General features: G+C 68.1%; 49 protein-coding genes (2 of these 49 cut by a window edge). 21 read left to right on the top strand and 28 right to left on the bottom strand.

Translation table 11 applies throughout. The features are described 5' to 3' along the window. The 3 genes from EDF58_RS17315 to EDF58_RS17305 form a co-directional block, all read left to right on the top strand. Positions 1-1,302: the final stretch of a YDG domain-containing protein gene (locus EDF58_RS17315; protein ID WP_165921463.1), read on the top strand. 9,303 nt of this gene lie to the left of the window's left edge; the window shows 1,302 of its 10,605 coding nt (coding positions 9,304-10,605); the start codon falls outside the window, past its left edge; it ends in the stop codon at positions 1,300-1,302. Continuing rightward, a complete protein-coding gene (locus tag EDF58_RS17310; protein ID WP_165921462.1) occupies positions 1,302-3,077 on the top strand; it encodes a ShlB/FhaC/HecB family hemolysin secretion/activation protein in 1,776 nt (591 codons plus the stop codon). The genes EDF58_RS17315 and EDF58_RS17310 overlap by 1 nt, the downstream gene beginning before the upstream one ends. A gap of 99 nt (positions 3,078-3,176) precedes the next feature. Beyond that, positions 3,177-4,427 carry a BamA/TamA family outer membrane protein gene (locus tag EDF58_RS17305; RefSeq protein ID WP_132267783.1) on the top strand — a complete coding sequence of 417 codons (1,251 nt, stop codon included), beginning with the start codon at positions 3,177-3,179 and terminating at the stop codon, positions 4,425-4,427. 166 nt (positions 4,428-4,593) lie between these two features. Here EDF58_RS17305 and EDF58_RS17300 read toward each other — a convergent pair whose 3' ends face one another. Further along, the gene (locus tag EDF58_RS17300; RefSeq protein ID WP_132267781.1) at positions 4,594-6,915 is read right to left on the bottom strand and encodes an arylsulfatase; all 2,322 of its coding nucleotides are present in this window, start codon (positions 6,913-6,915) and stop codon (positions 4,594-4,596) included. Positions 6,916-7,296: 381 nt separating this feature from the next. On the opposite strand from EDF58_RS17300, the gene EDF58_RS17295 reads away from it, so the two are divergent. The 3 genes from EDF58_RS17295 (at position 7,297) to EDF58_RS17285 (ending at position 9,634) form a co-directional block, all read left to right on the top strand. Next, entirely contained in the window at positions 7,297-8,103 is an 807-nt protein-coding gene (locus EDF58_RS17295; protein ID WP_132267780.1) for a hypothetical protein, read from the top strand. A gap of 149 nt (positions 8,104-8,252) precedes the next feature. Then, on the top strand, positions 8,253-9,038 hold the full coding sequence (locus tag EDF58_RS17290) for a DUF2092 domain-containing protein (protein WP_243654331.1): 786 nt from the start codon (positions 8,253-8,255) through the stop codon (positions 9,036-9,038). Then, positions 9,035-9,634 (top strand): hypothetical protein, encoded by a 600-nt coding sequence (locus EDF58_RS17285; RefSeq protein WP_132267778.1) that lies wholly within the window; start codon positions 9,035-9,037, stop codon positions 9,632-9,634. The genes EDF58_RS17290 and EDF58_RS17285 overlap by 4 nt, the downstream gene beginning before the upstream one ends. Before the next feature lie 102 nt (positions 9,635-9,736). Here the strand turns inward: EDF58_RS17285 and EDF58_RS17280 are convergent, their stop codons facing one another. From EDF58_RS17280 to EDF58_RS17265, 4 genes are all read right to left on the bottom strand, one after another. Beyond that, a complete protein-coding gene (locus EDF58_RS17280; RefSeq protein ID WP_243654330.1) occupies positions 9,737-10,639 on the bottom strand; it encodes an outer membrane beta-barrel protein in 903 nt (300 codons plus the stop codon). 258 nt (positions 10,640-10,897) lie between these two features. Next, positions 10,898-11,821 carry a hypothetical protein gene (locus tag EDF58_RS17275; protein ID WP_132267777.1) on the bottom strand — a complete coding sequence of 308 codons (924 nt, stop codon included), beginning with the start codon at positions 11,819-11,821 and terminating at the stop codon, positions 10,898-10,900. Between the two features lie 70 nt (positions 11,822-11,891). Beyond that, positions 11,892-12,287, bottom strand: a complete 396-nt coding sequence (locus EDF58_RS17270) for a DUF202 domain-containing protein (RefSeq protein ID WP_132267775.1) — start codon at positions 12,285-12,287, stop codon at positions 11,892-11,894. Positions 12,288-12,312: 25 nt separating this feature from the next. Beyond that, positions 12,313-12,717 carry a DUF1622 domain-containing protein gene (locus EDF58_RS17265; RefSeq protein ID WP_243654329.1) on the bottom strand — a complete coding sequence of 135 codons (405 nt, stop codon included), beginning with the start codon at positions 12,715-12,717 and terminating at the stop codon, positions 12,313-12,315. A 195-nt stretch (positions 12,718-12,912) separates the two neighbouring features. Between EDF58_RS17265 and EDF58_RS17260 the strand changes: the two genes are divergently transcribed. The 3 genes from EDF58_RS17260 to EDF58_RS17250 all read left to right on the top strand — a co-directional run bounded on the left by EDF58_RS17260 (position 12,913) and on the right by EDF58_RS17250 (position 17,127). After that, entirely contained in the window at positions 12,913-13,662 is a 750-nt protein-coding gene (locus EDF58_RS17260; RefSeq protein ID WP_132267773.1) for a siderophore-interacting protein, read from the top strand. A gap of 140 nt (positions 13,663-13,802) precedes the next feature. Then, a complete protein-coding gene (locus EDF58_RS17255; RefSeq protein ID WP_132267772.1) occupies positions 13,803-14,372 on the top strand; it encodes a TetR/AcrR family transcriptional regulator in 570 nt (189 codons plus the stop codon). A gap of 370 nt (positions 14,373-14,742) precedes the next feature. Next, a complete protein-coding gene (locus EDF58_RS17250; protein ID WP_132267770.1) occupies positions 14,743-17,127 on the top strand; it encodes an adenosylcobalamin-dependent ribonucleoside-diphosphate reductase in 2,385 nt (794 codons plus the stop codon). Between the two features lie 4 nt (positions 17,128-17,131). Here EDF58_RS17250 and EDF58_RS17245 read toward each other — a convergent pair whose 3' ends face one another. From EDF58_RS17245 to EDF58_RS17225, 5 genes are all read right to left on the bottom strand, one after another. Then, entirely contained in the window at positions 17,132-17,713 is a 582-nt protein-coding gene (locus EDF58_RS17245) for a DedA family protein (RefSeq protein ID WP_132267768.1), read from the bottom strand. Between the two features lie 58 nt (positions 17,714-17,771). After that, positions 17,772-18,056, bottom strand: coding sequence for a hypothetical protein (locus tag EDF58_RS17240; protein WP_132267766.1), 285 nt, complete (start codon positions 18,054-18,056; stop codon positions 17,772-17,774). A gap of 125 nt (positions 18,057-18,181) precedes the next feature. Next, positions 18,182-18,961, bottom strand: coding sequence for a hypothetical protein (locus tag EDF58_RS17235; RefSeq protein WP_132267765.1), 780 nt, complete (start codon positions 18,959-18,961; stop codon positions 18,182-18,184). A gap of 47 nt (positions 18,962-19,008) precedes the next feature. Next, positions 19,009-19,701, bottom strand: coding sequence for a DedA family protein (locus EDF58_RS17230; RefSeq protein WP_243654328.1), 693 nt, complete (start codon positions 19,699-19,701; stop codon positions 19,009-19,011). A 24-nt stretch (positions 19,702-19,725) separates the two neighbouring features. After that, positions 19,726-21,015 carry a glycosyltransferase family 1 protein gene (locus EDF58_RS17225; RefSeq protein ID WP_132267763.1) on the bottom strand — a complete coding sequence of 430 codons (1,290 nt, stop codon included), beginning with the start codon at positions 21,013-21,015 and terminating at the stop codon, positions 19,726-19,728. A gap of 214 nt (positions 21,016-21,229) precedes the next feature. Between EDF58_RS17225 and EDF58_RS17220 the strand changes: the two genes are divergently transcribed. Both EDF58_RS17220 and EDF58_RS17215 read left to right on the top strand, forming a co-directional pair. Further along, entirely contained in the window at positions 21,230-22,003 is a 774-nt protein-coding gene (locus EDF58_RS17220; RefSeq protein ID WP_132267761.1) for a response regulator transcription factor, read from the top strand. Then, on the top strand, positions 22,003-23,364 hold the full coding sequence (locus tag EDF58_RS17215) for an ATP-binding protein (RefSeq protein WP_132267760.1): 1,362 nt from the start codon (positions 22,003-22,005) through the stop codon (positions 23,362-23,364). Before EDF58_RS17220 ends, EDF58_RS17215 begins: the two co-directional genes overlap by 1 nt. Before the next feature lie 82 nt (positions 23,365-23,446). Here the strand turns inward: EDF58_RS17215 and egtD are convergent, their stop codons facing one another. The 5 genes from egtD to EDF58_RS17190 all read right to left on the bottom strand — a co-directional run bounded on the left by egtD (position 23,447) and on the right by EDF58_RS17190 (position 29,626). After that, positions 23,447-24,457 carry an L-histidine N(alpha)-methyltransferase gene (egtD, locus tag EDF58_RS17210; protein ID WP_132267758.1) on the bottom strand — a complete coding sequence of 337 codons (1,011 nt, stop codon included), beginning with the start codon at positions 24,455-24,457 and terminating at the stop codon, positions 23,447-23,449. A gap of 1 nt (position 24,458) precedes the next feature. Next, a complete protein-coding gene (gene egtB / locus EDF58_RS17205) occupies positions 24,459-25,709 on the bottom strand; it encodes an ergothioneine biosynthesis protein EgtB (protein ID WP_243654342.1) in 1,251 nt (416 codons plus the stop codon). Between the two features lie 217 nt (positions 25,710-25,926). Then, entirely contained in the window at positions 25,927-26,637 is a 711-nt protein-coding gene (locus tag EDF58_RS17200) for a YoaK family protein (protein WP_132267754.1), read from the bottom strand. Between the two features lie 208 nt (positions 26,638-26,845). Then, positions 26,846-29,146, bottom strand: a complete 2,301-nt coding sequence (locus EDF58_RS17195) for a DPP IV N-terminal domain-containing protein (protein ID WP_132267752.1) — start codon at positions 29,144-29,146, stop codon at positions 26,846-26,848. A gap of 207 nt (positions 29,147-29,353) precedes the next feature. Then, positions 29,354-29,626, bottom strand: a complete 273-nt coding sequence (locus EDF58_RS17190) for a hypothetical protein (RefSeq protein ID WP_132267751.1) — start codon at positions 29,624-29,626, stop codon at positions 29,354-29,356. A 97-nt stretch (positions 29,627-29,723) separates the two neighbouring features. Between EDF58_RS17190 and EDF58_RS17185 the strand changes: the two genes are divergently transcribed. The 5 genes from EDF58_RS17185 to EDF58_RS17165 all read left to right on the top strand — a co-directional run bounded on the left by EDF58_RS17185 (position 29,724) and on the right by EDF58_RS17165 (position 35,228). Beyond that, entirely contained in the window at positions 29,724-30,059 is a 336-nt protein-coding gene (locus EDF58_RS17185) for a hypothetical protein (RefSeq protein WP_132267749.1), read from the top strand. Between the two features lie 121 nt (positions 30,060-30,180). Then, positions 30,181-30,954, top strand: a complete 774-nt coding sequence (locus tag EDF58_RS17180) for a TSUP family transporter (RefSeq protein ID WP_132267748.1) — start codon at positions 30,181-30,183, stop codon at positions 30,952-30,954. Positions 30,955-31,138: 184 nt separating this feature from the next. Continuing rightward, positions 31,139-33,712 (top strand): hypothetical protein, encoded by a 2,574-nt coding sequence (locus EDF58_RS17175; protein ID WP_132267746.1) that lies wholly within the window; start codon positions 31,139-31,141, stop codon positions 33,710-33,712. Between the two features lie 145 nt (positions 33,713-33,857). Further along, positions 33,858-34,298: a hypothetical protein gene (locus EDF58_RS17170; protein ID WP_132267744.1), complete on the top strand. Its 441-nt coding sequence runs from the start codon at positions 33,858-33,860 to the stop codon at positions 34,296-34,298. 126 nt (positions 34,299-34,424) lie between these two features. Next, entirely contained in the window at positions 34,425-35,228 is an 804-nt protein-coding gene (locus EDF58_RS17165) for a hypothetical protein (protein WP_132267743.1), read from the top strand. A 106-nt stretch (positions 35,229-35,334) separates the two neighbouring features. Here the strand turns inward: EDF58_RS17165 and EDF58_RS17160 are convergent, their stop codons facing one another. The 9 genes from EDF58_RS17160 to EDF58_RS17120 form a co-directional block, all read right to left on the bottom strand. After that, complete coding sequence (locus EDF58_RS17160; protein ID WP_132267741.1) at positions 35,335-37,518, bottom strand: AAA family ATPase; 2,184 nt, start codon at positions 37,516-37,518, stop codon at positions 35,335-35,337. A 340-nt stretch (positions 37,519-37,858) separates the two neighbouring features. Then, the gene (locus EDF58_RS17155) at positions 37,859-38,893 is read right to left on the bottom strand and encodes a hypothetical protein (RefSeq protein ID WP_132267739.1); all 1,035 of its coding nucleotides are present in this window, start codon (positions 38,891-38,893) and stop codon (positions 37,859-37,861) included. A gap of 141 nt (positions 38,894-39,034) precedes the next feature. Continuing rightward, positions 39,035-40,378 (bottom strand): O-antigen ligase family protein, encoded by a 1,344-nt coding sequence (locus tag EDF58_RS17150; protein WP_132267738.1) that lies wholly within the window; start codon positions 40,376-40,378, stop codon positions 39,035-39,037. 72 nt (positions 40,379-40,450) lie between these two features. Beyond that, positions 40,451-41,659 (bottom strand): glycosyltransferase family 4 protein, encoded by a 1,209-nt coding sequence (locus EDF58_RS17145; RefSeq protein ID WP_132267736.1) that lies wholly within the window; start codon positions 41,657-41,659, stop codon positions 40,451-40,453. Beyond that, on the bottom strand, positions 41,656-42,849 hold the full coding sequence (locus EDF58_RS17140) for a glycosyltransferase (protein WP_132267734.1): 1,194 nt from the start codon (positions 42,847-42,849) through the stop codon (positions 41,656-41,658). The genes EDF58_RS17145 and EDF58_RS17140 overlap by 4 nt, the downstream gene beginning before the upstream one ends. Before the next feature lie 296 nt (positions 42,850-43,145). After that, positions 43,146-44,843: an arylsulfatase gene (locus EDF58_RS17135; RefSeq protein WP_243654327.1), complete on the bottom strand. Its 1,698-nt coding sequence runs from the start codon at positions 44,841-44,843 to the stop codon at positions 43,146-43,148. An 81-nt stretch (positions 44,844-44,924) separates the two neighbouring features. Then, entirely contained in the window at positions 44,925-45,878 is a 954-nt protein-coding gene (locus EDF58_RS17130) for a TauD/TfdA family dioxygenase (protein WP_132267732.1), read from the bottom strand. Positions 45,879-45,940: 62 nt separating this feature from the next. After that, positions 45,941-47,332 carry an MFS transporter gene (locus EDF58_RS17125; protein ID WP_132267730.1) on the bottom strand — a complete coding sequence of 464 codons (1,392 nt, stop codon included), beginning with the start codon at positions 47,330-47,332 and terminating at the stop codon, positions 45,941-45,943. Between the two features lie 28 nt (positions 47,333-47,360). After that, a complete protein-coding gene (locus EDF58_RS17120; protein ID WP_132267729.1) occupies positions 47,361-49,778 on the bottom strand; it encodes a TonB-dependent receptor in 2,418 nt (805 codons plus the stop codon). Positions 49,779-50,521: 743 nt separating this feature from the next. Between EDF58_RS17120 and EDF58_RS17115 the strand changes: the two genes are divergently transcribed. The 3 genes from EDF58_RS17115 (at position 50,522) to EDF58_RS26380 (ending at position 52,546) form a co-directional block, all read left to right on the top strand. Further along, positions 50,522-51,316: an SDR family oxidoreductase gene (locus EDF58_RS17115; RefSeq protein ID WP_132267727.1), complete on the top strand. Its 795-nt coding sequence runs from the start codon at positions 50,522-50,524 to the stop codon at positions 51,314-51,316. Positions 51,317-51,491: 175 nt separating this feature from the next. Beyond that, complete coding sequence (locus EDF58_RS17110; RefSeq protein WP_132267725.1) at positions 51,492-51,845, top strand: hypothetical protein; 354 nt, start codon at positions 51,492-51,494, stop codon at positions 51,843-51,845. Between the two features lie 41 nt (positions 51,846-51,886). Continuing rightward, positions 51,887-52,546 (top strand): homogentisate 1,2-dioxygenase, encoded by a 660-nt coding sequence (locus EDF58_RS26380; protein ID WP_243654326.1) that lies wholly within the window; start codon positions 51,887-51,889, stop codon positions 52,544-52,546. On the opposite strand, the gene EDF58_RS17100 is transcribed toward EDF58_RS26380, so the two are convergent. Next, positions 52,543-52,932: a LysR family transcriptional regulator gene (locus tag EDF58_RS17100; RefSeq protein ID WP_132267723.1), complete on the bottom strand. Its 390-nt coding sequence runs from the start codon at positions 52,930-52,932 to the stop codon at positions 52,543-52,545. The two genes, EDF58_RS26380 and EDF58_RS17100, sit on opposite strands and share 4 nt — an antisense overlap. 247 nt (positions 52,933-53,179) lie before the next feature. Between EDF58_RS17100 and EDF58_RS17095 the strand changes: the two genes are divergently transcribed. Further along, positions 53,180-53,836: a YitT family protein gene (locus EDF58_RS17095; RefSeq protein WP_132267721.1), complete on the top strand. Its 657-nt coding sequence runs from the start codon at positions 53,180-53,182 to the stop codon at positions 53,834-53,836. Between the two features lie 25 nt (positions 53,837-53,861). Here the strand turns inward: EDF58_RS17095 and EDF58_RS17090 are convergent, their stop codons facing one another. From EDF58_RS17090 to EDF58_RS26375, 3 genes are read right to left on the bottom strand one after another with little or no spacing between them, the layout of a single operon-like run. Beyond that, a complete protein-coding gene (locus EDF58_RS17090) occupies positions 53,862-54,548 on the bottom strand; it encodes a response regulator transcription factor (RefSeq protein ID WP_132267720.1) in 687 nt (228 codons plus the stop codon). Between the two features lie 10 nt (positions 54,549-54,558). Continuing rightward, the gene (locus EDF58_RS17085; protein ID WP_243654325.1) at positions 54,559-56,559 is read right to left on the bottom strand and encodes a DUF4118 domain-containing protein; all 2,001 of its coding nucleotides are present in this window, start codon (positions 56,557-56,559) and stop codon (positions 54,559-54,561) included. Between the two features lie 46 nt (positions 56,560-56,605). After that, entirely contained in the window at positions 56,606-56,932 is a 327-nt protein-coding gene (locus EDF58_RS26375; RefSeq protein WP_243654324.1) for a hypothetical protein, read from the bottom strand. A gap of 138 nt (positions 56,933-57,070) precedes the next feature. Between EDF58_RS26375 and EDF58_RS17080 the strand changes: the two genes are divergently transcribed. Further along, positions 57,071-57,378, top strand: partial view of a potassium transporter Kup gene (locus EDF58_RS17080; protein ID WP_132267717.1) — the 5' end (the start) only. The gene runs 1,576 nt beyond the window's last position; only the first 308 of its 1,884 coding nucleotides appear in the window; its start codon is at positions 57,071-57,073; the stop codon falls past the right edge of the window.

The raw sequence follows: 57,378 nt of genomic DNA, 5'->3' as shown, positions 1-57,378 counted from the left end.
TATGCAGGCGTGAACGCGGGCCTCTGGACCGTGACCGCCGGTCTGGGCACGGCAGACTTCACCGCCCAGTCCGGTACGCTGCTGTCCAACTACATCCTGCCGACCAGCGCCAGCGGGCCGGGCACGATCGCGCGGGCCGTGCTGACGGCCGCGATCATCGGCAATCCCACCCGCACTTACGACGGCACCACCGGCATCGGCCTCACGCCCGGCAACTACCTGCTCACCGGCTTCGTCGGCAGCGACGGGGCCAGCGTAAACCAGGCGCAGGGCCGCTACGACAGTGCCAATGCCGGGGCGCGGATCGTGACCGCGCTGCTTTCCGAAACCGACTTCACCGCCCAGTCCGGCACGCTGCTGTCCAACTATGCCCTGCCGACCAGCGCCAGCGGCGCGGGCACTATCGAACGCGCGGTGCTGACCGCCGCCATCGTCGGCAACCCCAGCCGCGCCTACGACGGCACCACGGTCGCCCGCCTGACGAGCGCCAACTATGCCCTCACCGGCTTCATCGCGGGCGAGGGCGCCAGCGTCACGCAGGGCCAGGGGCTCTACGACGGTCCCAATGCCGGGCCGCACACCGTCACCGCCGCGCTGGCACAGGGTGATTTCAGCCCGAACAGCGGCACCCTGCTGGCGAACTACGTCCTGCCGACCCTGGCCTCGGGCACGGGCACCATCTCCCGCGCGGACCTGACGGTGGCGATCACCGGCAACCCCACCAAGGCCTGGGACGGCACCACCGATGCCCAGCTCGTGCCCAGCTATTACACGATCACCGGCTTCGCGGCCGGGGAAGGGGCGACGATCACCCAGGCTTCCGGCACTTATGCGGAGGCTTCGCCCGGCCGCCACCAGGTGACCGCGCTGCTCTCCCCGTCGGATTACCTGGCCGATAGCGGTACGCTGCTGTCGAACTACAACCTGCCGGACAGCGCCGAAGGGCCGGGCACGATCCGCCCGCCCTTCAACTGCACCTCGCTCGCATCCTGCCTGCCCGAACCGCCCGACCTGGCCCGCTTCGCGGCGGGAGCGTTCCCGCGCTTCTACGTGGTCTATCCCAGCGTCTTCCCGCGCTACCAGGCCCATACCCAGGCCTTCGCGGCGATGCCCAGCATCCTCGATCCGGGCGGCGTGGTCCTGACGGCGGACGGCTGGCTGGTGGCCAAGCGCAGCACGGTGCTCAATTCCAGCGAGCAGATCCTGGCGCGCGGCGGCGGCAGCATGGAAGTGCGTATCCGCTACGAAGCGCCGCCTGCGGCGATAGAACTGGGCGAACCGGGCGGCATGGGGGGACAATGATGCGATCCACGATATTGCGAAGCCGGTCCGCGCGGGCCGTGACGGCGCCTGCCGCCCTTCTGGCCGGGGTGGCCGTGCTGACCGGGGCCGCCCTGCTGCCCGGCCCGGCCGCGGCGCAGGACTTCGAGCGGCGCCTGCCCAAGGCCCCGCCGCTCCCCGCCACGCCCGAAGTGCCCGTGCGGCCCGAAACCCCGCCGCCTCCTGCGGACGCCACGCCGATCCTGCCGCTGCTGCGCGGGCTGGTCTTCGTCGATGGACCGGGCGCGCTGCAGCCTGCCGGGATCGCCCCGGAGGGTGCGGAAAGCGGCATTTCCGTGCGCGGCCTGCCGCTGCTTGCCGGTCCGGCCTTCGATGCGGCGGTGCGCCCCTACCTCGGCCGACCGCTGACCCGCGCCGATCTCGACGCCGTGGTCCGCATCGTCCAGGATACCTACCGCGCCACCGAGCATCCTTTCGTGGACGTCAGCGTGCCGCCGCAGAACGTGCAGAGCGGCGTGGTGCAGGTGGTCGTCACCGAATACCGCGTCGGCGCCATCGAAGTGACCGGCAACCGGCATTTCTCCACCCGGTTGATCCGCGGCATGAGCGACCTCGATCCCGGGGAAGTGCTCACCCTGCCGCGCCTGCGCGAGGCGCTGGACGATTACAACCAGAACTCCTTCCTCACCGTGGACGGGGTGCTGCGGCCCGGACGGGGCACCGGCACGACCGACCTGGTGCTGGAAGCGCATGACCGGCTGCCGCTGCGCGTCTATGGCGGCTATGACAACCAGGGCGTCGCCACGCTCGGCAGGGACGAATGGTTCGTCGGTTTCAACTGGGGCAACGTGCTGGGCACCGGGCAGATCCTGTCCTACCAGTTCACCCGCAGCTTCGAAGGCCGCTATACCTCGCATTCGGCCAGCGACGTCATTCCGCTCTCGCCGAACGACAAGCTGCTGGTGTTCGGCGCCTATGCCACCCAGAAGCCGAAGATCGCCGACCTGTTCGACAGCAAGGGCCATTCCGGGCAGGTCAGCGCCCGCTTCGTCCACGACCTGCCGCGCAGCGGCGCGCTCAGGAGCAGCATGCAGCTGGGCATCGACTACAAGCGGGCGGACAATAACCTGGAGTTCCTGGGCTTCCGCGTGCTCGATACGGCGGTGGAGGTTTTCCAGTTCCCGGTGGTCTTCACCGGCACCGTGGACGACCGGCTGGGGCAGACGGTGATCGAGAACCAGATGGTGTTCTCGCCCGGCGGGGTGACCCGCTACAACCACGATGCCGATCTCCAGCAACTGGTGCCTTATGCCAAGGCGACTTACGCTTATGACCGCATTTCCGTTACCCGCACCACCTGGCTGCCCTACCGCATGAGCTGGGTGCTGCGCGGCATGGCGCAGTTCGCCACCAGCAACCTGCCCTATAGCGAGCAACTGGCGGCAGGCGGCCTCGGCAGCGTGCGCGGCTACGATCCCAATACGGCGCTGGGCAGCGAGGGCTTCCTGCTCAAGACCGAACTCAATGCGCCGGCCTTCTCGGTGATTTCCGGCAGCGGTTCGCTGACCGACCAGATGCAGCTTGGCCTCTTCGTCGATTACGGCAAGGTCTGGCAGCAGCGCCGTCTGCCGGATTCGCCCAAGAATGCCGAACTGGTGAGCGTAGGCGGCAAAGTCCACTACACGCTCGGCCGCTACCTCGACCTGGAAGTGGACCTGGGCCACCAGCTGCAGAAGGCGCCCTTCGCGCGGGACCGCGATACCCGGCTGGCAGTGATGGCCACCGTGGGGTTCTAACTTCAGGCGGGTTTCTACAGGCTTCTACCGATGGCCGGCGGCAGTGGTTCTGCCGATGATCCTGCAGGATTTTATGGTCCGACAGGGAGTCATGCGCCGATGAGACTGAGCCCCCGCGCGTTCTCGATCGCCGCCCTGGCGGCCCTTGCCTTGCCCGCGCCCGGCGCCCTGGCGCAGGAGGCGGGCGATCCCGCTCCAGCGCCTCCAGCGCCCGTCTCCGCGCCGCCTGCGCCTTCCGCCGATCCCGTCGGTCCCCCCGACCCTTCGCAAGCACCGCCGGTGAAGAAGGAATCGAAGTTTCACCGCAACTTCTTCGACGAGACCGACGGCAAGCTCGATTTCTCCAACTTCCTGGCAAAGGGCGGGTTCTTCCCGATGCCGGTCATCATCACCGAGCCGGCGGTGGACGGCGGCTTCGGCGTGGTCGCGCAGTTCATCACCGTGAACAAGGACGATCCCAAGCGCACCACGCGCCGGATGCTGGGGGCGGTGAAGACCGGCAACGGCTCCTATGGCTACGGCTATTTCCAGTCCGGGTCGGCTTTCGATGACAGGGTCAGCTACAAGTTCGGCGTGGGGCGCGGCAAAGTGACGCTGAAGGCCTATCCGGACATCCTGCCGTCCGGCCTCGAATATACCAACAAGTACGATTACGGCGCGCTCGCCTCGGTGCGGCTGCACCTGGCGGATTCGCGCTTCTCGCTCGGCCCGCTGTTCGATTTTCGCAAGCTGCACTCGCGCATAGACCTCGACATCGAGGATCTGCCCGAGCGCTTCTCCGACTTCGAGCGCAAGCTCAAGACCGGCGCGCTCGGGTTTGGGGTCCACTTCGACAGCCGCGACAATGCCATGACCCCCACCGAGGGCCTGAACATCTACGCCGAAGGCAAGTTCAACGACGGCGCTTTCGGCAGCGACCGGAACTTCCAGATCTACGACGTGCACGGCTATGGCTTCCACAAGCTCTCGCCCGAATGGCGGTTGGGGGCGAAAGTGGAAGTCGATGCGATCCGGGGGCACTATCCGGTCTACTTCGCGTCCTCGATCAACTTGCGGGGCATCGAGGCGCGGCGCTACCAGGGCGAGACGGCCGTGAGCACGGAGCTGGAAATAACCCGCCAGATCAGCCCCCGCTGGGCGCTGCTGGGCTTTGCGGGGCTGGGCTTCACCGATGCGGGCGGGGCGCGGATCTTCGACGATTCCGGCGCAAAGATCGCCGGCGGGGGCGGCTTCCGCTATCGTATCGCCCGAAAGCTGGGTCTCGATGCCGGTATCGACGTGGCCTATGGTCCCTCGGGCGCGGTGTTCTACCTCCAGTTCGGCCATGCCTGGGCATTCAACCTGGATTGACCGGGGCCGGCTCGGCTTCCTGTTCGGGTAGCGATTCGCGCCGAATGCGGCCGCGAGCCCTTCGGACAGTCTCGCTCCAGTCGCAGCACGCCGGATGGCGGGCCCAAAAAAATGGATGGGAGCGCAAGGCTCCCATCCATCCTTCGATCCGATCGATCGCGAAGGGTCAGTCGACCGCCATCGCTGCCGCGGCGAGCTTTTCCAGATCGATGTATTGTTCCTTTTCAACGGATACACCGACGCCGTAGATCCTGCCGTTCTTGAATTCGCCCGGCGAGCTGTATTCCTCGCTGACCGCGTCGCCACTGTCGCGTCCGACGCAGAGTCCGTCCCCGGAGAGCGTGAACTTGCCGAGCTGGGTCTTCATGTCGCCCGAGTCCACGGCCTGCTCGTTGACGTAGAGCGTGGTCTTGCCCAGCGACTCTCCGTTCTCGCCCGCCTTCTCGCGGATGAACTCCATGCCCAGCGAATACTTGCCGGGGGTGAGCTTGTCCGAGACGAACTTCTGCTCGGGCTTGATGCCCAGGAAGTTGTAGACGTAGTGCAGCTTGCCATCCTTGATGAACAGCGAGTGCCCGCCAAAGCGTGAGCCATGGGCGAAGATCACGCCTTCGGTGCTGTCGGTCACTTCGACATCGGCGATGATCTTGTAGTTGCGCCCACGCACGTTCACGGCAACGCCTTCCGGAACCGGCGAAGTGCCGGGGTAGTAGACGTAGCGTTCACGCGGCGCTTCGGTGGAGGGGCGTTCGATGCCGAGCACTTCGGCCGCGCTGCGGTCGTCGAGCGGGAGCACGTTGTTGGCCTCTGCTTCCTCGAACCAGGCCTTGATCAGGGCTTGCAGCTTTTCGGGATGCTCCTTGGCAAGGTCGACCGATTCCGAGCGGTCCTCATCGACATTGTAGAGTTCCCAGTCGTCCTTGTCGAAGTGGCCCTTGCCGGTCAGCGGAGCATGGATGGCCGCAGCCTTCCAGCCATCTTCCCAGATACCGCGGGTGCCGAGCATGGCATAGTACTGGCGCTTCTTGCGCGTCGCACCATCGGCCTCGAAGCTGTACGTCATCGAGACGCCGGAAAGCGGGTGCTGCTTCACGCCGCGATAGGTTTCGGGCATCTCGATGCCGATGCATTCGAGCAGCGTAGGCACCAGGTCCACCGCGTGGTGGTACTGGTTGCGCACTTCGCCCTTGGCCCTGATGCCCTTCGGCCAGGAGATGATCATCGGGCAGGCGGTACCGCCGGCATATTCCGAATAGCGCTTGAACATCTTGTACGGCGCCGAGAAAGCCGCCGCCCAGCCGGTGGGATAGTGGTTGTAGGTTTCCGGTCCGCCCAGCACGTCGAGATACTTGAGGTTCTCTTCGATCGAGTCGGGATAGTTGTTGAAGAACTTGTTCTCGTTGACCGAACCGTTGGGACCGCCTTCGCCCGATGCGCCGTTGTCTGCGCAGTAGAGGACGATGGTGTTTTCAAGCTGACCGCTCTGTTCGAGGTAGTCGATGAGGCGGCCCACCTGCACATCGGTATATTCCGACATGCCGGCATAGACTTCCGCCATGCGCGAGAAGAGCTTCTTCTCCTCTGCGCTCAGTTCCTCCCAAGGCCGGACGTAGTCGCCCGGATTGGCCTGGTCTTCGCGGACCGGGTTGAAGTCTTCCAGCTTGGTGCCGGCCGGCAGCAGGCCCTTTTCGATCATCCGGGGGACGACCCACTTGCGATAGGCGTCGTAGCCGTCGTCGAACTTGCCCTTGTACTTGTCCGCATATTCCTTGGGCGCGTGGTGCGGGGCATGGTTGGCGCCTGGGCAGAGCCAGGTGAACCAGGGCTTGGACGGATTGCTGGCCTTCTGGTCGCGGATCATCTGCATGGCCTGATCGACCAGGTCCTTCGACAAGTGATAGCCGTCCTCGGGCAGGTAGGGCTGGTCGATGAACTTGTTGTCCTCGGTCAGGTCGGGATACCAGTTGTTGGTCTCGCCGCCGAGGAAGCCGTAGTACCGGTCGAAGCCCTTCTGGAGCGGCCATTCGGACTTCGGCCCGCCGGAGCAGATGTCCTGCTCGGGCACGTTGTGGTCCTTGCCGAGCCAGAAGGTGCTATAGCCCCTGTCTTGCAGGATCTGGCCGATCGTCATGCAGTTTTCAGGCACGCGGCCGCTCCAGCCCGGGAACCCGTTGGAGGCTTCAGTGATGCAGGACATGCCGTTCAGGTGATGGTTGCGCCCCGTCAGGAAGCAGGAGCGGGTGGGCGAGCACAGCGCGGTGGTGTGCCACTGCGTGTAGGTCAGCCCGTTGTCGGCCAGCTTCTGCAAGGTGGGCATATTGATCGCGCCGCCATAGGGCTGCCACGCGGCCTGGCCGGTATCGTCGTAGAGCACGATCAGGACGTTCGGTGCCCCTTCCGGCGCCTTGGGCGGCAGGAATGGCTCCCAGTCCGCCTTCGAATCCCTGATATCGAGCTTGATGACGCCTTTGAATTCCTTCTGGGCCACAGCCAGTCTCCTTCACGTGGGGTCGCTAATCATGCCGCGCTGCCGCGCTTTGCCGGGCGGGCGCGAAACGCGCCCCGACAGGAACATGTGACGCGCCGGATCGGCAGTTCGGCGGCTCCATCGGCGCGTCACCCTTTAACGGGTACCTGATCCCCATTCCTGCGCCATCGGGACTCTCCCGAGGGAACCCCCGGCGAATCCCTGACATGGTGCGCAACCTGCTTGCAGCCTCATCACTGCCTGCGGCCTCGCGCCGCATCCCGCCTGCGGCCTCGGGAAAGTCCCCGGGCAAAGACAAGGGAATCGCCGATAGCCTGCGCCGCTTCGGTGGCGGAGCCTTCGCCGGCAGGGCCGTTGGGCCCGTCGCAGGAGAATCGCGCGATGAGAATCCCGTTATGTCTGGCCGGCGTGCTGCTGGCGGCATCGGCCTCCGGTGCCGCGCAGGCGCAGGAGCAAGACGCGGCCTCCGAAGGCCAGGCGCTGGCGGACCAGTTGGCAAACCCTGTTTCCAGCCTGATCTCGGTGCCGTTCCAGTCCAACTACGACTGCTGCTACGGTCCTAACGACGCGGATCGCTATACCCTGAACATCCAGCCGGTGATTCCGCTGGGCATCTCGCAGGACTGGAACCTGATCACCCGCACGATCGTGCCGATCATCAGCCAGGAGAGCACCGTGCGCGGCGGCAAGGGCGACACCGGCCTGGGCGATACGGTGCAGAGCTTCTTCCTTTCGCCCAAGGTGGCGAAAAACGGCGTGGTCTGGGGCGTCGGCCCGGCCATTCTCTGGCCCACCGGCAATTCCACCTTCGGTTCGGACAAGTTCGGAGCCGGGCCCACTGCGGTGCTTCTCAAGCAGGGTGGGGGGATGACTTACGGGTTTCTCGCCAATCACATCTGGTCTTTCGCGGGCAAGTCTTCCGCGCCGGGGATCAGCCAGACATTCCTTCAGCCTTTCATCACCAAGACCCTCCCCGATTCCACCAGCTTCGGCCTCAACACCGAGACGAGCTACGACTGGAAGTCGAAGGACTGGGTCGTGCCGATAAACCTTTCGGTCAGCCATGTCGTGAAGTTCGGCAAGCAGCCGGTCAGCCTGGGCGTGGGCGCGCGTTACTATGCGGAGCGGCCGCGGTTCGGCCCGGAATGGGGCGCGCGTTTCGTCATGACCCTGCTGTTCCCCGAATAGGCGGATCAATCCCGCGCGAACTCGGCATTAATCCCGATGGGGCGGCTGGCGGCGCGGGCAGATAGTCATAGCCGCCCGTCGGGCGACCTTAGAGGAGAGACTATATGGCACGTTCCGGCTCAATCGGCCCGACACGGAAGGCGGCGCTCATGGCGACCGCGATGGCATTGGCGGGGATAGGGGCGCTATGCGGGCCGGTGGCGCCTTCCGCCCGGGCGCAGGCCGCTTCCGCGGATGCCGCCTCCAGCCCCATCGACCCCGCCGCCATGCAGGCCATGGACCGCATGAGCGCCTTCCTCCTGACTCTCGGCAGCTTCCGCGTCACGGCGGACGCCACCACCGAGCAGGTTCTGGTCACCGGCCAGAAGATCCAGTTCGGCGGCAAGGTGAACATCCTGGCGAAGCGGCCCAATGCCTTCAAGATCGTCACGGATTCCGACACCCAGCTTCGCGAGATGTACTACGACGGCAAGACCTTCACGATCTTCGCCCCGCGCGTGGGTTTCTACGCGGACTTCCCGGCGGCCTCCTCGATCGGCCTGACCATCGACAAGGCCAAGCGCGACTACGGCATCGAGCTGCCCCTGGCCGACTTCTTCACCTGGGGCACCGACCAGACCCTGCGTTCGCGCGTGAAGGAGGCCATGGTCGTGCGGCCGGAGACGATCGATGACCGCAAGTGCATGCACTATGCCTTCCGCCAGGAGAAAGTGGACTGGCAGATCTGGATCGAGGACGGCGCCCGGCCGCTGCCCTGCAAGCTGGTCATCACCAACAAGGACGATCCCGCCATGCCGCAATATACCGCCGTGCTGCACTGGGACACGCAAGTGACGCCGGGCACGGCCGATCTGGCCTTCACCCCGCCGGCGAACGCACATCGTATCACCATGGCGGACGTCAATGCCGCCGCAACCAAGGGAGAAGGGCAGTGAGCCTGATCGTCTCCGCGCCTCTGGCGCTCGTGGCCGGACTCGCATTGGGGCTGGACGGGGTCTCGGCCGCGTCGCTGGCAGGGCCGGACATGCTGCCGGCATCGGCCGTGTCGGGAAGCGAGGCGCAGCTTGCGCCGGGCGGCGGCCAGCGCCGTCCCGCAGGCGGCGGTGCCCACGCGCGGCCTGCCGGTGGCGGCGGCGGAGCGCGTGCCGCCGCGCCCCGCTCCGGCGGCCGTCCGCCCGTGCGCGGCGGCGCCTCCAGCAACATCAACCACAGCGCCGATCGCAACGTGAACCGGAACGTCAATCGCAACGTGAACCGCAATGTCGATGTCAACGTCCACGGCGACTATCACGGCGGCGGCTATCACCATGACGACTGGGACGATTGGGACGATCACTGGCACCCGGTGGCGACGATGGCCGTTGCCGCCACGACCGCGGCGGTGGTGGGCTCCATCGTCCGCCGCGTGCCGCCCAGCTGCACCACGACGATCGTCAACGGCGTCAGCTACTCCCAATGCGGCAGCACCTGGTATCAGCCGCAGTATTCGGGATCGTCCGTCCAGTACGTCGTGGTCAATCCTCCGCGCTGAGGGGACCGGCGCGCCGGCGCTCGTCGGCGCGCAGGCGCTGGACGCAAGGGAAAGGCGGCGGACCGATCCGGTCCGCCGCCTTTCTCGTTGCCGGAAATGCGATCAGAACGAGGCCTGGAGCTGCACCGCCGGGCCATGGAGCTTGTAGCGCACGCGGCCGTCCCAGCGCTCCTTGTCGATCCCCAGGCGGTAGTCGACATAGCGATAGGCGACGCCCAGCTGGAGGTTCTTCGCCACCGCGTAGTTGGCGCCGACCTGGGCGTTGAGCAGGCGGCCGTCGTAATCGTCGACCTTGAGCGAAAGCCAGTCGAACCGGCCGTTCAGCTCCACCCGCGGGGCGACCTTGTACGTCACGAAGGCGCCGATCGTGGGGAGCGGTGCCAGCACGTTGCGGCGGCGGACTTCGCTCTGGCCGGTCACACCGCCCACGGTGCCCACGCCGCTGAGCGACATCTCGAACCGGGTGACGTGCGCGCCGATCGCGGCGCCCAGTTCCACCGTGGAGTTCTGCACGAAGGCATAGCCCACGGTGAGGCGGTAGATCTCGCTGTCGAAGCCGCTGCGCACCTGGGCAGTGGCGGGATAGACGACGCCGTCGAACGAGATGTCGCGCGCCAAGCCGATCTGGCCATTGCGGTTGAGCTTGTAGAAGTCTGCACCCACGACCACCCGGCCGAAGCGTGCGCCGGCCGTGAAGGAGGGCAGGATCTCGTCCTTGTCGAGCGCCAGGTCCTTTTCGAAATCGATGTCCGTGCCGATGTCCGCCTGGGTCTTGGTGGCCACGCGCACGTCGGTATCGACTTTGGGGAAGAACGCCATGGCGCTGACCCAGTACTTGTTGTCCAGCGTCTGGGCCGAGGCGGGGGCGTGGAGCCCCAGGGCGGCGCAGGCCGATGCCAGCAGGGCGATCCGCCGTCTGTTGCGGGCGGTCCGCATCCGCTCAGGCGCGCTTTCTCCGGAACCTCGGCGGAGTGTCGGAACCACGTCGGAAATCTGGGCTTCCATGGTCTGCTCCTGTCAGAGGCGGCCTGGTATCGATGGCAGGCGGCCCAAGGTGAATGAGGTCTTCGAAAAGGCGGGGAGAACCCGCGTGACGGGCTCTCAATTCGTGGTTTTCCCGAAGGATATGCCTGCAAGGATATGGGCGCCGCCGAGTCCCGCGTATCCGGGCCAATCCCGAGGCAGGCATCAGGGAAACCCCTACTCCTGCACCCAAGGATGCGCGGTTCCGGCCGGGGAAGTCGAGAGCGCCCGGCACGGCATCTACTGCGGTGCAGGCTGCGTGGCCGGCAGCACCCCCGGCACGGTCCGCCAGCGGTCGAAATCGGCGCGGGATTCGCCGCGCATGGACTGGCTGAGCAGCAGCATGGGGAACTGCGATTCCCGGATGCCGCCCGATGCCGGCCGGTCGATGTCCATGATGAGCATGAGCGACATGACCACCAGCAGGTTCATCACGCAGGACAAGTAGAAGCTGGCGCGGGTGCGGATGATGTAGCCGATGATGAAGGCGGCGATCAGCACGTAGACGATCAGCACCCAGAACACTTCCTCGGGCACATGGGCCATGCGACCGGTCTTGCGCGAGGTATCGAGGTCTATCACCGCGTTGATCGAGGACACGAAGGTGCTGGACATGTCGTACTGGCGGATGCTGTCGAACCCGGCCAGGGTGGCGGACCAGATGTCGTTGACGATGCGGTTGTTCTCCGCCAGCTCGTTGCGCAGCTGCTCCGGCGTCGGTTCTCCGGCCAGGGCTATGCGGTTATCGGTATAGCGGGTCAGCAGCGCGCTCAGGCGGGCACGGTGCGGGTCGGGCAGGATCTGCGTCTGGAGATAGGCCGTGCCGATGGCGTTGGCTTCTTCCAGCACCAGGCCCCTGCGCGTTTCGAAACGGTCCACCGCCAGCGCGAAGGTGAAGCCCAGCAGCAAAGCCAGCAGGCCCAGCACGGCCGGTACGATCGCGCTGTTCACATCGTCGCCCGGATCGTCGGCCCCGGCTTTCGCGGAGGTGGTGGCCGCACCCGGCATGCGGGGATCGGCACTGACCGTGGCAGAGCGGCGCGCCCCTTCGATCCGGGTTCCCAGCCTCATGCCCAGCCATGTCAGGCCGACCACCACGGCAAGGAGCACGAGCCCCAGGATGACGATGGGAACCGAGGCAAGCGGACTGGTTATGGGCATCATGACAGGCTCCGTTGGGCGAGAGGTGGGGCGGCAAGCGATAGGGCGGCGGGGCGGGAACTCGGGCCGGTGCTCACACCAGTCGCGTGGCGATGGCGGTGAAAAGGAACAGGCCTGCCACGGACATCACGAAAGCCACCAGCAGCACGGAGCGGCCGAGCTTGAAAGGCTCGACGCGGGCGACGTCGCGCAGGGTGATCCAGTAGCTGGCCGTGCCCAGCAGCATGGCGCCGGTACCCGCCGCCGCCAGGAACATGCCGACATGCTGCGGGCTGTCGGTACGGGTGATCTGGGCGTTGTCCGCCAGGCTCTGGAGAAATTTGTAGATCGTGAAGCCGAAGCTGAGCATCGACAGCGAAGTGCGGATCCACGCCATCAGCGTGCGGTCTGCCGCCAGGATCGTGCGGATTGCGCCCAGGTCGCCCGGTAGTTCGGGCGTTTCGCCCTGGGCAGGTTGCGTCGTGGCCATCAAAGCTCTCCCGTGCAGGACCCGATCAGGGGGCGGCGGTTCCCATTGGCGCGGCACGCGCTTCGGCAGCGTCCCGCATCGCTTCGGCCCTGCGCTCGGCCCGCTCACGAAGCGAATCCATGTCGCGGTCGAGGAAGTAGTTCAGGAAAGTCCTGAGAACGGCGATGGCAGCCAGCTTGCCGATGTCGTCCCAGTTGGGCGCGATCGTGGTTTCCACGATGTCTGCGGCAAGCTGGAACGTCAGCCCGGCCACCAGCCAGCGCCCGAGCGAAAGCCAGACCGGGCCCAGTTCCTCTTCAGAACCGTTGAACAGCAGCAGGCGCGACAGGCCGATGGCGCCCTGGATCGAACCGATGGCGATGGCCAGCATCGCCAGCAGGTTCACCCCCAGCGCCAGGTATTCGGCTATGCTATGCAGAATGTCTTCCATCGACAGGCCCCTTCTTCGGACCCTGGGAGGATGTTCCGTTCGGGCGGCCTTTGCCCATCGGGAGAATCCCCGGCAAAAGCGGCGGCGGCTCCCCGGAGCGAGGGCCGTGGGCCCTTGCGAACAGGGATACCAGTGAGTATCTGAAAGGCGGGAAGGGAGCGCGCCCATTCGCGCCAACCGCTCGCAGGAGAGCCCATGAAGCACCAGATCAACCGCGTCCGCCACGAACTGCACCGCCGCACGCTCGTGGTCAGCCGGGTCGAGAACGTCACGCCGAACATGTTGCGGCTTACCCTGAGCGGGGACGAGCTGGCCGGTTTCACCAGCCTCGCGCCTGACGATCATATCAAGGTCTTCGTGCCGGAAGGAGAAAACGGCGAAACCGCCATGCGCGACTACACGCCGCGCCGCTACGACGCGGAAAACAATGCGCTGATCGTGGACTTCGCGATTCACGAGGCAGGGCCGGTCACCGCCTGGGCTTCGGGCGCGAAAGTGGGCGACGAGGCGCGCATCGGCGGTCCGCGCGGTTCGCTGGTGGTGCCGCAGGACTTCGACTGGTGGCTGCTGGTGGGAGACGAGACCGCGCTGCCCGCCATCGGCCGCCGGATCGAGGAACTCGCGCCCGGAACCCCCGTCACCAGCCTCGTCGCCGTGACAGGGGCGGAAGAAGAGCAGGTATTCGCAACCGCCGCGCAGCACGAGGCGATCTGGGTTCACCGCCCGGCCGCGCAGGCCATCGATGCCGAACCGCTGCTGGAAGCCCTGCGCCAGTTCGTGCCGCCCGCGGGCGACGGTTTCATCTGGATCGCCGCGGAAGGCGCCGTGACGCGGGCGCTGCGCACTTATGTGCTGGAAGAACTGGGCCATGTGCCGCAGTGGCTCAAGGCCAGCGGTTACTGGGTGAAGGGTGCGGCGGACACGACGGAGAAGTTCGAAAGCTGATCCCGGGGCGCCGCTGCGGGCAAGGCGCGGCGCTCTTTTGAATACCGATAAGTATCCCGAAACGGGCCGCGCAGACGGCCCGCTTCGGCAAGAAACGCCAGGCCGTCCGAACGAGGCGGACCGACAGGAGAAGTGGGCATATGACGCGGCTGACGCGGAGTGAAAGCCAGGCGCTCACGCGTCTGCGGCTGCTGAAATCGGCGCGCGAGCTGTTCCGGCGCGACGGCTATGCCGTGACCTCGGTAGACCGCATCGCCGAAGCGGCGGGGTACAGCAAGGGCGCGGTCTATTCCAATTTCGAGGGCAAGGAAGCGATCTTCCTGGCCGTGCTGGAATCGGAAAGCGAAGAGAACCTCCGGGAATTGCTGGCACGGCTGGAAAAGGCCGAGGAAACGGCGGAAATCGTGACCATTCTGGCAGATTGGGCGGATGAGCGCTCGCGGTTCGGGGGATGGTCGCTGACCATTCTGGAACATGCCCGCGTGGCCCAGGGCAAGGACTCGCTGCGCCGGCAGGAAGAGATCGTGCGCGGGCAGTGGCGCAAGCTCGGCAGCTATCTGCTCGGCCGCTTCCCGGGGTGCCGGGCCGCGCCCGAGCAGCTTGGCGCGCTGCTGTTCGAGATCGCCTTCGCCCCGGCCCTGACCTTCGTGTCCGCACCCCGCGCCGGAGACCTCGTGCGGCTGGCGCTGCCGCCCCTGCTTCCCGGCTAAGGCCCCTGCTCCACCACGAAAGTTGCCCGCAAGGGTTGTAATCGGGAAACCGCCCGGTATCCTGAATCCCGTCGCGTCCGGATGGCCGGGCGCGGCGGAGATTGCCGCCATGATCGCTGCCCAGGCGCCGCTTCGCGCCCCGATGAGACGCGTCCCCAAGGCGCGAACGTCGCCCAGGTCTCCGCAGACCTGCGAGCGCGCTCCGCCCGGCGCCTGACGCGCAAGCTCTCGATACCGACAACCAAAACCGCTCCGCGGCCGTTACCCTGATGACGGCCGAGGCTTCGGCGCGCCCGCAGGCGTGCCCGCCGCCCATCCAACCGATCTGGCCGACCGATCTCTGGCCGACAGATCACGACAAGGAACCGCCATGCCCGCCCCGACCTCGTCCGCTCCCAGTTCTTCAGGCCTGACTTCCTCCGGCCCCCTCGACCAGCCCGTCACCCTGCACGTCTGGAAGGAGAAGTACCGGCACGCCGATGAGCAGAGCCCATCCGACACCTTCCGGCGCGTGGTGGCGGGCGTCTATGCCCGGGACGATGCCGCCCATGCGGCCGAGGCGCTGGCGGCGCTGGAGGCGCGCGACTGGGTGCCCGGCGGCCGCATCTTCGCGGGCGCGGGCACCGGCAAGCGGGTGACCTGGATCAACTGCTTCGTCAGTCCGATCATCCAGGATTCGATGGATACCGAGCCGGACCTGCCGGGCGTGGGCATCATGGACGCCTTGAAAGTGGCCGCCTTCACGCAGCAGCAGGGCGGCGGCATCGGCATGGACTTCGGCACGATCCGCCCCGACGGCGCGGTGGTGGGCCGCACGGCCTCGGTCTCCTCGGGGGTGATCCCGTTCATGGTCATGTGGGACGGCATGTGCGTGACGATCCGCAGCAGCGGATCGCGGCGCGGCGCGATGATGGCCATGCTGCCGGTCTGGCACCCGGACGTGATCGCCTTCGTGGAAGCCAAGACGCGCAAGGACGTGCTGAAGAACTTCAACGTCTCGGTGGCGATCACTGACGATTTCATGGCCGCGCTGGAGGCCGATGCGGACTGGGACCTGGGCTTCTCCGTGCCCCGCGCGGACGGCAGCCATGTCGCCGTCACCGAGCGCGACGGCAAGCCGTGGTACGTCTATCGCCGCATGCGCGCGGCGGAACTGTTCGACCTCATCACCCGCACGACTTACGAATATGCCGAGCCGGGCGTCGTCTTCGTGGACCGGGTGAACCGGCTCAACAACCTTTCCTACTGCGAGACGATCTCGGCCACCAACCCTTGCGGCGAGCAGCCCCTGCCGCCCAACGGCGATTGCGACCTGGGCCACGTCAACCTGGCCAACATGGTGCTCGATCCCTTCACCGCCGCTGCGCGGGTGGACTGGGAGCGGCTGGCCGCCACCGTGCGGATCGGCGTGCGCTTCCTCGACAACGTGCTGGAAACCTCGCCCTTCCCCACCGAGGACCAGCGGCTGGAGGCGCAGGCCAAGCGCCGCATCGGGCTGGGCTTCACCGGCCTGGGCAATCTGCTCCAGCAGCTGGGCCTGCGCTATGGCGAGGCTGCCGTGCCGATGGTGGAGGAAGTCTGCGCGGCGATGGCGGCAGAAGCCTATCGCGCCTCGATCGCGCTGGCGAAGGAGCGCGGGCCGTTCCCCGCCTATGACCGGGACCAGTTCGCCCGTGCGCCGATGCTGGACAAGCTCCCCGCGGACATCCGCGCCGACGTGGCCAGCCACGGGATCCGCAACGGCGTGCTGCTCACCATCGCGCCCACCGGCACCACCAGCATCTTCTACGGCAATGTCAGCTCCGGCATCGAGCCGAGCTTTTCCTGGCGCTACAACCGCGCCGTCGTGGTGGAGCAGACCGCCACCGAGCAGCGCACGGAAAGCTTCACCGTCGAGGACTACGGCTGGTACCTCTACAGCCGCCTGCCGGGCTTCGATCCGGCCGCGCCGCTGCCGCCCTACATGGTGACCGCGCTGGAACTCTCGGTGGAGGATCATATCGCCGTGGCGGCCGCCGCGCAGAAATGGGTGGACGCGGCGATCTCCAAGACGATCAACTGCCCGGCGGACATGCCCTACGCGGCGTTCCGCGCGGTCTACCTGAAGGCCTGGGAGACCGGCATGAAGGGCTGCACCACGTACCGGCCCAGCGGCGTGCGCGGCTCCGTGCTGTCGGAGCCGGTGTCGGAACAGGTGAAGGAAACGGCCGGGGAAACGGCCAAGCCTGCAGCGCCGGCGCCGACTTTCCCCAGCGAGGCGCCGGTGCCCAGGCGCCCGGAAATGCTTCAGGGCCGCACGATCAAGATCAAGTGGCCGGTCGATGGCGAGAACTACTACCTCACCATCAACGATTACCTCGCGCCGGACGGCCGACGCATTCCCTTCGAAATCTTCATCAACACCAGTTCGGCCGAGAATTTCGAGACGATGGCGGCGCTCACCCGCACCCTTTCGGCGGTCTGCCGCCGGGGCGACGCGGTGTTCATCTTCGAGGAACTGGAGCGCGTCCATTCGGCCAAGGGCGGGGCTTTCGTGGCTCTGGAGCACGATACAAAGGGGCGCTACGCCCCCAGCCTGATCGCGCTGATCGGCCGCATCCTGCGCGAACATGCGGAAGGCCCGGTCGCGGCGCCTGCGGCCGCGAACGACACGGGGGGTGCCGGAGAGACCTGCCCGAACTGCGGCGAGCACTCCGCGATCATGATGGAAGGCTGCCTCACCTGCCCGCAATGCGGCTTCAGCAAATGCGGGTGAGGCCCTAGGTTTCGTCCGTTTCGATGGCGCGGCTGAGCCGGCGCCGGAACAGCAGGGTCAGCGCGGTAGCGACGGCCACGAGCGCGAAGACAGCGAGCGCGACGTGGCCGAAGCGCCGGAGGTGGCCGAAAGCCAGCTCCACGACCTGCCCGAAGCTGTAGCCGATCCCGGCGATCACCACGCCCCATACCGCCGCCGCCAGCGCGTTGAGCGCCACGAAGCGGCGGGCAGGGATGTTCGAGGTGCCGATGGCGATGGGGCTGATCGTGCGCAAGCCGTAGAGGAAGCGGAAGGCCAGGATGAAGCCGGTGGGATAGCGCTCCAGCAGCTTGAGCACGCGGGCGAATGCCTTCCGTTCGGTGACTTTGCGCACCAGCCTGTGCATGCGGAAGCGGCGGCCGAGCAGGAAGAAGAACTGGTCCGCCACGAAAGAGCCGATGGCGGCGGCGGCCATGACGCCCGAAAGCGGCATCAGGCCCTGGTGCGCGATGAGACCGCCGGACATGACCACCGTCTCGCCCTCCACCGCCGCGCCCAGCGCCACGGCGGGAAGGCCGAACCGGGCGATCAGCGCCGCTATGGCCATTGCGGGTATGCGCCCTACCGGACGCGCGCCGGGGCGGCGTCCATCAGGGGCGTGCCGGTCAGAGCTTGTCTTCCACCACCCGCAGGCGTGCACCCGCGCCGACGGCGATGGAGGCGCCGTCGGGATATTCGACCACGCCGTCCGGACGAAGCATGGCGAATTCCACCGTATCCATGCTGCCGTTGATGGTGATCGGCGTGATCGTGGACATCGGCACCGTATCGCCCTTCACCTTGAAGGTGTCGATCCGCCAGGCCAGGACCTGGTCCATCTCGGCCGAATCCGTGCGCTCACGGCCCTTGCGGGTCTCGGTGGAGAGGTAATAGCCTTCGGTTGCCGGCACGCATGCCGTTGAAATAAGCTCGTGATCTACCACGCCGTTTCGTCCTAGTGTGCCCCCGCGGGCGTTCCCGGCGCTTTGCACGGGATCGACCACGCAGGCCTATCCTAGCCGCGCTTACGGCATCCTTACAGGGTGTTTTTCACAGGTATTTTCATTAGGGCAACACTTGCCGGGCCAGGTCTGTCTGCGGATTCCGTTGCCGCCTGGGCACCGTCGGCGCTCTCGATGCCTTCGGCGCGGGCGGCGCCATATTGCGCTTCCCAGGCGGCCAGATCGCTGCGGTACTGCTCATAGCTGTCGAAGAAGGCGCGGAACGGGGCCTCGGCACTGGCCAGGGCCGAGGGCGCGAAGCCTTCGAGCTGGGCGGGGGTCACGGCTTGAAGCGAGCCCGTCAGCTCCAGCGCGGCGCGGCAAAGCGAGGGCACTACCGGCGGCAGCGCGAAGAAGTTGTAGACCTGCGTCTGGTAGGCCTCGCGTTCGCGAATGGCCTTGGCGCCGAAGCGGGCGCGAAATTCCTTGTCGAGCGTCTTGTTGGTGGCCGCCAGGGACTTGGCGTACTTCTTCTGGAACTCGGTGTACCCCGCCAGGATCGGTGCACCATCGGCCCCGGTGCAGTTGAGCGCCGCCACGTTGTAGGCGGAGCGCAAGTTCCAGATCGCCTGCGCCGGGGAGAGCGCGCTGTTGACGGTATGGCGCGCGCCATCGGCGGCGCGGGCGGGAATGGCCATGCTGGGAGAGGCGCCCATCGGCGGCATCGGGCGCGGCGGCACCACCACCACGGGCGGCGGCGGGGGCGGCGGCACTTCGGCCACCTTCGGCGCACTGCAGCCCGCCAGCAGCGCGGCCAGCGCCGTGCCGGCCGCGGCGGCTAGAATTGCAGTCTTGCGGGAAACCGCTGCGGTCATCGTCCTGTCCATTCCATCACCCCGTCCATTGGTCTCATGCCGAATTGTCACGCCTTGCGCCGCCGCCGCCGTCCCAGCAGCCGCGATCCGAGCAAGGTCAGCCCCATTGCCGTGGCCGCCAGGGCCAGTCCGCCCAGCAGCAGCTTGCCCTCGTCGATCGCCAGCGCCGCGCCCAGCGGTCCGGCGGCGAGGTAGCCGGGGGCGAACATCAGCGGCACCCAGAGGCAGGCCGAAGCGACGTTGGCGATCTGGAAAGGCCGCCGGGGCATGGCCAGAACGCCGGCCACCAGCGGCACCGTCGCGCGGATCGGGCCGAGGAAGCGGCCCATGAAGATCGCCGCGAAGCCGTATTTGCGGAAGAACAGCCGGGTGCGCGCCACGGCCGGACGATGGCGGTTCAGCGGCCAGCGGCGATAGACGCGCGGGCCGATGCGGTTGCCGAAGGCGTAGGAGACCCAGTCCCCCAGGATCGATCCTGCCACGGCCCAGAGGAAGATCGGCCAGGCTTCCAGCGCATCGGCGCCGATGAGGCCGCCGATCGCCAGCATGACGGCGGTGGCCGGCACGAACAGGCCGACGATGGCCAGTGACTCCCCGAAGCAGAGCGCACCCACCACCGGCCCGGCCCAGATGCCGTGGGTCGATACGAAGGCGCTGGCCTGGGCGATCATGCCTTCCATGGCAGGGTCAGGCCCCGCCCGGATCAGGGCGCGTGCCGAAACCGCGGGGAGAACGTCCACCGGAGACAAGTTTCGGCGCTACGCTCACGCGGCGCGGCTCAGGGCTTCGGCGGGGCATGGTTCGGCAGAGCGGGGGGCGGCGGGGCAAGTGTCGGCAGGGGAGAGGCTGCGCCCGAGCACGTCCATGTAGCAGGCCAGCACCTGGTGCGAGGCGGCGTCCCAGTCGTAGGCCTTGCTCGCCTCGCGCGCGAAAGCGCCCATCCGGGCACGGCGGCGGCTGTCGTTCACCAGCAGGCGCAGGGCATCCAGAGCGCCCTCCTCGTCACCGGGCGCGTAGAGCAGGCCGGAGCCGCCCTCCAGCAGGTTGCGCCCGCTCGGCATGTCGACGCACACGGTGGGCAGGCCCGAGGCCATGGCCTCCAGTGTGACGTTGCCGAAAGCCTCGGTCGTGCTGGGATTGAGGAACAAGTCGGCGCTGGCCACGGCGCGGCCTAGTTCAGCGCCCATGAGGTGGCCGGCGAAACGGGCCTGGGGCAGCTTCTGCTCCAGCCAGGCGCGCTCGGGGCCGTCTCCCACGATCAGCGGGCGGACCGGCAGGCCCTCCGCGATCAGGCGGCGGCAGAGCGCGACGAAGGCGGCCAGGCCCTTTTCGCGCACCAGGCGGCCGAAATGGAGCACGGCCACTTCGCCTTCGGCCACGCCCATCGCGCGGCGCCAGGCCAGGTCGCGCGCATGCGGCGTGAACTGCGTGCGGTCCACCCCGCGTCCCCAGAGCCGCGTGCGACCGGCCAGCCCGGCCTCGGCGAATTCCGCGGCGATGGCGGGGGTGGGCACCAGGATGCGATCCGAATTGCGGTAGAAGCGCGCGAGGTGCCGCTCCATCGCCGGGCGCACGAGGCCCGCGCCGTAGAAGGCGGCATAAGTCTCGAAGCGGGTGTGCAGGCTGGAGACGACCGGGATGCCGGCCTGCCGCGCCAGGCGCTGGGCGGCGGTGCCGGTCCAGTCGGGCGCGGAGACATGGACGATCTCCGGCGCGAACTCGGCCAGATTGGTGCGGATGCGGCGCGGCAGGCCCAGCCCCAGCCGATAGTCGCCGCGCCCCGGGATCCTCACCGAAGGGACCGATATCAGCGTTCCTTCGGGCGCGAAGGCGGGGGCGGGCGCCGTCGGCGAATAGACGCGCACGGTGCAGCCGCGCCGCTCCAGATAGCCGACCAGCCGGTTGAGCGCCTGGTTCGCGCCGTCGCGGACGTAGTTGTAGTTTCCCGAAAAGAGCGCGACGCGCGGGCGCCGGCTGGAAGCGGGCGCGCGGGGGGGAAGGGGGCGTGGCAGGGACGGGCGTTCTTCGGGCGCGATTTCGACTTGCGGCTTCATGTCCTGGTTTCGATTTGCGGCGCGGTCCGTTCCGCCCGCCGCTCGGCGCCGCGCTATTCCGCCTTGGCTTACCGCAACCTTACAGCCTGCCGGTGCGTGGGAGGATGTGCGCAGGGGGCGCATGTCTGTTGCGCGCCGGTTCCATCCCCGCGATAGATGGGGGGATGACTGGCACTCCGATCACTCCCGCCCCGCGGCTCCCCGAAGGCGCGCCATGCGGCTGCTGATCGTCGAGGACAATGCCGAGCTGGCCGAGCTGATCGGCATGCACCTTCGCGACGGGGGCTTCGGCAACGATATCGTCGCCACCGCGGAAGAGGCGCGCATCCTGGTGGAGGCGGGCAACCATGCCGCGCTGCTTCTCGACCTTGGCCTGCCCGACCAGGACGGCATCGCCCTGCTCCGCTCGCTGCGGGCTGCCGGCCATTACCTGCCGGTGCTGGTGCTGACCGCGCGTTCGGCCATTGCCGACCGGGTCGCCGGGCTCAATGCCGGGGCCGACGATTACCTGCCCAAGCCCTTTGCCGCGGAGGAACTGATCGCCCGCGTGGCCGCGCTGCTGCGCCGCTCCATGGGCGAGAACGGCAGCGAGATCGCCTGCGGCCGCTTGCGCTACGACGTGGCCTCGCAGACGGTGCGGGTGGGGCGGAACGGAGAGGTTTCCAGCATCGTCCTGGCCCCGCGCGAGGTCCAGTTGCTCGACCTGCTGATGCGCCAGCGAGACAAAGTGGTGCGCAAGACCCAGATCGAATCCGTGTTCTTCGGCCTTGGCGAGGAATTCTCCTCCAATGCTGCCGAAGTCAGTGTGCACCGGCTGCGCAAGCGGCTGACGGCGCTGGAGGCGGGCGTGGAGATCGTGACGGTGCGCGGCCTGGGCTACCTGCTGCGCGCCGCGCCGGAAGCGTTGCCTGTGGGGCTGCCGGAAGCGGCACCTGAAGTCTCGTCCCCCAATTCGGCCCCCGATCCGGCCCCCGACCCGGCGCCCTGATGCCCACCCATTCGATCCTGCGCCGCATCCTGTTGCTCCATGCGGCGGCCACGCTGGTCACGGCGGTCCTGGCGGCCTGGGGCGCGATGCTGCTGATCGACAGCACGGGGGACCGGCTGCAACGCCAGATCCTGGACGAATATGCCCAGAAGATGCAGCACGGGCTCCACCGGCAGGGGGGCGGCTGGACGATCTCGAAGGAAACCGCCTCGGCCCTGCGCGGCGGCGGCTCCAGCTTCAGTTTCTGGATCGAGGACGAGGGGCGGCCCGTCGCCATCGAGAACTTGCGCTCGGACCCTTCGCTGTCAGTGCCGATGCGGGCGGGTGCGGCCTATTTCAAGCGGGTGCGCGGGCCGCGGATCTATTCCGGCGTCTCCATGCCGCTGATGGGCGAGCGGGGCAGCTGGCTGGTGATCGTGCAGAACCTCGACCATCCGGACGTGATCTTCGACGACCTGCGCGCCGATATCGCGGTGGTGGGCGGGGTGCTGCTGGCGGTGTTCCTGGTGGGGCTGCTGGCGGTGGACGCCTATATCGTGCGTCAGTCGCTGGCGCCGCTCAAGCGGGCTTCGCGGCAAGTGGGGCAAGTCTCGCCCTATCAGCTCCAGCAGCGGGTGGACACGGCGGGCATGCCCGAGGAAGTCGTGCCGCTGCTCCAGGCGATCAATGCCGCGCTCGACAGGGTCGAGGAAGCCTACCGCATCGAACGCGATTTCGCGGCGGATGCGGCCCATGAGCTGCGCACCCCGCTGGCGATCCTGCGCTTGTTGGTGGAGCAGGACGGAGCGCCCGAGGCGGTGCCCCGGCTGCAACGGCAGATCGACGCGCTGGAGGCCATGGTGGAGCGGCTGCTGCTGCTGGCGGAAGTGGACGCCATGGCCTGCGACCCCGGCGAAGTGACGGATCTGCGCGCCCTGGCGGAAGAACGCGTGGCGGGGATCGCGCCGCTGTTCATCGCCCGCGGGCAGGAGATCGAGATCGTCGGCGCCGAAAGCGTGCCCGTCTTCGCCGCGCACCACCTGGCCGCGCGTGCGCTCGATTCCCTGCTGGAAAACGCCATGAAGCACACGCCGGCCGGAACGCATGTGGTGGTGACCGTGGATCCCGCCGCCGAAATCCGCGTGGCCGATGACGGACCGGGCCTGCCGCCCTTCGCCGCCGGTGACGAACTTTTCGCGCGCTTCTCCTCGGCGCGGCGCGACTTCAAGAGCGGGTCGGGGCTGGGGCTGGCCATCGCCAGCGAACTCATGGCGCGGACCGGCGGCAATCTGGAGGCCGCCGAAAACCGCCCGTGCGGCACTGTGTTCCGCATGCGCTTCCACCCGGTGCCGACGGCGCCGCGCGGCGCGCGGCGGGGCTGAGAGGGATCAGGACTGCGCAAGGGGTCGCAGGAGCGACGGACGTGCGCGGAACCACCGCGCACGCCGTCCTGCATGATGGCCGTCAGGGTTCCTGACGGGCTCCGTCGGCCTTGGCCAGGATCAGCGAGAAATCGCCTTGCGAGTCGGTCCAGTGCTCCAGTTCGCGCCAACCGCTGGCCGCCAGCAGTACGCGCATTTCCCCGGGGCGGTACTTGTGGCAATTCTCGGTGTGGATGGTTTCGCCGCCTTCCATGCGGAAGGGCTGGCCGTCCACCTCGAAGCGGATCGCGCGGCGGGCTTCCAGATGCATCTCGACACGGCTGGCCAGCGGATTCCAGCGCGAGACATGGCGGAATTCCCCGACCGGGATCGAGCCGCCCAGCTCGCGGTTGATGCGCTGGAGCAAGTTGAGGTTGAACAGGGCCGTCACCCCCTGCGCATCGTCATAGGCGGCGGTGAGCCGCTGCGGGTCCTTCACCCGGTCGATGCCGATCAGCAGGTGGGCATTCGTGCCCAGCGTCTCGCGCATGGAGCGCAGCAGGTCCACGGCGGCTTCCGGGGTGAGGTTGCCGATGGTCGATCCGGGGAAGAAGCCCAGCATGCTGCGCGCCTCGCCATCCTGCCGCAGCGGCAGATGGACGGGGTTCATGAAGTTCGCTTCCACCGGCACGATGCGCAGGGCGGGGAACAGGCCCTGGAGCGCGGCGCAGGCCTCGTCCAGGAATTCGCCGCAGATGTCGATCGGCACATATGTCGCACGCGGCATGGATTTCAGCAGGATGCGCGTCTTGATCGAGCTGCCCGATCCGAATTCCACCACCGTGGCATCGCTGCCGATGCGCTCCGCCACGGCGGGGCAATGGGCCTGCAGCAGCGCGGTTTCGGTGCGGGTGGGGTAGTATTCGGGGACCTGGGTGATCGCTTCGAACAGTTGCGATCCGCGCATGTCGTAGAACCAGCGCGCGGGCACCGCTTTTTGCGTTTGCGCAAGACCGCGCAGCACGTCGGCGCGGAAGGCGGGGTCTGCCTCGGGCGCTCTGGCAAGGGGACGGACAGTCGGATTCTCGTCGTTCCTGGGGGCCGTGAAATACATGTCAGAGGCTCCTTGCGAGGCGAAGTCCGGTGAACTGCCAGCGCTGGTGGGGGTGGAAGAAGTTGCGGTAGGAAGGGCGGACATGGCCGCGCGGGGTGGCGCAGCTGCCGCCGCGCAGCACGAACTGGCTGGACATGAACTTGCCGTTGTATTCGCCCACGGCGCCCGCCGCCGGGCGATAGCCGGGCCAGGGGCGATAGGCCGATCCGGTCCATTCCCAGACATTGCCGTAGAGCGAGGCGAAGCCGTCCACTTCCTCTTCCGCACGGGGCGCTGCGGGGCCGGCCCGGTCCAGTTGCAGGCCGCCAAGAGGATCGCGGCCGCGCGCGGCGGCTTCCCATTCGTGCTCGGTGGGCAGGCGGGCGCCGGCCCATGTCGCGAAAGCATCGGCTTCGTAGAAGGAGATATGCGTCACCGGGGCTTCGGGATCGACGTCCTGCCAGCCCGCCAGCGTGAACTGTTCCCACTGCCGTCCGCCGCCGCGCCAGTAGAGCGGCGCTGAGACGGTTTCGAGGCCCCCTGCGGCGCCGCGCACCCAGTCCCAGCCATCCGATAGCCAGAGCGCGGCCGTGCCGTAGCCCTGGTCGGCGATGAACTCGATCCACTCACCATTGGTCACCGGACGGTTGGCCAGGGCATGGGGGGCGAGCCAGGCGGGGTGGCGGGGCAGTTCGTTGTCGAAAGCGAAGCGCTCGTCCGGGCCGGCCCCGATCTCCGCCAGCCCCTCTGGCCCTTCGATCCAGCGCAGCGGGGCGCTGCGGGCCGGCGTGGAGGCCGGCGGGGAGGGAGCCGCATAAGCGGGGCCGAGCGGATTGCGCGAAAACAGGTGCTTGATGTCGGTCAGCAGCAGTTCCTGGTGTTGCTGCTCGTGCTGGATGCCCAGTTCCACCAACTCGCCGTGGCGCTCCAGCAGGAGGGGCATGGCCTCCAGCATGGCGGCTTCCACATGGGCGCGATAGTCCAGCACGTCGGCCAGCGTGGGCCGCGTCAGCAGGCCGCGCTCGGGCCGGGCAAGGCGGGCGCCTTCGGCTTCGTAATAGCTGTTGAACAGGAAGGGCCAGCGCGGATCGTGAAGGCGATAGCCGGGCACATGGTCGCGCAGGAGGAAAGTCTCGAAGAACCAGGTCGTATGCGCGAGATGCCACTTGGCGGGCGAGGCGTCGGGCATGGACTGGACGGCGGCGTCGGCCTCGTTCAGCCCCTGCACCAGATCGCGGCTGAGATGGCGGGTTCGCTGGAATCTGTCGGCCATATCCCCGGGAGAGAGGGCGGGGCGCACGTCCGCACGGCTCGACTGTTCCTTCATCGTCTCTCCTTCCGCTACCCGCGTGGGCACGCCTCATGTTCGCCAGCGCCGGAAAAGAAGTCCAGCGCTCACGAAACGAAGGTATGTCGTAGGTAGTGCTCGGGAGGCCGCGAGGTTCCGAGCACCGGAAAAATCCCCATGCGATGCTACCGGCGGTGCCCGGTTACGGCCGATGCGGTTGGGCGGAGCCGGGGTCGCGGGCGAAAAGCAGGGTGGCGCCCAGCACTACCGCTCCGGCGAGTGCCAGCGGCACGGCCAGGCCGACGCGGAGCAGCAGGGCCGCACCCAGGGCCGCGCCGAGGAAGATCGAGAGCACGGCGGCAAGGCGGCGCGCGAAGTTGGGGGAGACGCGCCCTGCCATGTCGGCGGCGATGCCGGTGATCGTCAGGGTGAGCACGGTGGTCGTCAGGTCCGGCACTTTCAGTGCGCGCACCGTGGCATTGCGCAGCCCCATCGCGAAACCGGTGAGGGCGATGACCGAAAGCACGGCGATCTCCGGTGCCTGTGCGGCTACGTCGATCCGGGTGGAAATCGCCGCGGCGACCCACAGCAAGCCGGCTTCCACGACGGCCGCGCGGATCAGCCAGCGGCGCAGCGGCCGGTCGGTATGGGCCCGCGCCAGGCGTCCCGCTCCCCAGGCGCCGACCATGAAGGCCAGCAGCGCCAGCACCGCCGGCACGACCTTGAAGCCCGGCGTACCCGCGGCCGCAAAGCCCAGGAACACCACGTTGCCGGTCATGTTGGCAGTGAACACTTTGCCAAGCCCGAGCACCGAAGCGGCATCGACAAGGCCGGTCGTTGCGGACAACAGCAGCAGCAGGCGCGGGAGGGACGTCTTGGCGGTGATGGTCGGGCCGGTTGTGGGCGAAGTCATGGCGGGGGGCTCCATCGGGACAGGTGTTATCGAATGCGCCGCCCCGGATGCGATCGGGGCGGACGGGAAAGCGTTGGTGGAGCCTTTGTCGCCAGAATCGCCCTTTCGGTGAAGCTGGATAAAACCCCGCCAATCGTTCGATGAAACTGAAAAGCGCCGGACCTTTCGGCCCGGCGCTTCGAAAATTGCCTGCTCGCTTTCGTGGCGGTCACTCCGGCGGGGTGACGCCGTGGCGGGTGAGGAAGGCGAAGATCGTCTCCCAGACGTGCTTGCTGATCATCGGCCCCTTCACTGCGTGGGTATAGCCGGGATAGAGCATCATCTCGAACGGGACGGCCTGGGCCTGGAGCTTCGAGATCAGCACGGTGCTGTTCTCGAACACCACGTTGTCGTCCGACATGCCGTGGATCAGCAGCAGGGGATCGCTGATCTTCGCGGCGTTCTCGATGGCGTCGGAGGCGGTATAGGCTTCCGGCTGCTTGCGCGGGTCGCCCATGTAGCGTTCGGTGTAATGGGTGTCGTAAAGCTCCCACTTGGTCACCGGCGCGCCCGAGATGCCTGCCGCGTAAAGGCCGTGATCGGCCTGGAGCATCTTCAGCGTCATGTAGCCGCCGTAGGACCAGCCATAAGTCGCGATCTTCTTCGGATCGACGAAGTCCAGCGTCTTGAGATACTCGGCGCCCGCGCGCTGGTCCGCCACTTCGACGGTGCCCAGCTTGTGGCGGATCTGGCTTTCGAACTTCACGCCGCGGTTCGGGCTGCCGCGGTTGTCGAGGCGGAAGTAGATATAGCCCTTGTCGACGATGGCCTGCGGCAGGGCGCCCAGCCACTGGCGCGCCACCTGCTGGCTATGCGGGCCGCCGTAGTGCTCGAAGAACACCGGGTAGCGCTTGCCGGGCTCCATCTTGGGCGTGATCATCAGCCAGTGCAGGTCGCTGCCGTCCTCGGCCTTGACCGTGCCGAAGGTGGGCGTGCGGTGGCCGGCCAGATAGGGCGCATAAGGATGCGCGCCGTCGAGGCGGTTTTCCTCAACCCAGGCGAGGCGCTTGCCCTCGGCATCGGCGACATAGCTTTGCGAGGGCTGCGTGGGCGAGGAGCGGGTGACGACCAGCGTGCGGCCGTCCTTGTTCGCCACGGCGGCATTGAACCAGCCTTCCTCGGTCAGCCGCTGCGGCGTGCCCGGCCTGGCCAGGTCGATGGCGTAAAGCTGGGGGGACAGCACATCGTCCTTCGTGCCGGTGAACAGCACGCGCCCGCGCGCCTCGTCCACCGAGACGAGCTTGGTCACCGTCCACCGGCCCGAGGTCAGCTGCTGCCACTTGCCGTTCGCGAAGTGGTAGAGATGGCCGAAACCGTCGCGCTCGGACCACCAGATCACGCTGCCGTCCTTGAGGAAGCGGTAGTTGCCGGACAAGTTGATCCAGGCCTCCGGAGAGGCCTTTTCGGTGAAGAGCACGCTGCTCCTGCCGGTGGCCGGATCGACCGCCAGCATGTCGATCTTCGTCTGCGCGCGGTCCTGCCGCTGGACGTAGAGCATCTTGCCATCGCGCGACCAGTTGACCCGGGCCACGTAGATGTCGCTGTCGGCACCGAGGTCGACCTGGATCTTGCCGCTGCCGTCCGGCTTCATCACGAAGAGCGAGACCAGCACGTTCGGCGTGCCCGCGGCCGGATAGCGCTGTTCGTAAGTGCGCGTGCCCTCCGCGCCGATCGCGGCGCGGGTGACGACCTTGACCGGGGCCTCGTCATAGCGCTCCACGGCGATGCGGCTTTCGTCGGGCGACCACCAATAGCCCGCCATGCGGTCCATCTCTTCCTGCGCCACGAACTCCGCCTCGCCCCAGTGCACGGTCTTGGCGCTTTCTTCGGGGGTGATCGGCTTCTGCGCGCCCTGTTCGAGCGAGCCCACCCAGAGCCGCTGTTCGCGCACGAAGGAAAGATACTTGCCGCCGGGGCTCAGCGCGGAGTTCAACTCGTCCTCGGGGGAATCGGTCAGGCGGCGCACCGAACCGTCCAGCCCGGCCAGGTAGAGATCGCCGTCCAGCGGGACGATGATCGAGCGGCCGTCGTCGCTCCAGTCATAAGCGACGATGCCCTTGAGATCGCCCACGCGTTTGCGTTCGCGCTGCATCTTTTCGGCTTCGGACAGCGGGCGGCTGGAGCCGAGCTTGAGCGAATCCACCAGCATGCGCCATTCGCCGCTCTCGCGGTCGTAGCCCCAGAGGTCGTAGCGCTGGCGGTCCTCGGTGCGATTGCGCAGCAGGGTGAGATAGCGCCCGTCCGGCGAGATCTTCACTTCACGCGGCTGCGGTCCATCGAGCGAGGGGCTGGCGAAGACGCGCTGGAAATCGAGCGCGCCTGCAGCGATGTTCGGACGAGGGGCCGGACTGGCAGGGGTGTCGGCGGCCCGGGGGGCGGTCTTCTCGGTCACGGGGGCGGCCTCTGCGGAGATGAAGCTGGCGGGAACTGTGGCGCACAGGGCGGCAAGCAGCAGGGAGATTCTGGACATCGGACCCATGCCTAGAGCATTTTCCAGTCGGGTGGAATCACCTGATGGCTCGGAAAATGCGACCGCTCCCGCGCATTTCCCGGCCGGTTGGAATCGCTTGCGGCGTCAAGGCGCGTTTGGCCGAATCGGCGCGGTAAAAGCCGCGTTCCCCGCGGGTTTCAGCCGTTTCCCTCGGGAAACATGGCGGTGTGTCCGGCGAAGAGGCGCTCAGGCGCCAGGCGGCTCGGCGCTTTCCTCCAGTTCGGCGATCTCGAAGACGAAGTCCTTCCAGCCCCGCATCCGCACCGCGTCCTGCGTGGCGGCGCGCCTTTTCTTCGCTTCCGCCAGCGAGCGGGTATGCCCCCAGAACACCTCGGTCTTGCCGTTTTCCAGCGTGGCGACAATGCGCCAGTAATGCGTGAAGGGGTCGGCGGTCGGCCCGATCGTCTTCACGTAGCCGTCCGGCATCCGCGCGGTGAGGTATCGCTTTTTCCTGCCCATGGGCCGGCGATAGGACGTCGCAGTGGCAATGTCAGCCGGGGCGCGGTAGGGGCAGGCCGATTTCAGGCAATTCCTTTCAGGCAGATCAGGCAGAGACATGGCCCGCAAGCATCCCAAACACGGCCCCTGGGAAGATCCCACCGAAGAGGAAGAGGCCCCTCCGCCGGTGCCGTGCTGGCTCTGCGGGCGGCCCACGGGCAAGACCATCGTCTGGCATCACCCCGTTCCCAAGAGCAGGGGCGGGCGCGATGTCGTGCCGATGCACCCGATCTGCCAGCAGACGCTGATCGCCAATTTCAGCAATTCCGAACTCCAGCGCCACGGCATGGATGTAGAGGGCCTGCTGCTCAATCCCAACGTGCGCAAGTTCGTGGACTGGGTGGCGAAGAAGGACCCGGACTTCACCGCCGCCATCACCAAAAAGCAGCGCTGACGGCCCGCGCCCTCGAAAGCCCTGCGCCGATCCTTTCCCGCTTCCCCCGCCCCGCGGCGCCGTCCCGCGGGCAGGGAGGGCGGAAGAGCAGCGGCCGTGACCGTACTTTCAGGACCCCTCCATGCATCTGACCCTCGAAGCCATCTCGTTCCTGGTCGCCATCGCGTTCGTGGCGGGCACGGTCGATGCCCTGGCCGGGGGCGGGGGACTGCTGACGATTCCGGCGCTGCTCATGGCGGGCGTGCCGCCGATCGCCGCGCTGGCCACCAACAAGCTGCAGAGCACGATCGGCACGGCCTCTGCCGTGGTCGCCTTCCTGCGCGCAGGCCGAGTGGATTTGCGCGCTTTCGCCGTGCCGGCGGCCGGGGCCTTCGCCGGTTCGGTGCTGGGCGCCACGGCCGTCCAGCATGTCGATCCCGGCTTCCTCACCGCTTTCGTGCCGCTGCTGCTGATCGCGATGGGTCTCTATTTCCTGCTCGCGCCGCCGATGAGCGAAGTGGACCGTCATGCCCGCCTCGGCGGCGCGGGGCTGACCGCCGTCTGCACCGGCATCGGCTTCTACGACGGTTTCTTCGGTCCGGGCACCGGCTCCTTCCTGACCACGGCGCTGGTGGCGCTGGGCGGGCTGGGCCTGGTGCGGGCCATTGCCAATACCAAGTTCATCAATCTGGCGACCAATGTGGCCGCGCTGCTGGCGATGGTGGCCGGTGGCAAAGTGCTGTGGGTTCTGGGCCTCTCCATGGCGGCGGCGAACATTGCCGGCAACCAGACCGGCGCCTGGCTGGCGATCCGCTTCGGCGGGCGCGGGGTGCGGCCGCTGCTGGTGGTCATGTCCTTCGCGCTGACCGTCAAGCTGCTGGCCGACCCGGCCAATCCCTTGTGGACGCTGTTCTAGGGGAGGCGCAGCATATCGCCCCGCCCCCGCCGCGAACCGCACGGCAGGGTCGATCCGTCCGGCAAACCGGCGCCGTGCCCTTGGCAAGGCGTCCAGCGATGTGAATAGGGGCGAGGTGAATAAATTTGCGCCTCGGGACCGATAGTCAGGCAACCGACAGGATGGACGCGCTTTGCCGATCAGCATGAAGGACGATGATTCGCGGTTCCCGCGCGCCGGAGCGCCCCTGTTCCTCGCCGCCTCGGCGCTTGCTGCCGTGGCGGCGGCGCCGGCCCTGGCCGATCCCGCTCCCTTCGAGCTGAGCGGCCCGGACTTGCGGATCGAGGTGACGCGCGGCCAGCAGACCCTGCCGATCGCGCAAGTGCCCAGCCTGGCCGAGGGGGACAAGCTCTCGATCCGCGCCGACCTGCCGGGCGACCAGGGCCAGAAGTTCCTGCTGACGTCCGCCTTCCTGCGCGGGGCCACCAATCCCCCGCCGAAGGACTGGGTCACCACCGCCAGCACCTGGAAGTCCAAGGACAAGGACAAGGCGCTGTCGCTCACCGTGCCCAAGGGCGCGCGGCAGACGGTGCTGCTGATGGTGGCGGATACCGGCGGGGCGGAAGGCGTGCTGCTGGACGCGGTACGCGGCAAGCCGGGCGAATTCGTGCGCGCCAGCCAGGATCTGAACCAGGCCTCGCTCGACCATTCGCGCCTGGCCACCTTCATGGCCGCCATCCAGGCGCAGGACAACACCGGCCCGGAATACTTGCGCACCGTGGCCCCCGTGTTGGCGCGCAGCCTGTCCATCAAGCTCAATGACGAGTGCCTGTCCAAAGTCGTGGAGATGCAGGCCTCCTGCCTGCTGGAGAACCGCGAGGCGCTGGTGCTGAACGACGTGCACTCCAGTTCGCTGGCCGATACACTGACGGGCACCCCCACCGATCTGGCCCTGCAGCTCAGCGCCACGCCCGAGGCGGGCGGCGGCTATTACAGCGCCTATATCGGTGTGGCGCGGGACATCGCGCGCATTTTCGGCGCTTTCAACAACCCTCAGTTCAATTACTTGCCCACGCTTTCGCTGCGCAAGGACGCCACGATGTCGCTGCTGCTCAATGCGGCGCCCTCTTTCCAGAAGCCGAAGTCGGTCATGGTCACGGCGCTGCCCGCGGTGGAGGCGGACATTCCCCCGCAGCTGCGCAGCATCGCCAAGGGGCCGGTCTGCATCGCCCGGCCCGGCGCCGTGCTGCCGGTGGAAGGCGCGCCCCTGGTCTATTCCACGGCCTTCGCGCACGACATGAAGGTCAAGCTCACTAACGGTTCCGGCCAGACGATGGACGTGGCGGTGGTGCCGCGCGCGGACCGGGGCGGCTACATGATCGGGCCGGACGAACTGCCCAGCGCCTTCACCGGATCGCTGCGCGCCCAGCTTCACGGCATGTGGGGCTTCGCGCCGTTCGGCGGGCCGGACTTCCTGCTGCAGCGGCCCGACGGCGCGGCCTGGAAAGTGGCGGGCGACGCTGACGGACTGGTGGTCGGCCGCGACAATGCCGTCACGCTGGAAGGCGCGGCGCCCTCCTGTGTGGAGGAAGTGCTGCTGAGGCAGGGCAGCGGCGCCCCCCGGTCGCTGGAATGGAAAGTGCAGGACGGCCAGCGGCTGACGTTCACCGTGCCGCTGGCCGCAGTCAACCCCGGCGAGATGCGCGTGGAAGTGCGCTATCAGGGCGCGAAGGGCCCGGAAACCGTCACGTTGCGCGCCCGCGCCGAAGCGAGCCGGGTCGACGGGTTCGAGTTTCACGCCGGAGACCGGCAGGGCGTGCTGACCGGCCAGCGGCTGGACCAGGTCCAGTCGCTGACGCTGAACGATGTCGAATACCGCCCGGATGGCCTTACCCGCGAGGATGCGGTCGATCGCCTGCGCCTTTCGGTGAAAGCCGATCCGGCTCAGGTCAATTCGGCCCAGGCCAATACGGCGCCCGGGACTCCGGGCCAGAACACGCCGGGCCAGAACGGTGCGGCGAAGACCACTCCCGCGCTTGAGCAAGGCGCTTCGGCAAAGGCCGTGGTGCGCCTGGCGGACGGGCGCAGCCTGACCCTGCCGGTGCGCGTGAGTGCCCCCCGCCCGCAAGTGGAGCTGCTGGGCCGCACGATCTATCCCGGCCCGGTCGCGCCGGGCGCCAGGGCGCTGGAACTGGGCGCGGGCGAACTTCTGCCTGACAACGGCGAACTGGTCTTCTCGGTAAAGGCCGCGCCGGGTGCCGGTTTCGGCACGCGCGACACGATCGAGATCGCCACGGCGGACGGCCCCGCGGTCGCTCGTCTTTCGGCCGGCAAGGGGCTGACGCTGGAGAGCCGCCAAGTGCTCGTCGCCCGGCTCAAGGCCGCCGACCTGCCGGCCGGCGCCTTCGGGCCGCTGCGCTTCCGTCTGGCCGGGGGTGAGACCACGGGGGACTGGACGCCGCTGACCACGCTGGCCCGGCTGCCCCGGATCGAGAACCTCGCCTGCGACAAGGACGGCGCGAAACAGGAGGCCGGAGCGGGGATCGGAGCAGGGGCAGGAGCAGGGACCGGAGCAGGGGCGGCAACACCCTGTACCCTCACCGGGCGGGACCTGTTCCTGATCGGCTCCGTCTCGGCGGAGCCCACTTTCGCCCAGCCCGCGGCAGTGCCCACCGGCTTCACCGGCTCCAGCCTCCCCGTGCCGCGTCCCGTGGCCGGAAAGCTCTACCTGCGCCTGCGCGATGCGCCCGATACTGCGGTGGCCCTGCCGCAATCCTGAGCTTTCGCCCCAGACGGCGCTTTCGGACTTTTCGATCCTTGGCTTCTCAATTCGTTAGGCATTGCTATGTAGGCTGCCGCTGTCCGGGTGCGCGATGCCCGGACGCGCGAATGGGGCAGCGAAGCAGCGACATGGACCTGGCCGGATGATCGAACGCGGCGGCGCGAAAGCATGGGCCGGCGGCAAGCCGGCCGTTCCGGCGCTGACGGTGGCCGTCGGCAGCCTCTCGGTGCGCGCCGCGGGCCCTGCCGGTCTGCTGGGTCTCGATCTGGCCGGAACGGTGGAGGAAGACGATGTCCTGCCCTCCTGGGGCCACGAGGGCGCCGAAGTCGCGCTTTGCGTGAATCCCGCAGGCACGGCCTTTCTGGAAGGCGTGCTGGGCCAGGGCCGCATCTATGCGGACCGCATCGAAGTGGACATCGTGCTGCCGGCCGGCGAGGCGGAAGCGCTGGCGTCCCGGCTCGCCCAGCCCGCCCCATCCCGCGCCCGCCCATCCCACGACCGCCCATCCCGCCACCGCCTGCGCCTGACCGCGCAGCCGATCACCGAAACCCTGCTGCGCATCACCGGCTTCGAGATCTGCTGATTCCGCGCGCTCCGGGCGCAAAAGAGGTAGCAGGCCACTCGCAATAGCCGCGCCCCGGCCAGGCCGAGCGGCTATCCTGATCCGGTGCGGATAGGCGAGGAACCGGGGCATGGGCGGGACGACTCTGTGAAGACGGCGGTCGACCGCCTGCTGAAACCCCTGGGCCTTCAGGCGCGGCCGGACGATCCCGGACCCTATTGGCCCCGGCGCCGCACCGACCGGATCCACCACCCCTTCCTGTTCCTGCTGACACCGCCGGGCGCGGGCACGACCGCGATCGCGCGCCATGTGGCCGATCGCGCCGATGTCGGCGGTCTTCACTCCAGCTTCGAAGGGCAGCGCCTGGTGCGCGGGCTGATGGACGCGGACCAGTGGCTCGACCGCAAGTTCGTGGACTACGAAGCGGTGCTCGGGGCCTGGAACGCACGCATCGCCGAAGCCGAGCGGAGCCGCGGCCGGGCGTTCTTCCTGGAAAAGAGCCCGCCCAACCTCGTCCGCTACGAAACGCTGTTCGGTCATTTCAGCGACTACCGCGTCGCCGTGTGCAACCGCGCGCCGCTGACCAATATCGACGCCCAGCTCAAGCGCTATGCCCTGCCGGCCTATCGCGGCGTCCCGCGCGACCGTGTGGTGCGCGACCTGGCGCGGACGTGGATCTGGAGAAGCGGCCTGCTGCGCACCGCGATCGAGCGGCACGGCTATCCGCTGGTCACTTACGAACGCTTCCGCCGCGATCCCGATGCGATCCTGTCGGCGTTCGGGCTGGAAGTCGGCCCGCCCGCATCGACGGCAACCGAAGAGCATCGCAGCGCTTCGTCGCAGGTCCTCATGCTGTCGACCGGGGAGCGGCGGATCGTGGCCGAAACGGTGGCCGAAGCGCCGGACCTGCTGGCATTCTTCGGCTACGAGGCCGAACGCCCAGCTGATTAGAGGGTCCGCCGATTAAAGGGTCCGCTGACCAAGGAGCCAATGCGGCCCCGTCGCCCCCGATCCGGTCGGCCTGATCCGGCAGGGACGACGGGAATTCCGCGCCTGCTCAGCTGGTGCCGCGCGCGTAGTAATATTGATAATAGGCCATTTCCTCGCCCAGCACGGCCGAGGAGCGCGTGTCCACCTGGGTGAGCAGCAGGCCGTAGATATTGGCGCCGGCGCGGTCGAGTTCGCGCAGGGCAGTCTTCAGCACGTTGCGCTGGGTGGAGCGCCAGCGCAGGATCATCAGGGTGACGTCCGCCATGGCCGCCAGCGCGCGGGCCTCGGCCACCGGGATGACCGGCGCGATGTCCAGCACGACAAGGTCGTATTCCTGTCGGAACCGGTCGAACAGGGTGGCGGTGGCGTCCGAGTGGATGATGTCCAGCGGCGTTTCGGCCGTGGAATTCAGCGGGAGGACATGCGCGCCCGAGGGTTCGTCCAGCACCAGCACGTCTTCCACCCGCGCCTCGCCGGTCAGCACTTCGGCCAGGCCGGGGCGGCCGCGCAGGCCCAGCGCGATGGTGGTGCCCATGCGGCGCACGTCGCAGTCGATCAGCAGGGTGCGGCGGCCGGCCATGGCGGCGGAGCGAGCCAGGGCGATGGCGGTGCTGGTCTTGCCCTCTCCGGGGATCGAAGAGGTGACCCCCACCGAGCGGGCGACCTGCCCCTTGTGCCCGATCTTCAGCGCCGTCCAGATCGCGCGCACCGATTCCGCGAAGGGCGAATCCCGGTGGCTCACCAGGAAGTCCGGCACGCCCAGGGCGTCGTCCTTGCGGAAGTCGGGTTCGTCCATGGTGGCGATGTCGGGCAGGCTGCTGACCACTTCGTAGCCGGTCAGCTCTTCGGCTTCGGCGCGGGTGCGGATGCCGCGTTCGCGCCATTCCAGGGCCAGCGCCAGCAGGACCGCGGCGATCACGCCGGCAATGCCGCCGCCCAGCATGTAGACCAGCAGGTCGGGCGAGGAGGGCTTGGTGGGCACCTGGGCGCGGGCGATGACTTGCGCCTTGCTCTTTTCGGTGCCGCGCGTGGCCAGTTCCACGCGGTAGCGGTCGAGGAAGGTCTGGTAGAGCTGGCGCGAACTTTCGGCCACGCGCTCCAGTTCGTTGAGGCGCACGGAGGCGTTGTTGCCCGCGAGCAGGCGGCCCTTGGCGCCGCCGATGGCGGATTGCAGGGCGCCCACGCGCTGGCTGTCCACGCCCACGTCGGAGCTGACGCCCGAGGCGGCACGGGCCACTTCGCGGCGCAGCGCCTGGCGGGCAGTGGCGAGCTGGGCTTCGGTCCTGACGCGATCGGGGTGGTTCGGCCCGAGCGTGGAGGACTGCTCGGCCAGCTTGACCTCCAGCGTCGAGACTTCGGTGCGCAAGTCGCGGATCACCGGGCTGTTGTTGACGGCGGTGCCGTTCTCGCCCGCATTGGCCCTGGCGCGGCCCTGGGAAGCGGCGAGTTCGGCCTTGGCCGAGGCCAGTTCGGTGTTGAGCGTGGAAAGCTCCTGCTGCGCGATCGTGCTGTCGTTGCTGACGGCCACGAGATCGGCGCTGGCGCGGTAGGAGGCGACGGCGGCCTCGGCCTTGATCACGTCTCCGCGCAGCTGGTCGAGCCGGCTGCGCAGCATGTTGATGTCCTGGCTGCGCGCGCTCTGCTCGCCTTGCACCTGGCCGCTGACGTAAGCGTCGGCCACGGTGTTGGCGACCATCGCGGAGACCTTGGGATCGCGCGAGCGGTAGCCGAGGTTGATCGCGTAGGACAGCCCCTGGCGGCCGACCGTGAGGTTGGAGCGCAGAATATTGGCGGCGGCGGCCTCGGTCAGGGGGCCGGGGGCGTTGGGCGCCGAGGCGGCCAGGAACGCGGGATTGGTGTTGAGCCGCGCGTTGTGCACGGCGGCCGCCGCCACTTCGGGCGAGAGCAGGACCTGCACTTCGGTGTCCACCGCCGGGGAATCGACGATGGTATCCTTGTTGGTCTGCGCCGTGCGGACCAGTTGCTGGTCGCCCCGGTCCAGCGCCAGCACGACGCTGGCGTCGTATTTCTTGACCGCGAAGAGATAGGCCGTGGCCGTGGCCGCCAGCACCGCGAGAATGGCGATGAGCATGGCCCACTTGTGCCGCCAGGCCAGCGTTGCCAGCCAGGACAGGTCGATGAGCTTGCCCCCGTCGGGGCCAGACCCGGAGGCGGAAGCAGCGCTGCCTGGGGCGGGGTCGGTCAACCCCACCCTGCGCGCTACGGAGGGATCCAGCTTGTTGGGAGCCACGTGCAAGTCGCCTACCTCTCGAGAATCGAGGAAATTCGCGGACTTATTCTGCGAGCCTTTGCCATTGGAAATCCATGAGAAACAGGTAGTAATTCGAAATCTCAGGCACCACTACCTCGTGCGAGTGGAGCCGGCGCCCGGGCCGGGCGCCGGGCCTTTCGCGCTTGTGCAAGTGGCTTGGGGGCTGCCTGCATGGATGCCGGCGCCGCGCCGGACCGCCTGGCCTGGGGCGCCAGGGCGGCTATGCGCGCAAGGAGCGCCAGCGGACCTTGGGCCGCCAGCCTTCGAAAACAGCCCGCCGACCGGCGCTCCGGCCGGTTCGACGGGCCTGTTCGGTCGGTCAGATCGCCATCCGCTGGTCGATCGTCACCTTGGAGCCGGAAAAGCTGCCGGATGCGCTCAGAACCTGGCCCGGCTTGGCGATCAGGCGGCGGATATGCAGGTTGACCACGCCGTCCTCGGCGCGGAACAGGGGCACGTTGGGGTCTCCCGAGGCGATCAGCACGTCGATGGTGATCGTGCGGGTCACGCCCTTGCTGCCCTTGCCGATGATGCCGACGAAGCGGTTGGTGCCCAGTTCGATCAGGCCGTGGCTCTGGTTGGTCCAGGCCTTGATGCCCTGGCGACAGCCGGAGAGGTAGACGTTGTCCGCCCGCACATTGCCCTTGATGTCCAGGCAGGCATCGCTGGCGTTGATCACGCGGCCATTGGTGATCGTGCCGGAATAGCCGCCCTCGGTCGAGATGCCGTCCACGTTCTGGTAATAGCTTCCTGAATTCATGAATAGATTCTGGAAGTCGAAGTTGTTGATTTCAAAGGTTCCGACGTCATCCGCGTCCTTGCCCTTGAGGGCGATGGCGGCCCAGGCGTCGTCGCTGTTGATGGCCGGATGGGCCTTGTCGCCGATCCAGACGAGGTCGTGGAAGCTCGCCTTGCCGATGCCGTTGCTGACGTTGACGAGGCCGAGGCCGAGGGTGGCGTCGGCGCGCGCCTCGGTGTCGGAAACGCGCTGGACCTGCAGGTCCTGTACATTGCTGCCGCGCATGAGCGGGCCGTAGCGCTGGGACTTGATGTCCCGCATCACGAAGCCGCTGGCGTCCTTGCCGTTGACCAGGATGTTGCCGTCCACGACGCAGAGCTTCGAGATTCCGGGCGTGGTGGCGGTCATGCGCAAGGTCGAGGCGGCCTTGCAGGCGGCGCTGCTGACTTGCGGGGCGGCGATGGACGGCATGGTGAAAGTGGTGGCGGCGGTAGTGGCGGTTGCCTGGGCCATGGCCAGCGGCGAGGCGGTCAGGCTGCTGAGTGCGGCGGGCGCACCCCCGTTGGATGGGCCCATCGCCAGCATCGGCAGGACGAGGCCAAGTGTTCGAAACATGTGCTTCCCCAAGGACTTAGGCGCTTGATCGCGTTTTATTGACAGGACCATGACGAATAGTCTCATCCGTATGGCTTAGTTCTTTTGGGCTACTTGCCCAGGCGAACTTGAAGCACAACTGGCGGGGCGGGCGAAATGTCCTCAAACGGGGCGGAGCGCTGCGGGATTTGCGACGGACCGTTTCGCAGCGCGGCCCTGAAGGTTGGCGTGAACCGTGAAACCGCAGAGCAGGCCGTAGAACAGCAGGCCCTCGATCATCCAGAACGGCATCGTCGCCATGTTGAGCAGGAAGAACCCGAGATGCGCCATCACCAGCGTGAACCGCGCGGGTGTGCGCGCCGTGGCGGCCAGGAACACCATCCAGCTCCAGAGCAGCAGCATGGCCGCCACCCCCAGGACGCCCAGCTCGTAAAGCGTGGAGACCAGGGTGTTATGGGCATAATAGCGATAGCGGCCTTCCCAGGCATTGGCGCCGAAGCCCAGCATGTGCTGGCGCGGCGTGCCGGCATCCCAGGCGGTGATGTACTGGCTCCAGAGCAGCAGGCGGCCCGAGAGGACCTGGGTGTCGGCGCGGCTGAAGTCGGCCGGGGCCTTCATGATGATGGCCGGGTTGTCCCACACGGTCTTGACCGCATCGAAGCGGTCCCCGGCGACGATCGGTACGATCGGCACGGCCGAGAGCACCAGCAGCCAGCCCAGGATGCCGGCGATCGGCCTCTGGCTGGGGCGGACCCCGCCCACGATCGCGGCGATGAACAGGCCCAGCATCAGCGGTCCGGCGGTGATGATGGCGGTGCGGTAGTTGGCGGCCAGGATCCCGCCCAGGCAGACGACGGCGATCCCCAGCTTGTAGAGCGCGCGCAGCCGCGGGTTGAGGATCGCGGTGAGCAGCCCCGTCAGGAGGATGATCGAGAAGCTGGCCTCGTGGTTGTAGCCGCCGATGTAGGACGTGGAGCCATCGCTTTCGGTGGCCTTGGCGATGCCCAGCACGATGCTGAAGCCCTGGAGCATCAGGGGAAGCAGGAACGTGAACAGCAGCCGCAGCAGCACTTTGCCTGCGCCGTCGATCACGAAGGCGTCGTAGGCGGTGAGGGCGATGATCGCGAGATAGGCGTATTTCACCAGGCTCTCGACCGAGCCGGAAATCTCGCCGTTAAGCACGGCGCTCATGGCGATCACCATGAGCAGCGGCGCGATCGGCGCCAGGATCAGCGGCACGGCGCGGCTGCGCAGGAGCAGCAGCGCGCCCACGCCCACCAGCACCACCGAGGCCAGCGCGTTCCAGCTCAGTCCCGCCGGGCTGGAGGAAAAGGCGAAGCGCGGCATCGCGGACATCGCCAGGCGCATCGCGAAAGCCACGATCAGGAACCGCGCCGAAGCGCGCACCTGCAGGCACAGCACCACCACGAGCACGCAGTAGAGCATCATCGTGGGCAGGAGCAGGAAGATCGGGATGGGCGGGCTGCCCGATGTCAGTGCCAGCATGGCGTGCTCCGGTCGCGGTCTAGGGGCGCTTCGGCCGTGGCGCCGGTCCGCGCCGGGATCGGCGGGAGGGCCTCAGCTTGCAGGGGTAAGGGCATGGCTGAGCCACTTGCGGGTCTTGAGCTTGCGGTAGGCGGCGGCCGTGCGCCGGGCCACTTCGTCCCAGTCGAGCAATGTTTCGGGCAGGGTATCGGGCAATGTCTCGGGCTGGCGATCGCCCGTGCTTTCCCCGTCCTGCGGGCCGGTTTGCGGCCGGTCTTCCGCGCCGAGACGCGCGGCGAGGGCGTTGACATCCCCGACCGGGAAGTAGCGGTCGGCGGGCAGGCCGAGGTCGAGGTTGGGCTGGATGTCGCTGAGCAGGACCGGGCAGCCGCAGGCCAGCGCCTCCAGCGCGGCGATGGGCAGGCCTTCATGGAAGGAGGGCAGCACGAAAAGCGCGGTATTGCGCAGCAGCACGCCCAGCCGGGGGCGCGGCACCATGCCCAGGAAGCGGATGCGCGGCTCCGCCATGGCGAGCAGGTCCTGCGCATAGCGATCGTCCTTGCGGCCCGCCCCGGCGATCACCAGGATGCGCCCATCCCTGCCAGAACCGTCCCTGCCGAGACCGTCTCCGCTGCGGCGGAAGGCCTCCACCAGGTAGTGGATGCCCTTTTCCGGCACCAGCCGCGCCACGCAGAGGACATAGTCCTGCGCGCGCAGGTCCAGTTCGGCCAGCACGTCCTCGTCGCTCTGGGGCGAGGGGGGCATCGTGCTGACGCCGTTGGGAATGAACTCCACGCGCTCGGCCCGCGCCGGGTAGCGCTCGCGCATGCGGGCGGCGAGCGAGGGCGAGACGCAGACCACGCGGTCGGCCGACTGCACGCCCAGCCACTCGCCCAGCTTGAGCATGAGCTTGGCGCCGCGGCCCCATTTCTCGCGGTCGTAGTCGGCGCCGTGGTGAGTCAGCAGCACGCGCAGGCCGAGCAGGCGGGCGAAAGGCGCCAGCAGCGCCGGGCCGACCGCGTGGATATGCACGGCGTCGGCGCCGTGAAGGCGCGCGTGGACGATGCCCACGAACGTCGAGACAAGCGCCTCGCTGATGCGGCCGGTGGGGGAATAGAGCGGCTTCAGCGCGACGTGGCGGAAACTGGTGATCGCCGGATCGACATAGGGCGCGCGGCAGCAGACCTCGATCTCGATCTCGGGCTCCATGGCGGCGATGCGGGGCAGGAGTTCCTCGCAGTGGGTTTCCACCCCGCCCATGACGCCGGGGATGCCGCGCAGGCCGGTAACGCAGACTTTCATGGCCGCACCGCCTGTGCCTGCCTTGCGGCAGGCGCCGGGGCGGCCTCCATCAGCGCCGTCCGGAACCGCTCGACCGCGCTTTCCACCGAGAAGGCGGCGGCGCGCCGGGCGGCCGCGGCCGACAGCTCCGCGTGGCGCGGCCCCATCATCTCGGCCATGCAGCGCGCCATGGCGGCATGATCGTCGGGCGCCACGAGAGCGCCGCCATGGCCCATGACCGAACGCGCGCCGTCCAGCTCGACCTCCAGGATTTCCGCCGGTCCCGAAGGGCAGTCGGTGGCGACGACGGGCAGGCCGACCGCCATGGCCTCCATCATGGCATTGGGAAAACCTTCGGCATAGGACGTGAGCAGGTAGCAACCCGCCCGCGCCAGCACCGCGTAGGGATTGGCGAGGAAGCCCGGGAAATGCACGCGATCGGCCAGGCCCAGCCCGGCCGCCAGCCGGATCAGGTCTTCCCGCAAGGGGCCTTCGCCCAGCACGATCAGGTTGCCGGATCCCGCTTCGGCCCCCGCCCCCGTTGCCGTCCCTATTTCCGCCAACGCGCGGATGGCCATGGCGGTGTTCTTGTTGTCCACCAGCCGGCCCATCGTCACGAAGTCCCGCGCGGTGACCGGGATGGCCGGTTCCTGCGCGGCCAGCGCGTGGATATGCGCGGTGTCCACCGGGTTGTAGATCACCGAGATGCGCTGCGGCTCCACGTCGAAGTCGCTCTCCAGCGTGCGGGCGACGCCTTCGGAGACAGCGATGATGCGCCGGGCGGTAGGGTAGGTGTTGCGGATCAGGAGGCGGCTGAGGAAGGCGAGACGGCCGCTCCGGAGGTGGGCGGTGGTGTTTACCCGCTCGCTGATGATCGCCGCGCCGCCGGTGCGGCGCATGGCGACGATCGCGGCGACATTGGCGCGTGAGAGGAACGAGAGCGTCACGTCCGGCCGCAGCCGCCGCACCAGCTTGCGGGTCTGGGTGATGCTGCGCAGCAGCCCGCCGCGCGCGTCGAGGCGCTCCACCGCGACGCCGGCGGGCAGGCGGTAGGCCTCTTCCGCCTCGTTATCGAGCAGGGCGACGGTGATGGCGATTTCGTCCGGGCGGCGGCTGAGCTGGTCCACCAGGGTGGTGAACACGCGCTCTGCCCCGCCGCCGGCGAGCGAATTGATGACGAAGAGCGCGCGAAGCGGCGATTCAGAACGCATGCGACCTCTCGTGGCTTTGAGCAGGTGCAGCGTAGCCAGCGCATGGCGCGGGAGCGATTCAACAAAAGGGCCAGCGCGTGGCCCATCGGGGGTATGGCGCGGCACCCATATTGCCGGGCGCGGCCCGTTGAAAAGCCTGATCTTTCTCGTTGGCCGCCGGGGAGCCGGGGCAAGTCTCTCCCGCCCCCGCGCCGGGGATCGCTTCGCCGCGCGCGTCACGGTGAGGGGGGAGAGCAGGAGAGGGAGCGCGCAGGAGGGGACGGCGATCCGTCCCGCCCCCTCCTGCGCGGGGCGGCTCAGGGGCGGTAGAGCGCCTCGGTGGGCAGGATCACGCCATTGGCCTTGGCATAATCGTCCCAGGCGGCCGTCAGTTCGCGCAGCTTGTCCGGGTTTGCGGCGGAGAGGTCGCGGGTTTCGCCGGGGTCGCGGGCGATGTCGAAGAGCCGCCACTGGCCGTCGCCGATGTCGGTCACTTTCCAGTCGCCCTTGCGCAAGGCGCGGCTGCCGAACAGTTCGGTGCCCAGCGGCTCGTCGGCGGCGTAGACCGCGGCGGCCTTGCCCTCCAGCCAGGGACGCGCGCTCTTGCCGGTGATCGGCAGGACGGTGCGGCCCTGGAACGTGGTGCCGGCGGCGGGCACGCCCGCATAGTCGAGCAGGGTCGGCGCGATGTCGGCCACGCTGACATAGGCGCTGCCTACGCCCCGCGCGTGGGCCAGCCCCCTGGCATGGACGAAGGCCACGGTGCGGGTGCCGCCTTCCGAGGCATAGGCCTTGGTCAGCCACGAGGGCGCGGTGCCGGCCTGCGCCCATTCCGGGCCGTACGTGATGTAGGAGTTCGCCTTGCCGCGATTGGCGAAGCTGTTGTCCGCCTCGGCAACCCGGCTGCCGAGCATTTTCGCGCCGGTCGTGCGATAATCGAGGCCCTCCGCGCCGTTGTCGGCCAGGAACACGATCACGGTATTGTCGAGTTCGCCGCTGGCGCGCAGTTCCTCGATCACGCGGCCGACATTGCGGTCCATGCGCTCGACCATGGCGGCATAGATCTCCATGTCGCGTGCGGCTTCGCGCTTGTCGGCCGCCGACAGCGAATCCCAGCCGCCGCGCGGGGCGCGCACGCTGTGCGCGGCCGTACCCTTGGCCAGGATCCCGAGCTGCTCCTGCCGGGCGAGGCGGCGGCTGCGGATCTCGTCGAAGCCCAGGTCGTACTTGCCGCTCTGGCGCGCGACGTCTTCGGCGGGCGCCTGGAGCGGCCAGTGCGGCGCGGTGAAGGCGAGATAGGCGAAGAACGGCTTGTCGGGGCTCTCGCGGCGGCTCTGCTGCAGTTCCGCGATCAGGTTCGTGGCATAGGCATCCGACGAGTAGAAATCCTTGTCGAGCGAGGCCAGGACCTTGCCGTCGCGGGTATAGGTCGCGCCCTTGCCGGGTTCGGCGGACTGGTCGCGGCCATAGTGGTTGGCGCCGCCCTGCAGCAGCGCGAAGCTGTGCTGGAAGCCGCGCGCATGGGGATCGAGGTCCGGGGTCAGGCCCAGGTGCCACTTGCCCGAAAGCAGCGTGCGATAGCCGCCCGCGGACAGGCGCTCGGCCAGGCTGGCGACATCGCGGCTGAGATAGCCTTCATAGCCGGGCTTGCCCTTCTGGTTGGGGGCGGTGAGTTCCGCCATGCTGCCCAGCCCGGCGCGGTGGTTGTCCGTGCCAGACAGCAGCATCGAGCGCGTGGGCGAGCAAGTGGGCGCGGTGTGGAAGCCCGTCAGCCGCAGCCCGTCCAGCGCCAGCCGGTCGAGGTTGGGGGTGGCGATCTCGCTGCCGAAGGCGCCGACATCGGAAAAGCCGAGGTCGTCGGCGATGATGACCAGGAAGTTCGGGCGGGCTTGCGCGGGAACCTGGCCCGCAGGACCGGACGGCGCCGGAGCGGTTTGCGCCATCGCCGGGGTTACGGTGGTGGCGAGCAGGGCTGCGCCGAAAGCGGCGGCGAAAGCGAAACGCTTGGATTTCATCGATATGTCCTTGGAAAAATCCCGCGCCGCGGCGGAAGCGCGCGGCGCGGGCAGTCAACGGCCCGTACAGGGTGTGAGGGATCAGGCCGGTTCGTAAGTGGTGGCCTTTTCCTTCCGGGTCGTGCGGCTCTGGCGTCCGTCGATGGCGACCGGCACCGTGCCGGCGATCGTCGCGCGGCGCAGGGTGCGGCGCTGGAGGCCGAAGTCGGCCACGGCGCGGTGCTGGGTCGCCTGGTTGTCCCAGAACGCCACGTCGCCCGGCTGCCAGCGCCAGCGCACGACGTTCTCGGGACGCGTGATGTGTTCCTGAAGGATCGAGAAGATCCGCGCCGAATCCGCCTGGTTCAGCCCGGCGATGCGCTTCACGAAATGGCCGAGCAGCAGGCTGCGCTGGCCCGAGACCGGATGGACGCGAACCAGCGGGTGCTCGGTCTCGTAGACGGTCGAGGCGAAGATGTTCTTCTGGAACTGCGTGCGATTCTGGGCGGCCTCGTCATCCTTCGGCGCATTGCCCAGCACGGCGGCATAGTCGTAGTCGTTCGAGTGGACCGCCCAGAGCGTGTTCACCAGCTGGCGCAGGCTTTCCGGCAGGCCTTCGTAGGCAGTCTCGGTATTGGCCCAGACGGTGTCCCCGCCCGCTTCGGGAATGGTGATCGCGCGCAGGATCGAGCCGGCCGGATAGGCATCGGTGAAGGTCACGTCGGTATGCCAGCTGGAGGCGGCGTAGCCTTCCTTGCTGTCGAGTTCGAGCAGGTAGCGCGATCCTTCGGCCACCGGCACGGTCGGGTGAGCGACCGGCTCGCCGAACAGCGAGGCGAAAGCCTCGTGGCGCTGGTCGTCCAGTTCGTGCTGGCCGCGGAAGAAGATCACCTTGTGGCGGACGAGCGCGTCCTTGATGGCCTGCACGGTCGGGCCGTCGAGATCGCCGGAGAGCGTCACGCCCCGGATCTCGGCGCCGATGGTGCCGGTGATCGGCGCCACGTCGAGCGGGGAGGCGGGATCCTTGGCATTGGCGTAAGTGGCAATCGAAGTCATGGCAGTTACTCCTTCTTCGTGAAAACGGGGAACGGGCTTCGTGAAAACAGGGGTCGGGAAGGTCATTCGGCAGGGACGGCGGCGGCGGCGTAGACGTCCTCGCGCGCCTGGATCTGGCGGCGGATTTCGGCGTGGCGGCCGGCGTCGAGCGGGAAGCCCGCCACCAGCGCGGCGGCCAGGGTGTGGGCCAGCGCCGGGCCGAGCGCGAAGACCAGCAGCAGGGCATCGAGCGCCTGGGGCGTGTTGGCGGCGGCCTTGGGGTCGAAGCCGAAGGCCGTGACCAGCGGCAGGGCGATCCCGAAAGCCAAGGCGCCGCCCAGCTTCATCGAGACGCTGAACACCGAATAGTAGAGCCCCACGCGGTCCTCGCCGGTCTCGGCGCGGTGGAGGTCGGCCACGTCTGCCACCATCGAGCGCAGCATGAGGTTGCCCGAGCCTTGCGAGAGGCCCTGCGCCACGGCGAGCGCCATCATCAGGCCGAAACGGTCGGGCGTGAGGAAGACGAGGCCGAAGTTGATGGCCGCCTGGGTCAGCTCCGCCAGCACGGCGGCGCGGCTCTTGCCGAGGCGCAGGCCGATGCGGCGCCAGATCGGCCCGGCCAGCACGCCGAAGGAGTACTGGAGCAGGAAGAACCCGGCGGCCCATTCCGGGCGCTGGAAATAGATGGTGACGATGAACAGCAGCAGCGCGGTACGCACGCCCTGTCCGGCCGTGACCGCGGCGTCCGCGGCCAGGACGCGCAGCAGCAGGGGATTGCCGAAGACCGCCTTCAGCGTCTTGCGCAGCACGAATGGTTCCGCGCCCGAAGGCGCGCTGTGGTCGGGCACGGCGGTCAGTGTGAGCAGCAGGCCGGGCACGGCGGTGACCAGCACCAGGGTGCCGAACAGGGTCAGGCGCAGCGGGCCGTCGTCCGGCCGGAACTGGTCGGCCAGGGCGGGCAGCAGCAGGGTCAGCACCAGCGCCGCGGAGGACAGCAGCGTGAACTGCGAGGCGATCCGCGTGCGCTGGTCGTAGTCGCCGCTGATCTCGCCGGACCAGGCCAGCAAGGTGGTCTGGGTGGCGGAGGCCCCGGTGTAATAGCAGAGCACGCCGATCCCCACCCAGGTGAGGCTGGCGCCCTCGGGCGGGAAGAACAGCATGGTGCTGCCCACGATGAACAGCAGCCCGCCGGCCGCGATCCACGGCCGCCTGCGCCCGAAACGGCTGACGGTACGGTCGCTCAGCGCGCCGATCACCGGGTCCAGCAGCGAGTTCACCACCTGGCCGATCAGGTAGACCAGCCCCAGCCCCGCCAGCGGAATGGCATAGTGACGCGAGAGGATGGCCGGCACGAAGGCCATGACCGGCTGCGCGGCGGCGTAGATCGGCACGGACATGGCGGTGAAGCGCAGGAGGCGCCAGCCATCAAGTCGTTCCTGTCGTGGCGGCGATGAAGGAAATCTCTCGTGGATCATGGCTGGCGCCTCCTGGTTGGGAGCGGGATCAGAGCTTGGTGCGAAGGGTGGCGCCGAACGTGCGCGGTTCGCCCAGCTGGGCAGTGACCGCGCCGGTGTTGGCGGCGCTGAGGCTGACGTAGTAGTTCTTGTCGAACAGGTTCTTGGCCCAGATCGAGAAGTCCCAGAGGCCGTCGTCCGTCCTCAGTCCGATGCGGCCGTTGGCCAGGCCGAAGCCGGGGATCTGCGCCCAGGCCGAGTTCGAGGCCGACGTGTTGAAATTGCTGCGGTAGGCGTAGTCGGCATGGGCATAGAGCCCCAGTTCCTTGCCGCCGAGATCGCCGAGCGCGGTGCTGAAGTCCGCGCCGATGGTCCAGGCGAACTTGGGCACGCCGGGCAGGCGCTCGCCGGAAAGGTCCTGGATCGCGCCCTGGTTCTGCCGTTCGAAGGCCTGCGGGGCGTTCTTGTAAGTGATGTAAGTGGCGTCGGTATAAGTCGCCGAGGCGTTGAAGCTGAGGTTGTCAGTGGCCGCCACCGCCAGTTCGCCTTCCAGGCCGCGCGAACGGACCTTGGGAATGTTCGAGATATATTGGCGGCCCACCACGGCGCCCACCGGCAGGTCGGTGATGGTGGTCTGGTAGTCGCTGATCTCGGTCCAGAACGCGGCGGCGTTGAAGGTGGCGCGGCGATCGAGGAACTGGGACTTGAAGCCCAGTTCGAAGGCGTCGACTTTCTCCGGCTTCACGTCGGGATCGACGCCGGCAGGCAGGACGGACAAGTTGAGCCCGCCCGACTTGTTGCCGCGCGAATAGGTCCCGTAGACGTTGATGTCCGGCGCGACCTTCCAGTTCAGCGTGACCAGGCCGGAAAGGCTGTTGTTGGTGAAGCTGGTGGCATAGCTGGTCACCGGGTTGAACTGGGTGCGGATGGCGTTGATCGCCGCCTGCTGCGCGGCGGTGAAGCCGGAGATGTCGGCACCGTCGACCCAGTACTGGGCGTAGGCGCCTTCCTTCTTCTCATGCGTGAAGCGCAGGCCGGTGGTGAGCGTCAGGGCATCGTTGATGTGCCAGTCGGTCTGGCCGAAGACGGCGATGGTCTTGGTTTCCGGGATGGAGGTGGAATTGGATTCGAAACCGTCCAGCGCCGCATTGGCGATCGTCTGGTTGGCGGCCGGCAGGTTCCACAGGGCCGCGGCCGGGCCATAGCGCGAGGCGCCGTAGCCGCGCACGATCTGCCAGAAGTAATAGGCGCCGATCACATAGTCGAAGCTGCCGCCGCCCTTGGAGGCCAGGCGGATTTCCTGGCTGAACTGGCGCTGGCGGTTGGCCTGCTGGGCCTTGGTGACGATCGGCAGCGAAGTGCTGTCCCCGTCGTTGGCGGGGTTCCAGTCCCACCAGCGATAGGCGGTGATCGCGGTCAGCGCGGCATTGCCGAGGTTCCAGTTGACCTCGCCCGAAACGCCGTAGCCGGCCATGTTGGACTGGTAGTGGCTGTCCGCCTCGCCCACGCGGTCGAAGGCGTCGAAGCTGGGCAGGGTATAGCCGGGGAACCGCGCGGCGCGCTGTGCCCAGTTGTTGGCGATGGTGGTACCGTCCGTGTACGTGGTGTGCAGGCCGGCGAAGACGTTGAGGACGTGGTTCTGCTTCTGCTTGGCATAGTCGCCGATGATGCGGACTTCGAAGTCCGGGTCGGGCGTGAACAGCAGTTGCCCGCGGATGGACTTGTTCAGGTAGTCCTGCGCGCGGCGGTTGGTGGTCTTGTTCCAGAGGAACCCGTCGTTCTCGCTGATCGCACCCGAAAGGCGCACCGCCAGCAGGTCCTTGAAGATCCCTGCAGAGCCGGAGGCGCGGAACTGATAGAAGCCGTAATTGCCGATGCTCGCCTCGGCCGTGAGTTCGGGATCGAACGTCGGTTTCCGGGAAGTGACGTTGATCACGCCCGAGGTCGTGTTCTTGCCGAACAGCGTGCCCTGGGGGCCGCGCAGCACTTCGATGCCCTGAAGGTCGACAAGGTCGAACTGCGCCAGGCCGACGCGGCCGTAGTAGACATTGTCGATGTAGAAGCCGACGCCGTTCTCCAGCCCGTCGTTGGTGAGCGAGATGTTGGAGCCGAGGCCGCGAATGTTGATGTTGGTGTTGCGCGCGTTGTAGGTGATGACCTGAAGGCTGGGCACCTGCTGCGAAATGGAGCCGAGCGTATAGTCTCCGCGCTTTTCCAGGGTGGCGGCGCTGATCACGCTGATGGCGACCGGCACCTCCTGCACGTTCTCGTCGCGGCGGCGCGATGCGGTGACGACGATGGCCTCGCCGCTGTTCGCCTCTGCTGCGGTATCGAGAGCGGCGGCTTCAGGCGCGGCGCTGGCGGGCGCCGTCTCCGCTGCTCCGGATTCGTTGGCGAAAGCCGGTGCGGCCAGCAGCGAAACCGTGAGCGCAAGCGGACTGGTGGCGGTGACGAAACTGCGAAACATTCAACTGGATCCCTGTTGTCATGAGTGCGCGCCGATCTGTCGTCGGGCGTGAATTTCTGCGGATTTGAAGCGGTTGGGTTCGCGGCAGGCGGCCATGCCCGGGTCGGCCCGTGTTCAGGGCGCCAGAGGACGGCCGGAGCCTGCGTCGAGGCCCGGAAAAACCGGATCGGGGACGCACGATCCCTCCACGCGGAACCGCATGGTTCCGGCGCCGGGCGCGTGGGTCTGCTGTGAAGGACGCGGGTTTCCGGGGGCCGCCGTGGTCGGCTGGTCCTGTGAATTCCCGCTGGTCAGCCCGTGATGCGCGTCAGGCGCGCGGGGTCATGGCCGTTGCGCGTCAGCCGCGCGGAGTCATGGTCTGCATCGTATCACCTCATCGTTGGCGTGAGGGGAACACGACGCCTGGCGCTGTCGCCTGAGCATCGCGCGCTTTAGCGGTTGGTAACGCGGAGCAAGCTGCTTCCCATCAAATGCCGCGGACCAAGAAACCCTGGATATGCACGATCGGCCTAGTCATCCGATGCCGTGCGGTGTGCTTGTCTAGTTATTTGGTTGAGAAAGGAGGGTCAAGCGCAAGGTTTTCTATTGCGGCCAATGGCAGGGATTTCGGGGCGAGGCGTTTTCGGGGCTCTATCCTCGCGGATTCAACGGTTTGCAGCGGCTTTGCGCCACGTCCACGGGCGCACCCTTACCCCGCAAGGAGAGGGCTGGTTCCGAAAGAGCCGCGATTGTAACGGAGGATCATGACGTCTTTTTCCCATTCCCCCGGCGCTGCGCCTGCGAGTCCCGGCCTTTCCCGAGCCTTCCCGCTGGAAGGGCGCTCGGCCCTCGTGACCGGCGCCGGCGGCGGTTTCGGGCGTGAGATCGCGCTTGGCCTGTCGCGGGCGGGGGCGCGCGTCGTGCTGCACGGCCGGGCCATCGCGACGCTCGAAAGCCTGCGGCAGGAGATCGCCGATGCCGGCGGCGCGGCGGCAACCGCAGCTTTCGACCTGGCGGATGGCGATGCCGCCCGCGCCGCGCTGGAGGGGTTGGGGAGAATCGACGTTCTCGTCAACAATGCCGGTCGCCGCGACCGCAGGCCGATGGAGGCGCTTGACCGCGACGCCGTGCGGATGATGCTGGAGGTCAACCTCGTCGCGCCTTTCGACCTGGCCCGCCTGCTGGCGCCGGGCATGGGCGCGGGCGGGCGGATCATCAACATCACCTCCATCGCCGGGCAGATCGCCCGCTCCGGCGACGCCGCCTATACCATGGCCAAGGGCGGGCTGGACGCCATGACGCGCGCGCTGGCGGCGGAACTCGGTCCGCGCGGCATCACCGTCAATGCCGTGGCGCCCGGCTATTTCGCCACGGAGGCCAATGCGGCCATGGTCGCCGACCCCGAAGTGGCCGCGCACCTTGCCCGCCGCACCTCGCTCGGCCGCTGGGGGCGGCCCGAGGAAGTGGTGGGGCCGGTGGTTTTCCTGGCCTCGGATGCCGCCAGTTACGTCACCGGGCAGGTGCTCGGTGTGGACGGCGGCTATCTGGCGCATTTCTGAGCGGCATTCGGTGCGGTCTGACACCCGCTGCGAAACTTGCGGTTCGTGCGACTGCCTGAAACGATTGCCGGGCTGGGGTCTGCGGCCGGATCCGACGCCGACGCGGCCTGGCCATTAAAGCAAAACCCTTGGTTTATCGCGGGCTTCCGCCCTCTCCGCCGCGCGCGAAGCCTTAATGAAGCCCCGTTTCGGCATTGAGGAAAGTGCAAGGGTTCGCGCAGATTGCCCGGCGATCCGCCACGGAAAAATGCCGGAATTGCGTGCGAGTTGCGCGGAACGCAACAGCAGGTTTCATTTCCTCATTTGCCGAAATCCCGATTCTCATCCAGATAGGACGGGCCTTTCAGGCATCCTCTCCCAAAAACTTTCCAAGGGCTGGTCTTCGGACCGGCCTTTTTTTTGTCCGTTTTCCGCGCGCCGTGATTCGCGAAAACAGCCGGGCGGCAACCGCCAGGCGCGGCCGGGCGTTGTGGATTTTTCGGCCTGTCGCACGCCGCGCGATCGGCTATATCGCTCGGCGCAGAGTTGAGGGCGATTATGAAAAGCAGTTGCGAAAGAGGTGTTTGCACGATGATCCGGCACTACCTGCCTTATGGACCGGCGCTGATGCTCGCCATGATCGCGCCGCTGAACATGGCTTCGGCGCAGGCGACCGCCCCGACCCCCACGGAACAGGTCACGCCGGACCGCTTCCCCATGCAATCGCCGGTCGGAGCGCCCACGGCGCCTTCCAGCTCTCCGGCACCGGAGCGCGTGCCCACGCCGATGGCCTGTTCGTCGGACCCGGTGGACCTGCCGCCCGAAATGGCCAGCTGGAACAAGCGCAAGCCGCTGCTGGCCGCGCGTGACACCCGCTCGCTCTCCGGTGCGAAGCTGGAACTGGGCAAGGCGGTGGAAGGCGGCCTGCGTCCTACCAGCGAGATGCGCTATGCCCAGCGTCCCGAAAAGCCGGGCGGTTCGGTCAGCTTCGGCGGGCTCTATACGTTCGGCGTCAAGGATCCCGGTAGCTACCGCGTGGCGCTGGGGTCGGCCGCCTGGATCGACGTGGTGAAGGCCGGGGCGAAAGTGGGCGACGGTACTGTCATGACCTCGACCGCGCACGGCCATGGACCGGACTGCTCGGGGATCCGCAAGATGGTGGACTTCACGCTCCAGCCCGGCACGTACCTGATCCAGGTTTCCGGCAATGCCGCCTCGCGCCTGCCGCTGCTGGTGACGCGGCTGCCCTAAGCCGCGCCGTCACCCTTGGGCGGCAGCGGCAGGCTGCGCAAGGCGCGTTCCAGCGCGGCATATTCCTCGGACCCGTCCAACGCGGCCATGCGCGACTGCAGGCCGCGAAACTGCGCGAGCACCGTGCGTCCGGTCTCCGTGATCCGCGCCCCGCGCTCGTGGCTGCCGCCCGCCACCGCCTCGACCAGAGGTTCGCTCCAGCACCGGTTCATTGCATCGACGAGCAGCCAGGCGCGGCGATAGCTCATGCCCATGGCCCGCGCCGCGGCCGAGATCGAGCCTTCCCGCTCGATCGACTCCAGCAGATCGGCCTTGCCCGGCCCCATGGCAATCTCTTCCCCGCAATAGAGGCGGGCCTGCAGCTTGAGTCGGGGCTTGTCGGACATGCTCTGTCGGTGCTGGGGGTTGGAGGCCGCAGGCTAGCGCAAGCATGCCCCCGCCGCGAGCGCGAATGTGTCCCGGCCATTTCGCAGGTGCGAAACAATCGGCGTTTCAACGGCCCTCCGGCGCTCCCGTTCCTTGCGCCGAAGGCCATGGAAAAGTGCGAATATTCCCGGGTTTCGACAAGCCTCGACAGCGCCTTCGCAAGTGCATAAACGGCGCGCGAATCATCCGGAGACAACCCCTTTCGCCATGAACGCCATCCGCCACGGACGCATCGAGGATATCTACGCAATCGCGGTGGGCAGCCTGCTCATCGGGCTGGGGCTGACGATCCTCCATTCGGCGGGACTGGTGACGGGCGGCATGGCGGGGCTGGCCCTGCTGGTCGGGCATTTCGCGCCGCTGCCGCCGGGCCTGCTGTTCGCGGCGCTCAACGTGCCTTTCCTGTTCCTGGCGCTGCGGGCCATGGGTTCGCTGTTCACCTTGCGCACGATTGCCGCGAGCGGCGGCATCGCCCTGGCCTCGGTGCTGTCCGAACATGCCCTGACGATCGAGGTGAAGGACCCCTTCGCCGCCGCGGTGGGCGCGGGCACGCTGCTGGGCATGGGGACGCTGGCCGTGGTGCGCCACGGGGCGGGCGTGGGCGGCGTGGGCATCGTCACCGTCTGGCTGCAGCAGCGGCGCGGCTGGAACATCGGGCGCAGCCAGATCCTCATCGACTTCGCGATCCTGGCGGCCTCCTCGGCCTTCCTGCCGCTCGACAAGCTGATGTGGTCCGCCACGAGCGCCATCGGCATGGGCGTGGTGACCGCGCTCTGGCTGCGGCCGGGACGCTATGCAGGCTTTTCGCCCTTGCGCGCGGCCCGGCTTCGCGGGCAGGCCGAGGCCCTTCGCGAAGCGGCGTGACGCCGGACGCCCGGCGCGCCCGGCGCTATTCCAGCCCAACCAGGCGATAGCCCACGCCGGGTTCGTTGCGGAGCATCGTCGGCCGCGCGGGGTCGTCCTCCAGCTTGCGGCGCACGCCGCGCGCGGCGACGCGCAAGTATTCGACATCGCTTTCGTGCCCCGGCCCCCAGACTGCGCGCAGCAACTGGGCATGGGTGATGACGCGCCCCGGATGGCAGGCCAGCTCCGAGAGGAAGCCGTATTCCTTGGGCGTCAGGTGGACTTCCGCTCCGCCCTTGCGGACCGTGCGGGCAAGCAGGTCGATCTCCACGTCGCCCCGCCGCACGGGGCCGTCCTGCGTCGGCGCGGGCAGGCGGTGGCGCAGGGCAGTGCGGATGCGCGCGAGCACTTCATCGCTGTCGAACGGCTTGGAAACGTAATCGTCCGCGCCGAGATCCAGCGCGGCGACCTTCTGGTCCGTGGCATCGCGCGCGGAAATGACGATGATCGCGGCCTGCAGCTTGATCGCGGGGATCAGTTCCAGCCCGTCGCGGTCCGGCAGGCCCAGGTCCAGCAGCACGACTTCCGGCTTGTCTATGGCCATGGCGTTCAGCGCCTCGCGCGCGTTGGCGGCCTCGACCACGGCATAGCCTGCGCGGGCCAGGCCGGCGCGCAGGAGGCGGCGGATCGCGGGTTCGTCATCGACGACGAGGATGGTCACGTTGGGTTTCATAGGGGGGGCTTCATAGCGGCCACTCCTTGAGGTGGTCCGCATCGAAGCGGATGGTGAAACAGGCGCCGGGCGTGCCGTCGGTCCGGTTGGCGGCCGAGACCTGCAGCCCCATGGCAAGCGCGAAGCCGCGCACGATGGCAAGGCCGAGGCCGGTGCCGCCCTTGCGGTCGGATCCTTCGATCCGGGTGAAGGTCTCGAAGATCCGTTCTTCCGCGCCCGCCGGGATGCCGGGGCCGTGGTCGGAGACGGTCAGCTCCAGCCCGCCGCCCCGGCGCTGCGCGGCCACGGTGATCGGGCCTTGCGGGTCGCCGTATTTGGCCGCGTTCTCGATCAGGTTGGTGAGGCACTGGTGGAGCAGGTTGGGATCGACCAGCACCATCGGCGCATCGGCGGAGACCGCGGTTTCCACCGGATGACGGCCGAGCAGGGCGCGCATGGCGTGGAGCGCCTCCGCGACCGCTTCGTCAAGGTCCACCGGCTCGACTTTGCCCTGGAGCGCGCCGGATTCGATCCGGGCCATGTCCAGAAGGTTGGCGACGAAGCGGTGCAGGCGCTCCGCCTCTCCGCGCGCGGCGGCCATCTGCCGTTCCTGTTCGGCATCGGTGCTGCGCAAGGCGGCCAGCGTGCCGATGATCGTGGTGAGCGGCGTGCGCAAGTCGTGGCTGACCGAGGACAGCAGGGCATGGCGCAGGCGGTCGCGCTCACGCGCCTGCGAAAGCTCGGCCATGCGGGCTTCCAGTTCGATGCGCTCCAGCGCCAGCGCCGCCTGGTCGAGCAGGCTGAGCAGCAGCGGCAGCCGGTCCGAGCGAACCGGCTCGCGCGCGTCGCTGCGCGAGAGGCCGAACACGCCCAGGGCCGCGCCGCCCGCCGCCACCGGGTGAAACAGCCATTCGGAGGCGGTGAGCGTGTCGGAACCGCGCCCGGCCGGGGCATCGTGCTCGAAGGCCCAGTTCGCGGCGGCCAGGTCCAGCGTTTCGAGCTGCGGCGGCGCGGCTTGCGATTCGGGCGACCAGCTCCAGCGGCGGGTGAGCGCGCGGGCCTGCCCTTCCTCGCCGGGCATGAGCAGCACGGCATTGCCGTCGAGCAGGCGCCCGATCTCGGCGCAGAGCACGCGGCCCAGTTCGTCCACCGTGCGGATTCCCGTCAGCAATCGCGCGAAACCGGCGAGCGCGCCGTTCTGCGCGGCGCTCGCCTGGGCCTGAAGGGCATGGGCGCGAACCCGCGCGGCAAGCTGGCTGCTGACCACCGCCACGCCGAGCAGGACCAGCACGGTCAGGATATTGCGCGGGTCGTCGATGGTCAGGGTATGGGTGGGCGGGATGAAGAAGAAATTGTAGGCGATCGAGCAGACCAGCCCGGTGGCGATGCCGGTGCGCAAGCCATAGCGGGTGGCCGCGACCATGACCGGCAGCAGGTAAAGCAGGCCGAGGTCGGAGATATTTCCGGTGCGCAGGATTTCCGTGCCCAGCAAGGTCACCAGGGCAGTGAGGCCGAAAGCCACGAGATAGCCGGTCCGGCTGCCCCATCGTGCGGCGAGGTCCGCCTTCCTTGCGGCGGCCCGCCGGCTGTGGGCCCTCCGCGGCGGCGCTGCCAGCGGCAGGACGTGCACCGCCAGCCCCGGCGCGCGGCGCACGAGGCGGTCGACGATCGAACCGTGGCGCAGCTCGAACCAGCGCGAGCGGCGGGACTTGCCGATGACGACCTGGGTGGCATGGGCATCGGCAGCGAAGCGCTCCAGCCCGTCCAGCACGGATTCGGCGGGAAGGCTTGCCACCTGGGCGCCGAGCTGGGCGGCCAGATGAAGCGCTTCGGCCAGGGCTGCGTTCTCGGCATCGCTGTAGCGGGCGCTGCGCGGGGTCTCGATGTGGACGGCGCTCCACGGCGCGTCCAGCGCCTCGGCCATGCGGCGCGCGGCGCGGATGAGATCGAGCGCGCCGGGCTGCTCGCTGACGGCCACGAGCAGCCGATCGCCGGGCGGCGCGGTCGGGGGAATGGCCGAGGGATCTGTCACGGCCGCGCTTGTGCGCCGAGAGCGCCCGCCCTGTCGAGAGGGGCCGTCATCGCCCGGTGGCAAAGTCCCCTCGCGCCGAGAACGGGCCGGGCAGGGCGACCTCGCGCAGCAGCCCGTCCCCGGCGATGCCCAGGACCAGCCCGCCGAGCAGGAGCGCCACCATGGCCGCGCAGAAAAGCAGGTCCAGCGGGGTGGCGGGGTGAGGCCGAGGGGTAAGCGCAAGGCGGCGCTCCGCCAGCGCCAGCCGCCAGAATCCGGCCAGCAGGGCCAGAGCGGCAAGGCGGGCTGCGATCGCGGCGGGCCAGCAGCGCTCGCCGCTGCGCAGGCGGCGCAGAAGCGGGCGAACCGGCATGAAACGGCGCTGGGCAGGCATGAAACGGCTCCGACGGGACAATGTGGGAGCAAGGTGGCCCTGCAAGGCGTTAAGCTTCCACGGGGAATTGCGCCCCGCACATAAAGAATCCATAAAGGTCGTGGCGCCTTGGTGCGCGTGAGACTAGGCGCCCGTTGCATGAGCGAGTCTTCCGGGCATCACGCCCCCAATGAGAGCCTCACGGCACTGTCGATCGGCGCCATCGGTGTCGTCTTCGGCGATATCGGCACGTCGCCGCTCTATGCCCTCAAGGAAAGCTTCATCGGCCATCACCCGCTGGTGGTGGACCGCCTGCACATGTTCGGCGTGATCTCGCTGATGTTCTGGACGATGATGCTGATCGTCACGGTCAAGTACGTGCTGATCATCCTGCGGGCCGACAACAATGGCGAGGGCGGCAGCCTGGCGCTGCTGGCGCTGATCGGGCGCACCCTGGGCAAGAACCG

It is taken from the genome of Novosphingobium sp. PhB57 (assembly GCF_004342985.1).
Lineage (GTDB): Bacteria > Pseudomonadota > Alphaproteobacteria > Sphingomonadales > Sphingomonadaceae > Novosphingobium.
This window is presented reverse-complemented; position numbering and strand designations above follow the sequence as displayed.

Coding starts and splice junctions, on each gene's coding strand:
- EDF58_RS17310 (WP_165921462.1), top strand. CDS start 1,302: ATGCGATCCACGATATTGCGAAGCCGGTCCGCGCGGGCCGTGACGGCG.
- EDF58_RS17305 (WP_132267783.1), top strand. CDS start 3,177: ATGAGACTGAGCCCCCGCGCGTTCTCGATCGCCGCCCTGGCGGCCCTT.
- EDF58_RS17295 (WP_132267780.1), top strand. CDS start 7,297: ATGAGAATCCCGTTATGTCTGGCCGGCGTGCTGCTGGCGGCATCGGCC.
- EDF58_RS17290 (WP_243654331.1), top strand. CDS start 8,253: ATGGCGACCGCGATGGCATTGGCGGGGATAGGGGCGCTATGCGGGCCG.
- EDF58_RS17280 (WP_243654330.1), bottom strand. CDS start 10,639: ATGGAAGCCCAGATTTCCGACGTGGTTCCGACACTCCGCCGAGGTTCC.
- EDF58_RS17275 (WP_132267777.1), bottom strand. CDS start 11,821: ATGATGCCCATAACCAGTCCGCTTGCCTCGGTTCCCATCGTCATCCTG.
- EDF58_RS17270 (WP_132267775.1), bottom strand. CDS start 12,287: ATGGCCACGACGCAACCTGCCCAGGGCGAAACGCCCGAACTACCGGGC.
- EDF58_RS17265 (WP_243654329.1), bottom strand. CDS start 12,717: ATGGAAGACATTCTGCATAGCATAGCCGAATACCTGGCGCTGGGGGTG.
- EDF58_RS17260 (WP_132267773.1), top strand. CDS start 12,913: ATGAAGCACCAGATCAACCGCGTCCGCCACGAACTGCACCGCCGCACG.
- EDF58_RS17255 (WP_132267772.1), top strand. CDS start 13,803: ATGACGCGGCTGACGCGGAGTGAAAGCCAGGCGCTCACGCGTCTGCGG.
- EDF58_RS17250 (WP_132267770.1), top strand. CDS start 14,743: ATGCCCGCCCCGACCTCGTCCGCTCCCAGTTCTTCAGGCCTGACTTCC.
- EDF58_RS17245 (WP_132267768.1), bottom strand. CDS start 17,713: ATGGCCATAGCGGCGCTGATCGCCCGGTTCGGCCTTCCCGCCGTGGCG.
- EDF58_RS17235 (WP_132267765.1), bottom strand. CDS start 18,961: ATGACCGCAGCGGTTTCCCGCAAGACTGCAATTCTAGCCGCCGCGGCC.
- EDF58_RS17225 (WP_132267763.1), bottom strand. CDS start 21,015: ATGAAGCCGCAAGTCGAAATCGCGCCCGAAGAACGCCCGTCCCTGCCA.
- EDF58_RS17220 (WP_132267761.1), top strand. CDS start 21,230: ATGCGGCTGCTGATCGTCGAGGACAATGCCGAGCTGGCCGAGCTGATC.
- EDF58_RS17215 (WP_132267760.1), top strand. CDS start 22,003: ATGCCCACCCATTCGATCCTGCGCCGCATCCTGTTGCTCCATGCGGCG.
- egtD (WP_132267758.1), bottom strand. CDS start 24,457: ATGTATTTCACGGCCCCCAGGAACGACGAGAATCCGACTGTCCGTCCC.
- egtB (WP_243654342.1), bottom strand. CDS start 25,709: ATGGCCGACAGATTCCAGCGAACCCGCCATCTCAGCCGCGATCTGGTG.
- EDF58_RS17200 (WP_132267754.1), bottom strand. CDS start 26,637: ATGACTTCGCCCACAACCGGCCCGACCATCACCGCCAAGACGTCCCTC.
- EDF58_RS17195 (WP_132267752.1), bottom strand. CDS start 29,146: ATGTCCAGAATCTCCCTGCTGCTTGCCGCCCTGTGCGCCACAGTTCCC.
- EDF58_RS17190 (WP_132267751.1), bottom strand. CDS start 29,626: ATGGGCAGGAAAAAGCGATACCTCACCGCGCGGATGCCGGACGGCTAC.
- EDF58_RS17185 (WP_132267749.1), top strand. CDS start 29,724: ATGGCCCGCAAGCATCCCAAACACGGCCCCTGGGAAGATCCCACCGAA.
- EDF58_RS17180 (WP_132267748.1), top strand. CDS start 30,181: ATGCATCTGACCCTCGAAGCCATCTCGTTCCTGGTCGCCATCGCGTTC.
- EDF58_RS17175 (WP_132267746.1), top strand. CDS start 31,139: ATGAAGGACGATGATTCGCGGTTCCCGCGCGCCGGAGCGCCCCTGTTC.
- EDF58_RS17170 (WP_132267744.1), top strand. CDS start 33,858: ATGATCGAACGCGGCGGCGCGAAAGCATGGGCCGGCGGCAAGCCGGCC.
- EDF58_RS17155 (WP_132267739.1), bottom strand. CDS start 38,893: ATGTTTCGAACACTTGGCCTCGTCCTGCCGATGCTGGCGATGGGCCCA.
- EDF58_RS17150 (WP_132267738.1), bottom strand. CDS start 40,378: ATGCTGGCACTGACATCGGGCAGCCCGCCCATCCCGATCTTCCTGCTC.
- EDF58_RS17145 (WP_132267736.1), bottom strand. CDS start 41,659: ATGAAAGTCTGCGTTACCGGCCTGCGCGGCATCCCCGGCGTCATGGGC.
- EDF58_RS17140 (WP_132267734.1), bottom strand. CDS start 42,849: ATGCGTTCTGAATCGCCGCTTCGCGCGCTCTTCGTCATCAATTCGCTC.
- EDF58_RS17135 (WP_243654327.1), bottom strand. CDS start 44,843: ATGAAATCCAAGCGTTTCGCTTTCGCCGCCGCTTTCGGCGCAGCCCTG.
- EDF58_RS17130 (WP_132267732.1), bottom strand. CDS start 45,878: ATGACTTCGATTGCCACTTACGCCAATGCCAAGGATCCCGCCTCCCCG.
- EDF58_RS17125 (WP_132267730.1), bottom strand. CDS start 47,332: ATGATCCACGAGAGATTTCCTTCATCGCCGCCACGACAGGAACGACTT.
- EDF58_RS17120 (WP_132267729.1), bottom strand. CDS start 49,778: ATGTTTCGCAGTTTCGTCACCGCCACCAGTCCGCTTGCGCTCACGGTT.
- EDF58_RS17115 (WP_132267727.1), top strand. CDS start 50,522: ATGACGTCTTTTTCCCATTCCCCCGGCGCTGCGCCTGCGAGTCCCGGC.
- EDF58_RS17110 (WP_132267725.1), top strand. CDS start 51,492: ATGAAGCCCCGTTTCGGCATTGAGGAAAGTGCAAGGGTTCGCGCAGAT.
- EDF58_RS26380 (WP_243654326.1), top strand. CDS start 51,887: ATGATCCGGCACTACCTGCCTTATGGACCGGCGCTGATGCTCGCCATG.
- EDF58_RS17100 (WP_132267723.1), bottom strand. CDS start 52,932: ATGTCCGACAAGCCCCGACTCAAGCTGCAGGCCCGCCTCTATTGCGGG.
- EDF58_RS17095 (WP_132267721.1), top strand. CDS start 53,180: ATGAACGCCATCCGCCACGGACGCATCGAGGATATCTACGCAATCGCG.
- EDF58_RS17090 (WP_132267720.1), bottom strand. CDS start 54,548: ATGAAACCCAACGTGACCATCCTCGTCGTCGATGACGAACCCGCGATC.
- EDF58_RS26375 (WP_243654324.1), bottom strand. CDS start 56,932: ATGCCTGCCCAGCGCCGTTTCATGCCGGTTCGCCCGCTTCTGCGCCGC.